The 57,066-nt window shown below is 65.0% G+C and carries 49 protein-coding genes (2 of these 49 only partly in view); 24 read left to right on the forward strand and 25 right to left on the reverse strand.

What is annotated here, in order from left to right:
* On the forward strand, positions 1-648 hold the 3' portion of the coding sequence (yghU, locus tag CVM73_RS00770; RefSeq protein WP_100230116.1) for a glutathione-dependent disulfide-bond oxidoreductase. 228 nt of this gene lie to the left of the window's left edge; only the last 648 of its 876 coding nucleotides appear in the window; its start codon lies beyond the left edge, outside the window; its stop codon occupies positions 646-648.
* A 162-nt stretch (positions 649-810) separates the two neighbouring features.
* Here yghU and CVM73_RS00775 read toward each other — a convergent pair whose 3' ends face one another.
* The 3 genes from CVM73_RS00775 to CVM73_RS00785 all read right to left on the reverse strand — a co-directional run bounded on the left by CVM73_RS00775 (position 811) and on the right by CVM73_RS00785 (position 3,691).
* Complete coding sequence (locus CVM73_RS00775) at positions 811-2,088, reverse strand: acyl-CoA dehydrogenase family protein (RefSeq protein WP_100230117.1); 1,278 nt, start codon at positions 2,086-2,088, stop codon at positions 811-813.
* 310 nt (positions 2,089-2,398) lie between these two features.
* Positions 2,399-2,779, reverse strand: coding sequence for a VOC family protein (locus CVM73_RS00780; RefSeq protein ID WP_100230118.1), 381 nt, complete (start codon positions 2,777-2,779; stop codon positions 2,399-2,401).
* Positions 2,780-2,911: 132 nt separating this feature from the next.
* Positions 2,912-3,691: an SDR family NAD(P)-dependent oxidoreductase gene (locus CVM73_RS00785; protein WP_100230119.1), complete on the reverse strand. Its 780-nt coding sequence runs from the start codon at positions 3,689-3,691 to the stop codon at positions 2,912-2,914.
* 195 nt (positions 3,692-3,886) lie between these two features.
* Here CVM73_RS00785 and CVM73_RS00790 point away from each other — a divergent pair, with 195 nt between their 5' ends.
* From CVM73_RS00790 to CVM73_RS00800, 3 genes are read left to right on the forward strand one after another with little or no spacing between them, the layout of a single operon-like run.
* The gene (locus tag CVM73_RS00790; protein ID WP_100230120.1) at positions 3,887-4,675 is read left to right on the forward strand and encodes an enoyl-CoA hydratase/isomerase; all 789 of its coding nucleotides are present in this window, start codon (positions 3,887-3,889) and stop codon (positions 4,673-4,675) included.
* The gene (locus CVM73_RS00795; protein WP_100230121.1) at positions 4,672-5,658 is read left to right on the forward strand and encodes a phosphotransferase family protein; all 987 of its coding nucleotides are present in this window, start codon (positions 4,672-4,674) and stop codon (positions 5,656-5,658) included. Before CVM73_RS00790 ends, CVM73_RS00795 begins: the two co-directional genes overlap by 4 nt.
* A gap of 3 nt (positions 5,659-5,661) precedes the next feature.
* Entirely contained in the window at positions 5,662-6,039 is a 378-nt protein-coding gene (locus CVM73_RS00800; protein WP_100230122.1) for a DUF6285 domain-containing protein, read from the forward strand.
* Between the two features lie 183 nt (positions 6,040-6,222).
* On the opposite strand, the gene CVM73_RS00805 is transcribed toward CVM73_RS00800, so the two are convergent.
* Positions 6,223-7,002 (reverse strand): enoyl-CoA hydratase-related protein, encoded by a 780-nt coding sequence (locus CVM73_RS00805; protein ID WP_100230123.1) that lies wholly within the window; start codon positions 7,000-7,002, stop codon positions 6,223-6,225.
* A 213-nt stretch (positions 7,003-7,215) separates the two neighbouring features.
* Here CVM73_RS00805 and CVM73_RS00810 point away from each other — a divergent pair, with 213 nt between their 5' ends.
* Positions 7,216-8,490, forward strand: coding sequence for an acyl-CoA dehydrogenase family protein (locus CVM73_RS00810; protein ID WP_100230124.1), 1,275 nt, complete (start codon positions 7,216-7,218; stop codon positions 8,488-8,490).
* A gap of 116 nt (positions 8,491-8,606) precedes the next feature.
* Here CVM73_RS00810 and CVM73_RS00815 read toward each other — a convergent pair whose 3' ends face one another.
* The gene (locus tag CVM73_RS00815) at positions 8,607-10,187 is read right to left on the reverse strand and encodes a fatty acid--CoA ligase (protein WP_100230125.1); all 1,581 of its coding nucleotides are present in this window, start codon (positions 10,185-10,187) and stop codon (positions 8,607-8,609) included.
* A 253-nt stretch (positions 10,188-10,440) separates the two neighbouring features.
* Positions 10,441-11,313, reverse strand: coding sequence for an SDR family oxidoreductase (locus tag CVM73_RS00820; protein ID WP_100230126.1), 873 nt, complete (start codon positions 11,311-11,313; stop codon positions 10,441-10,443).
* Between the two features lie 106 nt (positions 11,314-11,419).
* Here CVM73_RS00820 and CVM73_RS00825 point away from each other — a divergent pair, with 106 nt between their 5' ends.
* From CVM73_RS00825 to CVM73_RS00835, 3 genes are all read left to right on the forward strand, one after another.
* Complete coding sequence (locus CVM73_RS00825; RefSeq protein ID WP_100230127.1) at positions 11,420-12,229, forward strand: crotonase/enoyl-CoA hydratase family protein; 810 nt, start codon at positions 11,420-11,422, stop codon at positions 12,227-12,229.
* Between the two features lie 161 nt (positions 12,230-12,390).
* Entirely contained in the window at positions 12,391-13,935 is a 1,545-nt protein-coding gene (locus CVM73_RS00830) for an acyl-CoA synthetase (RefSeq protein ID WP_100230128.1), read from the forward strand.
* A gap of 173 nt (positions 13,936-14,108) precedes the next feature.
* On the forward strand, positions 14,109-14,513 hold the full coding sequence (locus CVM73_RS00835) for a YccF domain-containing protein (protein ID WP_100230129.1): 405 nt from the start codon (positions 14,109-14,111) through the stop codon (positions 14,511-14,513).
* 170 nt (positions 14,514-14,683) lie between these two features.
* Here the strand turns inward: CVM73_RS00835 and CVM73_RS00840 are convergent, their stop codons facing one another.
* The 3 genes from CVM73_RS00840 to CVM73_RS00850 form a co-directional block, all read right to left on the reverse strand.
* Positions 14,684-16,108 (reverse strand): TRAP transporter large permease, encoded by a 1,425-nt coding sequence (locus CVM73_RS00840; RefSeq protein ID WP_100230130.1) that lies wholly within the window; start codon positions 16,106-16,108, stop codon positions 14,684-14,686.
* Positions 16,105-16,668 carry a TRAP transporter small permease subunit gene (locus CVM73_RS00845; RefSeq protein WP_100230131.1) on the reverse strand — a complete coding sequence of 188 codons (564 nt, stop codon included), beginning with the start codon at positions 16,666-16,668 and terminating at the stop codon, positions 16,105-16,107. Before CVM73_RS00845 ends, CVM73_RS00840 begins: the two co-directional genes overlap by 4 nt.
* Positions 16,669-16,762: 94 nt before the next feature.
* Positions 16,763-17,869: a TRAP transporter substrate-binding protein gene (locus tag CVM73_RS00850; protein WP_158237530.1), complete on the reverse strand. Its 1,107-nt coding sequence runs from the start codon at positions 17,867-17,869 to the stop codon at positions 16,763-16,765.
* A 112-nt stretch (positions 17,870-17,981) separates the two neighbouring features.
* Between CVM73_RS00850 and CVM73_RS41710 the strand changes: the two genes are divergently transcribed.
* Positions 17,982-18,140, forward strand: coding sequence for a nuclear transport factor 2 family protein (locus CVM73_RS41710; RefSeq protein WP_146006554.1), 159 nt, complete (start codon positions 17,982-17,984; stop codon positions 18,138-18,140).
* Between the two features lie 108 nt (positions 18,141-18,248).
* On the opposite strand, the gene CVM73_RS00860 is transcribed toward CVM73_RS41710, so the two are convergent.
* Together CVM73_RS00860 and CVM73_RS00865 are read right to left on the reverse strand one after the other, a co-directional pair.
* On the reverse strand, positions 18,249-18,770 hold the full coding sequence (locus CVM73_RS00860) for a HEAT repeat domain-containing protein (protein ID WP_100230134.1): 522 nt from the start codon (positions 18,768-18,770) through the stop codon (positions 18,249-18,251).
* Positions 18,767-20,605 carry a glycoside hydrolase family 15 protein gene (locus CVM73_RS00865; protein ID WP_100230135.1) on the reverse strand — a complete coding sequence of 613 codons (1,839 nt, stop codon included), beginning with the start codon at positions 20,603-20,605 and terminating at the stop codon, positions 18,767-18,769. The genes CVM73_RS00860 and CVM73_RS00865 overlap by 4 nt, the downstream gene beginning before the upstream one ends.
* A gap of 1,176 nt (positions 20,606-21,781) precedes the next feature.
* On the opposite strand from CVM73_RS00865, the gene ppc reads away from it, so the two are divergent.
* Positions 21,782-24,511 (forward strand): phosphoenolpyruvate carboxylase, encoded by a 2,730-nt coding sequence (ppc, locus tag CVM73_RS00875; RefSeq protein WP_430641283.1) that lies wholly within the window; start codon positions 21,782-21,784, stop codon positions 24,509-24,511.
* Between the two features lie 120 nt (positions 24,512-24,631).
* Here the strand turns inward: ppc and CVM73_RS00880 are convergent, their stop codons facing one another.
* The 4 genes from CVM73_RS00880 to CVM73_RS00895 all read right to left on the reverse strand — a co-directional run bounded on the left by CVM73_RS00880 (position 24,632) and on the right by CVM73_RS00895 (position 28,473).
* Positions 24,632-25,744 (reverse strand): SMP-30/gluconolactonase/LRE family protein, encoded by a 1,113-nt coding sequence (locus tag CVM73_RS00880; protein WP_100230138.1) that lies wholly within the window; start codon positions 25,742-25,744, stop codon positions 24,632-24,634.
* A gap of 116 nt (positions 25,745-25,860) precedes the next feature.
* A complete protein-coding gene (locus tag CVM73_RS00885) occupies positions 25,861-26,775 on the reverse strand; it encodes an SDR family NAD(P)-dependent oxidoreductase (protein ID WP_027571291.1) in 915 nt (304 codons plus the stop codon).
* A gap of 141 nt (positions 26,776-26,916) precedes the next feature.
* On the reverse strand, positions 26,917-28,056 hold the full coding sequence (locus CVM73_RS00890) for a thiolase C-terminal domain-containing protein (protein ID WP_100230139.1): 1,140 nt from the start codon (positions 28,054-28,056) through the stop codon (positions 26,917-26,919).
* 3 nt (positions 28,057-28,059) lie between these two features.
* Positions 28,060-28,473 (reverse strand): Zn-ribbon domain-containing OB-fold protein, encoded by a 414-nt coding sequence (locus CVM73_RS00895; RefSeq protein ID WP_100230140.1) that lies wholly within the window; start codon positions 28,471-28,473, stop codon positions 28,060-28,062.
* A 178-nt stretch (positions 28,474-28,651) separates the two neighbouring features.
* On the opposite strand from CVM73_RS00895, the gene CVM73_RS00900 reads away from it, so the two are divergent.
* The 4 genes from CVM73_RS00900 to alkB all read left to right on the forward strand — a co-directional run bounded on the left by CVM73_RS00900 (position 28,652) and on the right by alkB (position 32,274).
* Positions 28,652-30,001: an amidase gene (locus CVM73_RS00900; protein WP_100230141.1), complete on the forward strand. Its 1,350-nt coding sequence runs from the start codon at positions 28,652-28,654 to the stop codon at positions 29,999-30,001.
* The gene (locus tag CVM73_RS00905) at positions 29,994-30,680 is read left to right on the forward strand and encodes a DUF2848 domain-containing protein (RefSeq protein ID WP_100230142.1); all 687 of its coding nucleotides are present in this window, start codon (positions 29,994-29,996) and stop codon (positions 30,678-30,680) included. Before CVM73_RS00900 ends, CVM73_RS00905 begins: the two co-directional genes overlap by 8 nt.
* 184 nt (positions 30,681-30,864) lie before the next feature.
* The gene (locus CVM73_RS00910; protein WP_100230382.1) at positions 30,865-31,611 is read left to right on the forward strand and encodes a 2OG-Fe(II) oxygenase; all 747 of its coding nucleotides are present in this window, start codon (positions 30,865-30,867) and stop codon (positions 31,609-31,611) included.
* Between the two features lie 9 nt (positions 31,612-31,620).
* Positions 31,621-32,274, forward strand: coding sequence for a DNA oxidative demethylase AlkB (gene alkB, locus CVM73_RS00915; protein WP_100230143.1), 654 nt, complete (start codon positions 31,621-31,623; stop codon positions 32,272-32,274).
* Between the two features lie 117 nt (positions 32,275-32,391).
* On the opposite strand, the gene CVM73_RS00920 is transcribed toward alkB, so the two are convergent.
* The 6 genes from CVM73_RS00920 to hpaH form a co-directional block, all read right to left on the reverse strand.
* The gene (locus CVM73_RS00920) at positions 32,392-34,020 is read right to left on the reverse strand and encodes a thiamine pyrophosphate-dependent enzyme (RefSeq protein ID WP_100230144.1); all 1,629 of its coding nucleotides are present in this window, start codon (positions 34,018-34,020) and stop codon (positions 32,392-32,394) included.
* A 25-nt stretch (positions 34,021-34,045) separates the two neighbouring features.
* Positions 34,046-34,915, reverse strand: a complete 870-nt coding sequence (locus CVM73_RS00925; RefSeq protein WP_100230145.1) for a fumarylacetoacetate hydrolase family protein — start codon at positions 34,913-34,915, stop codon at positions 34,046-34,048.
* Positions 34,915-35,898 (reverse strand): 3,4-dihydroxyphenylacetate 2,3-dioxygenase, encoded by a 984-nt coding sequence (gene hpaD, locus CVM73_RS00930; protein WP_100230146.1) that lies wholly within the window; start codon positions 35,896-35,898, stop codon positions 34,915-34,917. Before hpaD ends, CVM73_RS00925 begins: the two co-directional genes overlap by 1 nt.
* A gap of 125 nt (positions 35,899-36,023) precedes the next feature.
* Positions 36,024-37,562, reverse strand: a complete 1,539-nt coding sequence (gene hpaE / locus CVM73_RS00935; RefSeq protein ID WP_100230147.1) for a 5-carboxymethyl-2-hydroxymuconate semialdehyde dehydrogenase — start codon at positions 37,560-37,562, stop codon at positions 36,024-36,026.
* The gene (locus CVM73_RS00940; RefSeq protein ID WP_100230148.1) at positions 37,555-37,953 is read right to left on the reverse strand and encodes a 5-carboxymethyl-2-hydroxymuconate Delta-isomerase; all 399 of its coding nucleotides are present in this window, start codon (positions 37,951-37,953) and stop codon (positions 37,555-37,557) included. Before CVM73_RS00940 ends, hpaE begins: the two co-directional genes overlap by 8 nt.
* Before the next feature lie 31 nt (positions 37,954-37,984).
* Complete coding sequence (gene hpaH, locus CVM73_RS00945) at positions 37,985-38,791, reverse strand: 2-oxo-hept-4-ene-1,7-dioate hydratase (RefSeq protein ID WP_100230149.1); 807 nt, start codon at positions 38,789-38,791, stop codon at positions 37,985-37,987.
* Positions 38,792-38,901: 110 nt separating this feature from the next.
* Between hpaH and hpaR the strand changes: the two genes are divergently transcribed.
* From hpaR to CVM73_RS00985, 8 genes are all read left to right on the forward strand, one after another.
* The gene (hpaR, locus tag CVM73_RS00950) at positions 38,902-39,420 is read left to right on the forward strand and encodes a homoprotocatechuate degradation operon regulator HpaR (protein ID WP_100230150.1); all 519 of its coding nucleotides are present in this window, start codon (positions 38,902-38,904) and stop codon (positions 39,418-39,420) included.
* Positions 39,421-39,534: 114 nt separating this feature from the next.
* Positions 39,535-40,311: an HpcH/HpaI aldolase family protein gene (locus CVM73_RS00955; RefSeq protein ID WP_100230151.1), complete on the forward strand. Its 777-nt coding sequence runs from the start codon at positions 39,535-39,537 to the stop codon at positions 40,309-40,311.
* Between the two features lie 203 nt (positions 40,312-40,514).
* Complete coding sequence (locus tag CVM73_RS00960) at positions 40,515-42,038, forward strand: UxaA family hydrolase (protein ID WP_100230152.1); 1,524 nt, start codon at positions 40,515-40,517, stop codon at positions 42,036-42,038.
* Between the two features lie 240 nt (positions 42,039-42,278).
* Positions 42,279-42,797, forward strand: a complete 519-nt coding sequence (locus CVM73_RS00965; protein ID WP_100230383.1) for a PAS domain-containing protein — start codon at positions 42,279-42,281, stop codon at positions 42,795-42,797.
* A complete protein-coding gene (locus CVM73_RS00970) occupies positions 42,775-44,079 on the forward strand; it encodes a methyl-accepting chemotaxis protein (protein WP_167406539.1) in 1,305 nt (434 codons plus the stop codon). Before CVM73_RS00965 ends, CVM73_RS00970 begins: the two co-directional genes overlap by 23 nt.
* A 316-nt stretch (positions 44,080-44,395) precedes the next feature.
* Positions 44,396-47,665, forward strand: a complete 3,270-nt coding sequence (locus CVM73_RS00975; protein ID WP_100230154.1) for a transglutaminase family protein — start codon at positions 44,396-44,398, stop codon at positions 47,663-47,665.
* Between the two features lie 27 nt (positions 47,666-47,692).
* A complete protein-coding gene (locus CVM73_RS00980; RefSeq protein ID WP_100230155.1) occupies positions 47,693-50,206 on the forward strand; it encodes a circularly permuted type 2 ATP-grasp protein in 2,514 nt (837 codons plus the stop codon).
* Positions 50,203-51,081 carry a transglutaminase family protein gene (locus tag CVM73_RS00985; protein ID WP_100230156.1) on the forward strand — a complete coding sequence of 293 codons (879 nt, stop codon included), beginning with the start codon at positions 50,203-50,205 and terminating at the stop codon, positions 51,079-51,081. The genes CVM73_RS00980 and CVM73_RS00985 overlap by 4 nt, the downstream gene beginning before the upstream one ends.
* A gap of 392 nt (positions 51,082-51,473) precedes the next feature.
* Here CVM73_RS00985 and CVM73_RS00990 read toward each other — a convergent pair whose 3' ends face one another.
* Genes CVM73_RS00990 through CVM73_RS01005 form a run of 4 tightly spaced genes read right to left on the reverse strand, consistent with a single transcriptional unit; the run spans position 51,474 to position 55,707 of the window.
* A complete protein-coding gene (locus CVM73_RS00990; protein ID WP_100230157.1) occupies positions 51,474-52,754 on the reverse strand; it encodes an ABC transporter substrate-binding protein in 1,281 nt (426 codons plus the stop codon).
* A 28-nt stretch (positions 52,755-52,782) separates the two neighbouring features.
* On the reverse strand, positions 52,783-53,619 hold the full coding sequence (locus tag CVM73_RS00995) for a carbohydrate ABC transporter permease (protein WP_100230158.1): 837 nt from the start codon (positions 53,617-53,619) through the stop codon (positions 52,783-52,785).
* Complete coding sequence (locus CVM73_RS01000; RefSeq protein WP_100230384.1) at positions 53,616-54,563, reverse strand: carbohydrate ABC transporter permease; 948 nt, start codon at positions 54,561-54,563, stop codon at positions 53,616-53,618. The genes CVM73_RS00995 and CVM73_RS01000 overlap by 4 nt, the downstream gene beginning before the upstream one ends.
* Positions 54,556-55,707 carry an ABC transporter ATP-binding protein gene (locus CVM73_RS01005; RefSeq protein ID WP_100230159.1) on the reverse strand — a complete coding sequence of 384 codons (1,152 nt, stop codon included), beginning with the start codon at positions 55,705-55,707 and terminating at the stop codon, positions 54,556-54,558. Before CVM73_RS01005 ends, CVM73_RS01000 begins: the two co-directional genes overlap by 8 nt.
* A 152-nt stretch (positions 55,708-55,859) precedes the next feature.
* Between CVM73_RS01005 and CVM73_RS01010 the strand changes: the two genes are divergently transcribed.
* Both CVM73_RS01010 and CVM73_RS01020 read left to right on the forward strand, forming a co-directional pair.
* Positions 55,860-56,759: a LysR family transcriptional regulator gene (locus CVM73_RS01010; protein WP_100230385.1), complete on the forward strand. Its 900-nt coding sequence runs from the start codon at positions 55,860-55,862 to the stop codon at positions 56,757-56,759.
* A gap of 219 nt (positions 56,760-56,978) precedes the next feature.
* Positions 56,979-57,066, forward strand: the 5' portion of a protein-coding gene (locus CVM73_RS01020) for an HD domain-containing protein (protein WP_100230160.1). It continues 740 nt past the right edge of the window; only the first 88 of its 828 coding nucleotides appear in the window; the start codon lies at positions 56,979-56,981; its stop codon lies beyond the right edge, outside the window.

The following is a 57,066-nucleotide window of genomic DNA, read 5'->3' on the forward strand; positions in this document are numbered from 1 at the left end:
GACGCCTGGCTGATCAGGATAGGCAACGGCGACCAGTTCGGCAGCGGCTTCGTCGACATCAACCCGAATTCCAAGATTCCGGCGCTGATGGACCGCTCCGGACCCGAGCCGATCCGTGTGTTCGAGTCCGGCTCGATCCTGTTCTACCTCGCCGAGAAGTTCGGCGCCTTCCTGCCGAAGGACATCAAGACCCGCACCGAGGCGATGTCCTGGCTGTTCTGGCAAATGGGCAGCGCGCCCTATCTCGGCGGCGGATTCGGCCACTTCTACGCCTATGCGCCGACCAAGATCGAATACGCCATCGACCGCTTCGCGATGGAGACCAAGCGCCAGCTCGACGTGCTCGACCGGCGCCTCGCCGACAACGAATATCTCGCGGGCAAGGAGTACACCATTGCCGACATGGCGGTGTGGCCCTGGTACGGCGCGCTCGCCAAGGGGCTGGTCTATGGCGCCGGCGAATTTCTCTCGGTGCAGGACTACAAGAACGTGCAGCGCTGGACCGACCAGATCGCCAAGCGTCCGGCCGTGAAGCGCGGCCGCATGGTCAATCGCGTCTCCGGCGACCCCGCCAGCCAGCTCCACGAGCGTCACGACGCATCCGATTTCGAGACCAGGACGCAGGACAAGCTCGCGCCCGCGACGTAGGGCGGTACTTTCTTCGCCTCTCCCCGCGTGCGGGGAGAGGCCGACGCGCGCGAGCGCGGCGGGTGAGGGGGACTCTCCGCGAGTCCAATTGTTACCGTCGGTGTGGAGACTCCCCCTCACCCTCTCCCAGCAAGCGGGGAGAGGGAAAGAGAGATGAGTGGCTTAAGCCATGCTCAGCTCGTGGCGTCCGACCACCATCCAGTGCACCTCGTCCGGACCGTCGGCGAAGCGCAGGTGCCGCACGTCCTGATACATCTCGGCGAGCGGGGTCCAGTGCGAGATGCCGGTCGCGCCATGCATCTGGATCGCCTGGTCGATGATCTTGCACGCCCGCTCCGGCACCATGGCCTTGACCATGGAGACCCAGACGCGGGCCTCCTTGTTGCCCAGCACGTCCATGGCCTTCGCCGCCTTCAGCACCATCAGCCGCATCGCCTCGATCTCGCAGCGCGCCTGCGCGATGATCTGCATGTTGCCGCCGAGATGGGCGATCTTCTTGCCGAAGGCTTCGCGGGTGAGGCCACGCTGCACCATCAAATCGAGCGCCTTCTCGGCCTTGCCGATGGTGCGCATGCAGTGATGGATGCGGCCCGGGCCGAGACGGAGCTGCGAGATCTCGAAGCCGCGGCCTTCGCCGAGCAGCATGTTCTCCTTCGGCACGCGGACATTGTTGAAGCGCATGTGCATGTGGCCGCGCGGGGCGTGGTCCTGGCCGAACACGTACATGGGGCCGAGCACCTCGACGCCGGGCGTGTCGCGCGGCACCAGGATCTGCGACTGCTGCTTGCTCGGCGCCGCATCCGGATTGGTCTTCACCATCACGATGAGGATCTTGCAGCGGGGATCGCCGAGGCCCGAGATGTAATACTTCTCGCCGTTGATGACCCATTCGTCGCCGACGAGCTTGGCCGTGGTCGAGATGTTCTTGGCGTCGGACGAGGCGACGTTCGGCTCGGTCATGACATAGGCCGAGCGGATCTCGCCGTTGAGCAGCGGCTTCAGCCACGTCTCCTTCTGCTCCTTGGTGCCGACGCGCTCCAGCACCTCCATGTTGCCGGTGTCGGGCGCCGAGCAGTTCATGCTCTCGGACGCCAGCGGGCTCTTGCCGAGCTCGGCCGCGATATAGGCGTAGTCGAGATTCTTCAGGCCCTGGCCGGTCTCGTCGTCGGGCAGGAAGAAGTTCCAGAGGCCTTCTTGCTTGGCCTTGTTCTTGGCCTTCTCCAGGACTTCGAGCTGCTTCGGCGTAAAGCTCCAGCGATCCTCCTTGCCTTCGCCGGCCTTGGCGAACTCGATCGACATCGGCTCGACGGTGTCGCGGATGAACTTCTTGACGTGGTCGTAGAGCGGCCGGACCTGGTCCGACATGCGGAGGTCATTGAGCTCGTCGCCCGGATTGAGTGTGTAGTTGGTGGTGCGGGGAATGTAGGTGTGTTTTGTCATTGTTCCTCCCGGGGTCACTGAGATCGTGCTGCGGCGAGAATAGTCGTAGCGCTGCCAAAGTGAAGCGCGCATTTTCATGCGCAGGCGTGCCATGTGATGGAATTCGCGAGGGCGTTTGAAATGTTGTTTGAACCAGATGAGGGAGGTGGCATGTACGCGCCTCACTCTCAGCTGTCATCGCCCGCCTTGTGCGCAGTTGCGCACTGGGGCGGGCGATCCAGTACTCCGTGACAGCAGTGATAGAGCCGAAGGGCCGCGGCGTACTGGATGCCCCGCCTTCGCGGGGCATGACAGCAGTAGAGTGGCTACTTCAATTCGCCATCCGATGCATCGCGCAGATCTTGTTGCCGTCGAGGTCGCGCAGGTAAGCGAGATAGAGCTTGCCGCCCGGGCCTTGGCGAATGCCGGGCGGATCCTCGATCGATGTCCCACCGGCGGCGACTCCGGTCTCGTGCCATTTGTCGACCTGCTCCGGGGAGTTGCAGGCAAAGCCGATCGTGCCGCCATTCGCGCACGTTGCCGGCTCGCCGTTGATCGGCTTCGACACCGAGAACACGCCGGTCTTGGTGATGTAGAAGATGCGATGGCCGTCGACCCTGGCCGGGCGCACCTCGAGCGTGCCGAGCAGTTGGTCGTAGAACGCCTTGGCCTTGTCCAGGTCGTTGGTGCCGATCATGACGTGTGAAAACATTTTCCCATTCCCTTCTGCGCGTACAAACTCAGAAACCGTAGGGTGGGCAAAGCGCAGCGTGCCCACCACGGCAAATCGAAAATGGAATTGGTGGGCACGCCGCAAGTGCGGCTTTGCCTACCCTACGAGATATCAGAACGCCGTATAACCGCCGTCGATCACGAACGTATCGGCCGTGTGATACGACGACGCCTTGCTCATCAGATACACCGCGATGCCGCCGAAATCGGATGCCTCGCCGAAGCGCCGCATTGGAATCCGCGGCATGACGTTGGCAACGAACTTGTCGTTGGCCATGAGCCCTGCGGTCATGTCGCTCTTGATCCAGCCTGGCAGGATCGCATTGGCCGTGACGCCGTAACGCGCCAGCTCGACGCCGAGCGCGCGCACCAGCGCGTTGATGGCGGCCTTGGTCGCGGCATAGTGCTCGTTGCGGGCGGTGCCGAAGATCGAGGCGAGACTCGAGGTCGCGACGAGGCGGCCAAAGGGATCGCCGGCATTGGCGCGATCCGTCATGTGCTTGGCCGCGGCCTGGAACGCGTGGAACACGCCGTCGAGGTTGGTCGCAAACATCGTGCGCCATTCCTCCTCGGTGCGCTCGATGAAGGAGCGCCTTCCGCCGCCGCCGATCCCGGCATTGGCGAAGCAGCCGTCGACGCGGCCGAAGGTATCGAGTGTCGCCTTCATCGCGGCGTTGACTGAGGTCGGATCGGTAACGTCGCAGACGCGGGTGTCGACCTTGCCTGATAGCCCCGCCATGCTCGCGGCAGCGGCCTTGTTCTTGTCAGCATTGCGGCCCCAGATCGAGACGTTGCAGCCCTGGGCCGCGAGCGCCTGCGCGATGCCGAGCCCGATGCCGCCATTGCCACCGGTGATCACGGCCACGCGGCCGGAGAGGTCGAAGAGGTTCATGGCGCGTTTCCTGTTCTTGGCAAGACTTCCTTTTTGGCAAGGCTTCCCGGCATCAGGCGCATCAGCCGCTGCGCACAAGATTGCTTGCTATGCTCCGATCACCATGGACAAGGTCGCGACAAAAATCAAATATGTGCCCGGCAAAAGTAATTCCGGTCTGCGAAACTGTCGCGGGCTGCAACTGACGAGGAAACCATGCAGTTCAAACACGTCACGCTCGATTTCGATGGATCGGTCGCGATCCTCAAGCTCGACCATCAGGAGGTGATGAACGCAGTCTCCGTGGATATGCTGGGCGGTCTCGCCGAGGCGCTCGATGCGATCGAGGAGAAGAAGGACGAGGTGCGCTGCGTCGTGCTGACCGGCGCGGGCCGCGCCTTCTGCACCGGTGCCAATCTCCAGGGGCGCAACAACCAGTCGAAGAAGACCAAGGCCGGCCTGACGCTGGAGACCGGCTTTCACCCGTTCCTGCGCCGCATCCGCAATCTGCACTGCCCGATCGTGACCGCGGTCAACGGCCCCGCCGCCGGCGCCGGCATGAGCTTCGCACTGCTCGGCGACATGATCCTGTGCGCGCGCTCGTCCTACTTCCTGCAAGCCTTCCGCCGCATCGGCCTCGTGCCGGATTGCGGCTCGACCTGGCTCTTGCCGCGGCTCGTCGGCCGGGCGCGCTCGATCGAATTGTCGCTGATGGGCGAGCGGCTGCCGGCCGAGAAGGCGCTGGAATGGGGCCTGGTCAACCGCGTCTACGACGACGGCGTGCTGATGGAGGAGGCGATGAAGCTCGCCCGCGAGCTCGCCAGCGGCCCGACCGTGGCGCTGTCGCTGATCCGCAAGCTCTACTGGGACAGCCCGGAAAATTCCTTCGAGGATCAGCTCAATCTCGAATTCCAGTGCCAGCTTCGCGCCGGCGACACCCAGGATTTTCGCGAGGGCGTCGGCGCGTTTCTTGAGAAGCGTCCCGCGCAGTTCAAGGGCAAATGATCCAGGCGCAACTTTCCCGCAGCGTGGTGCGCTGGTGCGAAGGCGCGACCGGAGTCACCAGGGCCGCAAAGCTGTCCGGCGGCGCCAGCCAGGAAACCTGGCGCTTCGACATCATGCATCCTGATGGGCCGATCGGCGCGATCCTGCGCCGCTCGCCGAAAGGCTATGGCGCCGCGCCAACGCGCGCGGCCGGTCTTGCCGCTGAAGCGCAGCTGATGCAGCTCGCTTATGAGGCCGGCGTGCCGTCGCCGCGCGTGATGCATGTGTTGGTGCCGGAAGACGATCTCGGCACCGGCTTCATCATGCAGCGGGTCGAGGGCGAGACCATCGCCCGCAAGATTCTTCGCGATGAGGATTACGCGGCGGCGCGGCCGCATCTCGCACGGCAGCTCGGCGGCATTCTCGCGGGCCTGCATGGGCTGCCGCAGGACAGGCTGCCGGAGCTGCGGTACATGACGGCGACGAAGGAGATCTCCGAGTTCGAACGCGACTATCGCAGCCTGAACTGGCCCAAGCCCGTGTTCGAGCTGGCGCTGCGCTGGCTGCGCGACCACGATCCCGGTCCCGCGGCCGAGACCACGCTGGTGCATGGCGATTTCCGCAACGGCAATCTCATCATCGGCGCCGACGGCGTTCGCGCCGTGCTGGACTGGGAGCTCGCTCATCTCGGCGACCCCATGGAGGATCTCGGCTGGGTCTGCGTCAACTCCTGGCGTTTCGGCGAGATCGACAAGCCGGTCGGCGGTTTTGGCTCACGCGAGGAGCTGTTCGCGGGTTATGAGGCCGCAGGCCGCAGGGTCGAGCCTGCGCGCGTGAAATTCTGGGAGGTGATGGGCACGCTGCGCTGGGGCATCATGTGCGGCGGCATGATGCAGCGGTTTCGCGAGGGGCCCGACCATTCCATGGAGCGCGCCATGATCGGTCGCCGCGCCTCCGAGACCGAGATCGATCTGTTGCGGCTGTTGGCGCCGCGCGGGAGCTGACACATGCAGGACGAGCCGACCCCCATCGAGCTGACCAAGTCGGTCGCCGATTTCCTTCGCAACGACATCACGCCGCTGATCAGCGGCCACCAGGCCTTCAAGCTGCGCGTCGCCATCAACATCCTCGACCTCGTGACGCGGCAACTGACGCAGGAGGAGGGGAGCGATGCGAGGGAGGTGGAGCGGCTGCGCGCTCTGCTCGGCATCGACGGCTCGGTCATGGAGCTCAACCGCGCGCTCGCCGAGCGCATCGCGAAAGGCGAGGTTGATCTGGCAACGCCTGGTCTCGCGGAACATCTGTGGGCGACCACGATGGACAAGCTCGCCGTGGACCAGCCGAGCTATGCGTCGTACAAGCGGGAGTTATCGCGAGGCGGATAGACGCTTCCGCAACCTCGGTGTCATCGCCCGCCTAGTGCGCAATTGCGCACAGGGGCGGGCGATCCAGTATTCCAGAGACAGCAAAGATTGAACCGAGAGGCCGCGGCGTACTGGATGCCCCGGTCAAGCCGGGGCATGACAGCGGTGGTTGGGCGTAGACCTTCTGGGACGGCAGAGAGCGTCCTACCTCCCCACCCATTTCGGCGGCCGCTTCTCCGAAAATGCCTTCGGGCCCTCGATGTAATCCTGTGAGGCGACCATCGCCTTCACAGCCGGATAATCGCGCTGATCCGCGATCGCCTGCTCCAGCGACACGCCAAGCCCCTTCTGGATGGCCTGCTTCGAGGCCCGGATCGACATTGGCGAGTTCTTGGTGATCATCTCCGCCCAGCGCAGCGCGGCCGAAAGCGCCTCGCCCTGCGGCACCACCTCGTTGACGAAGCCGAGCTCAAAACCCTCCTTGGCGCTGACATGGCGCGCGGTGAGGATCATGCCCATGGCGCGCTTCAGCCCGATCTGGCGCGGCAGCCGATGCAGGCCGCCGGCGAGCGCGGCGAGGCCGACGCGCGGCTCGGGCAGGGCGAAGGTCGCATTCTCCGAGGCGATGATGAGGTCGCAGGCGAGCGCGATCTCGAAGCCGCCGCCCATGGCGACGCCGTTCACCGCGGCGATGATCGGCTTGTCGCAGTCGAAGCGCGAGGTGAGGCCGGCAAAGCCGCCCTTGTCCCAGCCGCGCTTGCCGCCGGCGGCCTGCCATTTCAGATCGTTGCCGGCGCAGAACGCCTTGTCGCCGCTGCCGGTGACGACCGCGATCCACTGTTCGGGATCGGCCGAGAAATCATCGAACACCTTCTGAAGCTCGAAATGCGCATCGGTGTGCAGGGCGTTGTAGACCTCGGGCCGCGACAGCGTGACGATCGTGATCGGTCCCTTGCGTTCCACCTTGGAAAATTTCAGCTCCATCGCGCGCTCCCGCATTTTCTCGTGTCGGAATATTGCCGTCATACTACCGCGCGTCGGCGGCGGAGCACCATCGAATTGCGCTGGTGCGCCTTGCATAGCCGACACGTCTCGGCTTGCTTGACTTGCACGCGCTCTTCTCACCTTAATCGTTCCAAGCAAAAATGCGCCTAGCGCCTTAACGCAAAACGATAAAATCAATCCGGGAGAGAACCTGTGGATTTCTCATTGCCTGCCGATCTCGTCGCCTATCTCGGAGAGCTCGACCGTTTCATCGAACGCGAGATCAAGCCGCTGGAGGAGGCCGACGACAACATCCGCTTCTTCGACCACCGCCGCGAATGGGCGCGCACCGATTTCGAGAACGGTGGCCTGCCGCGGCATGAATGGGAAGCGCTGCTGCGCAAGGCCAAGGATCTCGCGGATGCCGCCGGGCATTTGCGCTTTCCGGTGCCGAAGCAATATGGCGGCAAGGATGGCTCGAACCTCTGGATGGCGGTGATCCGCGAGCATTTTGCCGCGAAAGGTCTCGGCCTGCACAACGACCTCCAGAACGAGCATTCCATCGTCGGCAACTTCCCCGTCGTGACCATGCTCGACCGCTACGGAAGCGCCGACCAGAAGGCGATGATCGACGGCTCGATCAGGGGCAAGTATCGCACCACCTTCGGCCTCACCGAGCCGCATCACGGCTCGGACGCCACCCACATGGAAACGCGCGCGGTGCCCGCGACCCGCGACAACGTCAAGGGCTGGATCATCAACGGCGAGAAGATGTGGACCACCGGCATGCATGTCGCCACGCACTGCGCGCTGTTCGCGCGCACGTCAGGCAATGACGGCGATGCCCGCGGCATCACCTGCTTCCTGGTGCCGGCGAAGAGCCCTGGCGTGAAGGTCGAAGAGTATATGTGGACTTTCAACATGCCGACCGACCATCCGCGCGTCAGTTTTACGGATGTGTTCGTGCCTGAGGATGCGCTGTTTGGCGAGGTTGGCCGCGGCCTGTCGCTGGCACAGTGTTTTGTGCATCAGAACCGCATTCGCCAGGCGGCGAGCTCGCTCGGCGCCGCCGTCTACTGCATCAACGAGAGCGTGAAATACGCGCGTGAGCGCAAGCCGTTCGGCAAGGCGCTCGCCGAGAACCAGGCGATCCAGTTCCCGCTGGTCGAGCTCGCCACGCAAGCCGAGATGTTGCGCCTTCTGATCCGCAAGACCGCCTGGGAGATGGACCAGCTCACCGAGGAGCAGATCGAGCGCACGCTCTCCGACCGCGTCTCCATGTGCAACTATTTTGCAAACCGCCTCTGCTGCGAATCCGCCGACCGCGCCATGCAGGTCCATGGCGGCATGGGCTATTCACGCCACAAGCCGTTCGAGCACATCTACCGCCACCACCGCCGCTACCGCATCACCGAGGGCAGCGAGGAGATCCAGATGCGCAAGGTGGCGGGGTTCTTGTTCGGCTATATGGGGCCGGGGAAGCATTAAGGCTCGCACCGCTACTGGGTGGGCAAAGCGAAGCGTGCCCACCACTTTTGTTGCAAACGTGGAAGAATGGTGGGCACGGCGCTTTGCGCCTTTGCCCACCCTACGGGACCGCGGATTCAATTCACCCTCCGATCCTTCCCCGTCCAATACGGCTCGCGCAATTGCCGTCGCAAGATCTTGCCGGACGGATTGCGCGGCAGCGCCGGCAGGAACTCCACGCTCTTCGGCGTCTTGTAGCCGGCGATGCGCTCGCGGGTGAAGTTGATGATGTCGGTCGCGGTCGCCTCTCTGCCGGGCTTCATCACCACGACGGCCTTCACGGCCTCGCCCCATTTGTCGTCGGGCACGCCGATCACGGCAGCTTCCGCAACATCAGGATGATCGCACAGCGCGCTCTCGACCTCGGCAGGGTAGATGTTCTCGCCGCCGGAGATGATCATGTCCTTGATGCGGTCGTGGATGTAGAGATAGCCGTCCTCGTCCATGTAGCCGGCATCGCCCGTGCGCAGCCAGCCGTCACTGCGCAGCGTCGCGGCGGTCGCCTCCGGCAGGTTCCAGTAGCCCGCCATGTTCGAGCCGGATCGGGTCGCGATCTCGCCGACCTGCCGCGGCGGCAGCGGCTTGCCGTCCGCATCCAAAATCGCAATCTCGACGCCCGGCAGCGCCTTGCCGGCCGAGCGCATCCGCTCCAGTCCCTCGACGTGATCTTCGGGAGGGAGTGCGACGATCGTGCCGGTCGTTTCCGTCATCCCATACAGCTGCACGAAGCCGCATTTGAAGACCTCGATGCACTCCTTCAATAGCGCCGCCGGTATCGGCGAGGCGCCGTAGAGCATGTATTTCAGCCGCGAGAAGTCGACCGCCTTGGCGCGCGGCTGCCGCACCACGAACTGCATCGCCGCCGGCACCATGAACAGTTTTGTGATGCCCGACTGCTCGAAGAAATCCAGCACCTTGGTCGGATCGAACTCGCGCGCGATCACGCCGCGGGCGCCGTGATAGAGCCCCATCACGCCCCAGCCGGAGCCGCCGATGTGGAAGACCGGCATCGCCACCAGCGAGACGTCGTCGGTCGACCACCGGTTCCATTCCGGCTTGTCCTCGGCATTGCCTGATTGCACCAGGTTGAGGAAGTTTGCGTGGCTCAGCATCGCGCCCTTCGGCTTGCCTGTGGTGCCCGAGGTGTAGAGCTGGATCGCGATGTCCTTGGTGTCGATCGGCACCTTCGGATCGTCGCCGCTCTGCGCATCGCGCCAGGCCGTAAAGTCCTGCCATTCCGGCGCGCCGCCCTCGGTGGTGATGACGGTGCGCAGGCCGGGAAGCCGATCTCTGATCTGGCGAACCTGAGTAATGAACTCCGGCCCGACGAACAGCACCGGGGCCTTGCAGTCGTCAACGATGAAGGCGACCTCTGGCCCTGCGAGCCGCCAGTTCACCGGCGCCATGACCACGCCGGCTTTCATCGCGCCCATCAGCAGCTCGAAGTAGATGTCACTGTTCTTGCCGAGATAGGCGATGCGGTCGCCGCGTCTGACGCCCATTGCAATCAGCGCGTTGGCGACCTTGCTGGTCTTGACGTCGAACTCGGCAAAGCTGGTGAGACGGGCTTCAAATTCATAGGCGATCGCGTTGCCGCGGCTTTTCGCGCGCTCGCGCACCATGTCGGCGAGATTCGCCAGTTTCGGTGATGCGGACATGTCTCTCCCGGGGTATTTTGCTTTTTATGCCGCGGAGTGTGGCGTCAACCGTGGGTGAAGACAAGGTGGGAGGGGGCACTCTGGTCTCGTGTCCCGGACGCGCTGCAGCGCTTTTGCGCTGCTGCGCAGAGCCGGGACCCATGCTGCTTCCGCGTTTGAAGTGCGCTGGACCCCGGCTCAGCAGCGCATCACGCCGAACTGGACGATGCTTCGCATCGCCAGGGGCGTGCTGCGCTGCGTCCGGGGCACGAGATCACCCTCTCTTCGCCCGGTCCTTCTCGTTCTGCGCCATGATGCTCTCGCGCGCAGTTTTCCAATCGTCGTCGCTCCAGTCGCGGAGCTGGTAGAAATTGCCGCCCATCGCGAGCGCCTGCGCGCCGTCCATGGCGATGGTCTCGCCGTTGATCCAGTCGCAGCCGCCGGAGATCAGGAACACCGCGAGGTTCTGCAATTCCTCCATGGTGCCGACCCGGCCCATCGGGTTCATCGCCTTGGTGCGCGCGCCGGCTTCATCGCCCGGCTTGATGCGCTTGCTCATGCCCTCGGTCGGGATTTCGCCGGGCGCAATGGTGTTGAGGCGGATGCCGTAGCGGCCCCATTCGGTCGCAAGCGACATCGTCATGGCATGGATCGCCGACTTGCTCATCGCCGACGGCACCACGTAGGGCGAACCGTTGCGCACCCAGGTCACGGTGATGGAGACGACATTGCCGGGCTGCTTCAACGCGATCCAGCGCTTGCCGATCGCGTGCGTCACATAGAACGTGCCGTGCATGACGATGTTGGCGACCGCGTCGAAGCCGCGCGGTGACAGCTCCTCGGTGCGGGAGATGAAATTGCCGGCGGCGTTGTTGATGAGGTCGGTCAGCGGAGCCTCGCGGAAGATGTTCTCCACCATCTCCTCGACCGCGAGCGCGTTGCGGATGTCGACGCCGTGGCTGGTGACGCGGCCGCCGTGGAGATCCATCAGCTCGGTCGCGGTCTCGTCGCACACGATCTTGCGCCGGCCGCAGATGTGCACCTCGGCGCCGAGCTGGAGGAAGCGCGCCGCCATGGACTTGCCGAGCCCGGTGCCGCCGCCGGTCACGAGGATGCGGCGTCCAGCCAGAAGATTTTCCTTGAACATCGCTGTTTCTCCCGTACGGATTGTCAGTTAATTGGTCGATTGACTAAATCCGGCCGCCAGCGTCCTGTAAAGCGGCAACCGGTCAAGAACAGGGGAGAATTCGTCCATGGAAGATCGCGTCCAGATCTCGATCTCGGAAGGCGTCGCCGACGTGCGCCTGGTGCGCGCCGACAAGATGAATGCGCTGGATCAGGCGATGTTCGAGGCCCTCGTCGCCGCAACCGAGCGGCTTTCGAAGGACAAAGGCGTGCGCGTCGTCGTGCTGTCGGGCGAGGGCCGCGCCTTCTGCGCCGGGCTCGACATGGGGCGTTTTGCCGCCATGAAGGAGAAGGGCGGCAACGGAATTCCGGGGGGCGAAAATCGCGATCTCACGGTGCGCACGCATGGCCAGGCGAACTTTCCGCAACAGGCGGTGTGGGGCTGGCGCCAGCTCCCGGTTCCCGTGATCGCGGCGGTGCACGGCGTCGCGTTCGGCGGTGGCTTCCAGCTCTCGCTCGGCGCGGATATGCGATTCCTCTCGCCCGATGCGCGGATGTCGGTCATGGAGATCAAATGGGGCCTCGTGCCTGACATGGCGGGCACGCCGATCCTGGCCTCGCTCGTGCGCGACGATATTTTGCGCGATCTCACCTACATCGGGCGCATCTTCTCCGCGCAGGAGGCGATGACCTACGGCCTCGCCACGCGCATCTGCGACGATCCGCGCGCCGCCGCCCTCGAAGTCGCGCGCGAGATCGCCGGCAAGAGCCCCGATGCGATCCGTGCGGCCAAGCGGATGCTGAACAATCTCTCGGTCGATCCGGGCCCGGCGCTGCTGGCGGAATCGGTCGAGCAGCAGAAGCTGATCGGCAGTGCGAACCAGACCGAGGCGGTGCGCGCCAATCTGGAGAAGCGCGAGCCGAAATTTGCGGATTAGCTTTCTGTCATTCCGGGATGCGCCGTAGGCGCAGGCCCGGAATCCATCGAGCCGCATGTTCTGCCGTTAAATGGATTCCGGGTTCGATGCTTCGCATCGCCCCGGAATGACGAGCTGAATGGTATCCACGCTTCAACCCGGCGAAAGATCGGAAAACAAAAATGAGCGAAACGTCCCACTTTCTCGGCATCGTCTCCGGCGACCGCCGCCGTTCCCACGCCGAGGTCGCCAATCGTGCCGACCGCATCGCCTCCGGCCTCGCCAAGCTCGGCGTCAGGCCGGGCGATTGCGTCTGCATGCTGATGCGCAACGACGTCGCCTTCCTGGAGGCTGCCTACGCCGCGATGCGGCTCGGCGCCTATGGCGTGCCGATCAACTGGCACTTCAAGCCGGAGGAGATCAGCTACATCCTGAATGATACCGGCACGTCCGTGCTGATCGGACACGCCGACATGCTGCACGCCCTGCGCGATGCGATTCCTGCTGATGTCACCGTGCTCAGCGTGCCGACACCGCCGGAGATCCTGTCGAACTACAAGATTGATCCCGATCATCTGGCGAGCCCTAGCTTCGCGATCGATTTCGAATCCTGGCTCGCGCAGCACCAGCCATATGAAGGCCCGGTCGTGCCGCAGCCCATGAACATGATCTATACATCGGGCACCACAGGCCATCCCAAGGGCGTCCGCCGCAACGCGCCGACGCCGGAGCAGCAGGCCGCCGGCGAGCGCATGCGCGCGATGATCTATGGGCTGAAGCCGGGTGCCCGCGCGCTGCTGCCGGGCCCGCTCTATCATTCCGCGCCGAACTCGTTCGGCATCCGCGCCGGTAAGCTCGGCGGGGTGCTGGTGCTGATGCCGCGCTTCGAGGCGGAGGAGTTTCTGGACGCGATCGAGCGCTTTGAGATCGACACCATCTTCATGGTGCCGACCATGTTCATCCGCCTGATGAAGCTGCCGGAAGAGGTGCGCAGGAAGTACGACATCTCCTCGCTGCGCCATGTCATCCACGCCGCGGCACCGTGCCCGGCGGATATCAAGCGCGCCATGATCGAGTGGTGGGGACCGGTGATCTACGAATTCTATGGCTCGACCGAATCCAGCGCTGTCACCTTCGCGACGTCAGAGGACGCGCTGAAAAAGCCCGGCACCGTCGGCAAGATTTCGCCCGGCGCCGAGCTGCGTTTCCTGGGCGAGGACGGTCGCGTGCTGGGCGTCGGCGAAATCGGCGAGATCTATTCCCGCATGGCGGAGCTGGCCGATTTCACCTACCACAACAAGCCGGAGAAGCGCGCCGAGATCGACCGCGACGGCTTCATCACCTCCGGCGACGTCGGCTATATCGATGAAGACGGCTACGTCTTCATCTGCGACCGCAAGCGCGACATGGTGATCTCGGGCGGCGTCAACATCTACCCGGCCGAGATCGAATCCGTGCTGCACGCCGTATCAGGCGTGCACGATTGCGCGGTGTTCGGCATCCCCGATGCCGAGTTCGGCGAGGCGCTGATGGCGGTGGTGGAGCCGCAGGCGGGTGTCACGCTCGATGCCGCCGACGTCCGCGCCGCGCTGAAGGCGCATCTCGCCGACTACAAGGTGCCCAAGCACATCGAGATCCGCACCGGGCTGCCGCGCGAAGACTCCGGCAAGATCTTCAAGCGCCGCCTGCGCGATCCCTTTTGGGAGCAGGCGGGGCGGAAGATCTGACGGTGCCGTAGCCCGGGTGAGCGATGCGATACCCGGGACAACAAACAGCAAAGTCCCGGATGTCGCTTCGCTCATCCGGGCTGCAACAAATCGCGATGACTTGAGCCGCGTCATGGATCACGACCTTGCTGGCCGTGTTATACACACGGCATCATTGTCTTGCGGAAAACCCCATGACCCCCGTCTCCATCCTGCTCAACATCCTCTGGATCCTCATCGGCGGCGCCTGGATGGCGTTCGGCTGGCTGATCGCCGCGATCATCATGGCCATCACGATCATCGGCCTGCCCTGGGCGCGGGCGGCGTTCAACATCGCCGTCTACACGCTGCTGCCGTTCGGCTCGAGGGCGGTCAGCCGCTACGAGGTCACCGGTGTCGAGGATATCGGCACCGGCCCGCTGGGCGTCGTCGGCAACATCATCTGGTTCGTGCTCGCCGGCTGGTGGCTGGCGCTCGGCCACCTCGTGACCGCGCTGGTGCTCGCGATCACCATCATCGGCATCCCCTTCGCCTGGGCCCATCTGAAGCTCGCGGGCATCGCGCTCTGGCCGATCGGCAAGGTGATCGTGCCGGCGTAGGGTGTGCTGCCCCTCAACGTAGCCGCCGGCGGCAGTAGCTCGTAGGATGGGTAGAGCGAAAGCGAAACCCATCGAACCGTCCGCCGATGACGAAGCATGATGGGTCGCAAAGGCTCAACCCACCGGTCCGAAGCGGAAACTGAGCAGTGCAGCGCACGCGATCGCGCGGGCTACTTCTTTTTTGGTGTCAACCAGTCCTCGTCTTCCAGGGACGGTGCATGTTTCTGCTGTTCCAGGATTTTTCTGTACTCCTCCGGGATCACCTCGCTGCGAGATGCTTCTTGCAGCGTGTGTGGGAACCAGGTCGCAATGCCGGGGAAAGCAATCATCAGGCCAACGCAGATCACCTGCAGTACCATGAACTGGAACATGCCAGCGTAGATCGTTGCGAGACTCCAGCCCTTGACCACCTGCTTGAGATAGTACGCTGACATGGCGACGGGCGGCGACAGGAAGGCGGTCTGCAGCACCACCGCAACCAACGCTCCGAACCATATGAGGTCGATGCCCATGCCTTTCACGACGGGATAGAAGATCGGCAGAAACACCAGGATGATGGCCGGCCACTCGAACGGCCACCCCAGCAGGAAAACGAGAAAGAGCACGACAATCAGCATGAGGCTCGGCGGCAGCTGCAGGCCGAGCATCGTCTCGGTGATCCAGTTCGCCGAGCCGAGGCGGGCGAACACCGCACCGAAAATGTTCGACGTGACCGCCAGCAGCAGGACCATGCTCGACGTCGCCATCGTCGAGGTCATGGCGCGCTGCAGTCCGCTGAACGAGAACCTGCCATATGCGATGGCGAGGATCAGCGCACCGACGCTGCCGATGCCCGCGGCCTCCGTCGGCGTCGCAAGCCCGCCGATGATCGAGCCGAGCGTCGCCGTGATGAGCCCGAGCAGCGGCAGCGTGCCGACGACCACCTCGCGCGCAATGTATACAGCGGAGTGGATCCGCTCATCCTTTGGCACTGGCGGCCCGAGCTTGGGATTGATGAACGAGCGGCCCATCAGATAGGCGATGTAGATGCCGGCCAGCAGAAAACCCGGTCCGAAGGCTGCAGCATAGAGATCGGCGACCGAAACGCCGAGCACCGGCCCCATCACGATCAGCATGACAGACGGGGGAATGAGAATACCGAGCGTGCCGCCCGCCGTGATGGTGCCCGCTGAAAGCTTGGCATCATAGCCCGCCTTCGTCATGATCGGCGAGGCCATGATGCCAAGAACGGTGACCGCTGCGCCGACGATGCCTGTCGCCATCGCGAACACGGTCGAGGTCAGGATGACGACGAGGAAGAGCGCGCCGCGCACCGGCGCAAGCAGCATGCGGAACGCCGTAAAAAGGCGCTCCATGAGACCCGCCTGCTCGGTGATGAAGCCCATGAAGATGAACAGCGGCACGGCGGCGAGGAGTTCTTCCTTCATCATGCCGATGGTCTGGAAGTATCCGAGCTCGAAGACCGTCCCGCCCATGCCCCAGTAGCCGAACGAGAAGGCGAGAAACAGCAACGTGAACGAGATCGGCACACCGATGAAGATCGCGCCAAGCAGCACCAGCAGCATGATGAGGCCGATGAGCGCTTCTGCGGTCATATCTCGACCTTCTCCTTGTGCTCCAGTTCGACGCCGGTGCGCGCCATGTAGATGCTCTTGATCAACTCGGACACGCCCTGGACCAGCAGCAGGAGGCAGGCGAGCGGCACGACGAATTTGAACGGCCACAGCACGGGCCGCCAGGGTGTCTGGTCCGAAGTCTCGTTGATCAGCCAGGCGTAGTAGAATTCGTTCCAGCTGATCAGGAACAGCATGATCAGGCTCGGGAAGAAGAAGACGACATAGGAGATCGTATCGATCCAGCCCTTCCTGCGGATCGAGAACTTCTCCCAGAAGAAGTCGGTACGGATATGAGCACCCTTGTGCAGTGCGTAAGCGGCGCCAAGCATGAACAGCGTGCCGTACAGCATGTAGGTTGCGTCGTAGGCCCATATGGTCGGCGCGTTGAACAGGTAACGCGCTCCAACCTCGTAGGCGACGGCGAGAACCAGCGGCACCGAGAGCCACGAGATGATCGTTCCGGTCCTGTCCGTGAAGCCGTCGATCATCCTGATGATGGCCAGTAGCGCCGGCGGCTGCCGGCCCGTTATCTCAGCCATGCCTCGCCCCTTTCGCCGATCGTTCGTGCGGCGCAAAGCAGGCCGCCTGCGTGCGAATCGAGGGCGGCCAAATCGGCCGCCCTCGGAGGAAGTGCTATTTCTCGGTCGGGAAGTAGTAGTTCGCCATGAAGGAGTATGGCGGGAAATAGGACCTCTTGTACGGCACCACAGCGCTGGCATAGGCCTTCTGCGAGTCGTGCACCTTCTTGAAGAACGGGTTCCTGGCGCCCTCGGCCGCCGCGATCTCGTCCCACTTCTTGATGAAGGCCAGCAGGATCTCCGTCGGCGTGCGCAGGATCTGTACGCCGTGCTTCTGCTGCATCTCGATCAGCGCATCGGCGTTCTGGCGCTGCCACTTGGTCCACCAGACGAGGAACGTCTCGTTGGCCGCCGACTTGATGATCTCCTGATGTTGCGGGCTGAGCTCCTTCCACACATCGCCGTTGATGACGATCTCGCCGATCGTCACGTTCTCATGCAAGCCGGGCGAATAGTGATACTTCCAGACGTTGTGGAAGCCGAGCTGCAGATCCTCGATGCCGCCGACCCATTCTGCGCAATCGATCACGCCGCGTTGCGCGGAGGGAATGATTTCTCCGCCCGGCATGTTGACCACCGTGAAGCCGAGCGCCTGCCACACTTCGCCGGCCATTCCGGTCTGGCGGCATTTCATGCCCTTCATGTCCTCGACCGTCTGAATCGGCTTCTTGAACCAGCCGAACGCCTGCGGTCCCGCAGGCAGGATCGGAAACACGACGAGGTTGAGCTTGAGCTCCTTCTGATAAAACTCGTTGTAAAGCTCGAGGCCGCCGCCGTGATAGAGCCAACCCATCACGTCCATGAAGTCCATGCCGAAGGTGCCGCCGGGACCGCCGGTGAACAGGATTGCGGCCTTGTTCTTGCCGGTCCAGTAGCCCGCCCACGCATGCGCTCCGTCGAGCACCCTCTTGTGGGTTGCGTCCAGCACCTCGAACGCCGGCACGACCTGGCCGGCGGGCATCGCCTCGATCTTCAGCGCGCCGGCTGACAGCTTGTTCACCCGGTCGGCGAAATAGGTGAAGTTGTCATAGAGCGTGAGCGACGCCGGCCATGTGGCCTGCATCTTCAACACCTTCGTCTGCGCCATGACTGTTGTGGTGGATACGACAAACGCCGAAGCGATCAGGGCAACGGCGACCAACCCCAGAAACAAGCGTTTCATGAGCCATCTCCTCCCTTGGACAACGTGACCGCGGCGAACTATTCTCTTCGTTGTTCTTGGTCGCCAAGTCTTCGAGCCACGTCTGCCACCATTCTGCCACCATCGCCGCAAGTTGTCATCTTGCTTTCTGGCCGCAGCAAGCGCTGGCATTGGACATGGTCGAGACGTCAGTCCTTGGCCGGCACGCTTGACAATGGTTCTTGTAAAAGAAGGCAACGATTGGGTCATAGCCCATCATCACTCGTCATTGCGTCCACCGCCCAAGCAGTGAAGTTCGGCTCTTAGCCGAACCACGCTGATGCTATTGTGGCGTCGCTATGGGCGAAGGATTCGGACGCTGGTCCATACATCAAATAGAATCCAAGCATGTCTGCCCGCATCAAAGAATTGCTGGAGAAGCGTGAACAAATCCGCGCGAGGCGACGCCGCCGGAGGCTCGAGAGGACAAGGACTTCAGCTCCGGCGGCGGGGCGCCCTTCTCCTCGAGCATCCCCAGCGCTAGCGCCGCCTCCACCCGTACACTCGGATCCTTATCACCCGCTAGCTGTCGGAGCGGGAGGAGGGCTTGTTCGATACCCGGGAATGCCGGACCGAGGCGACCGAGGTGCCAGGCCGCCAAGCTGCGGACGAAGGCAAGCTCGTTGCCCAACTCCGCGATCAGGACGGGGACCGACTCTCCACCTGACGGCGCGACCCGGGCGAGGCCCGCCGCCGCCCAGACGCGCACGAACCCGACCGGGTCCTGGAGGGCCGCGGCGAGGGCGGATCCAGCCTCGATTGCCGCGGGGCCAATCTCGCCCAGGGCATATGCGCCGAGGCGGCGCTGGAGCGGATCGCTGCTCGAAAGCTCCGCCATCCAGTCTGCGATGGAAGTTCCTAGGTAAGCGACCTGCGCGCTCATGGTCCGACCCTACTCGAGGCCCCACGGCCGAGGCGACGGTCCAGGTTGAACGCGGCGCTGATCAGCCCGATGTGAGTGAATGCCTGCGGGAAGTTGCCCAGCGCTTCGCCACGCGGACCCGTCTCCTCGGCGTACAGGCCGAGGTGGTTGGCGTAAGTCAGCATCTTCTCGAAGATGAAGCGGGCCTCCTCGGCGCGGCCCGCCCGGGCCAGCGCTTCCACCAGCCAGAACGTACACATGTTGAACGTCCCCTCGCTCCCGGTCAGGCCGTCGCCGGCTCCTCTGCCGATCTCGTAGCGGTGCACGAGGCTGTCGGAGACCAGCTCCGCCATGGTCCGATCCAGCGTTCCGCGCATGCGGGGGTCGGTCGGCGACACAAAGAAGACGAGCGGCATGATCAGGTTGGACGCATCCACCGCGTCGGTGGCGAAGTGCTGCACGAAAGTCTGCCGATCCGTGTTCCAGCCGCGCGTCATGATGGCCTCATAGATGCGGTCTCGCTCTGCGGCCAGGCGGGCGCGATCCAGCGGCAGGCTCCGCTTCTGCGCAAGGCGGATCGCTCGGTCCAGCGCCACCCAGCACTGCACCTTGGAGTAGACGAACTGCTGCTGTCCACCGCGTACCTCCCAGATGCCATCGTCGGCTCGCTCCCAGTTGTTCGCCACCCAGTCGAGCATCTTGCGCAGGTGGCACCAGAAGTCATAGGCGGTCGGCGTCCCGTACTTGTCGTACAGGTAGACGGCGTCCATCAGCTCGCCATAGATGTCCAGCTGCAGCTGCTCGGCAGCGGCGTTGCCGACTCGCACCGGACGCGAGCCGCGGTAGCCATCGAGGTGGCCGAGAACCTCCTCGGGCAGCTCGTGCCCGCCGTCGATGCGATACATAGTTTGCAACGGGTCGCCCCGGGCGCCCTCGACGGCCCGCTGCTCCAACCAAGCCATGAACTGCTCTGCCTCCGACGTCAGCCCCAGGCGCAGGAAGGCGTAATTGGTGAAAGCGGCGTCGCGCACCCAGGTATAGCGATAGTCCCAGTTGCGCACCCCGCCGATCTCTTCCGGCAGCCCGCAGGTCGGCGCCGCCACGATCGCGCCCGTCGGCGCGAACGTTAGCAGTTTCAACACCAGCGCCGAGCGGTGGACCATCTCGCGCCAGCGACCTGAATAATTGCACTTCCTCAGCCACTGCCGCCAAAACGCTAGGGTCTGCGTCAGCGCCTCCGTGCCGACCAGCCGCGCCTCGAGCAGCGCGCCGTCATGAAGGCTGTCATGGCCGTTCTCCTCCACCTGGCGGAGGATGAACGTGGTCGTCTCGCCGGGGTTGAGGACGAACTCGGCAGCGACGCCGTCGCCCTGCCGACCAAGCGGGAAGCGGCTGACCAGCGAGACCTTCATGCCTTGCGCCTCGAAGATCGCTCCCCGACCCTCCAGGACGACCCGGTGAGGCCGGCGGGTGAAGTCGAATGCCGGCCGGCAGTCGAGGCGGAAGCGGACCGACCCGCGCACCGCCCGCACCACCCGGACGATCTGGTGGATCTTTCTGATCTCGCGCGGGCCTTGGACGGGCATGAAGTCCACGACCTCACCGACGCCCTGGTCGCTAAGAAAGCGCGTCACCAGGACGTTGCTGTCAGGCATGTACATCTGTTTGTGCTGCGCCTCGTGGAGACTGGCGATGCGGAATGAGCCCCCTTTCTGGTCATCGAGGATCGCCGCGAAGACGCTTGGCGAGTCAAAGTGCGGCAGGCAGCACCAGTCGATGGACCCGTCGATGCCGACCAGGGCAACGGTGTGCAGGTCGCCGATGACGCCGTAGGACTCGATCGGCTTGTAGCCCATGATCTCGTCTCCTCCGCTCGCCCGACGCTGATCGAGCCCCAGGATGGGCGTATCGTCAATGCCTGAGGCGGCGAAAACAGACGCCGGATATTCAACTTTCTTACCCGCAACCTCGCTCCCGCGGTCCCTCGCCAGGGGCCAGAGTGGGAGGGACGCGGCCAGGCGATGCTGCGCACACCTTGCCTCGCGTTGCCCGACGGGCAAAACACGCCAAATGCAGGTCAAGGGGCGGGAGTGTAAAATATTCTGATTGACCGAATTTTCTATTTCGGGTAAACCGCAATCCATCCCGGCCCGTCAAAGGGACGTTTCGCGATCGTCACGATACGTAGGCCGGGATGCGATGGACGCGGCAGCGCCGGCGCGTGACGGGATGGCAGGGCGGGCTGAGGTCCGTGAGCCGTCACGATCCGCGGAACGACACGGCGCGGTCACAGCGTTCCTTTTCGGCATTGGGGCGAGCACGCGCGAGCTTCCGACTGTCCGGGGAGGGACGTCCGCGGACGGCAAAAGCGTGTGGTCCTGACGCCCGGGGTCTGTGCGTCAAGGCTTGCGGTGGTGAAGCGACCCAACCGGGTGCGCGCATCAGTCATCCGCAAGGCGACGGGGGCAATAGTGCATCGCTCCCCGGGGAGAGCGCGCCATAAGCCGTAACACCATTGCGCAGGGAAGGCCGGGATGTTCTGGCATCACCTGTGGTCACCCCGCGTGCGTTTCTCGCGTGCGGACCCTGGGTGCCAGCCGGCGCCCGGCCTTCTCTGCGCCCTTGCTTCCTGATGAGGGCGAAACGGACGGCAAAACTTCGGGCGCCTGCGCCGCGAGACCGCGAAGACATGTCTCTCGACAAGACTGGCTATATTCTCGTGCCCCGGACGCAGCGCAGCGCGCCGCGTCTTCGCGGCGTGGTGTGCTGCAGAGCCGGGGCCCAGCGAGCGGCTCCTGGATCCCGGCTCTCTGCGCAGCAACGCATAAGGGCGTTGCAGCGCGTCCGGGACACGAACGCCGCCGGCGGTGTGCACCGCTCCAACTTCGTCTTGCACTGCGGCAGAAAAATATCGCACACTCCTTCGGACCAGGCCGCCAAGGACGCGAGCAGGGGAGCGAGCCATGTCCCTCCAGACCGTACCACCCGACGCCACTGAGCATCGCCCCAACCGCCCTGAGGATGTCCAGGCGATGGAGGCCGACGCGCGGCTGCGGGATGACATCCGCCTGCTTGGGCGCATTCTGGGCGACACGGTGCGCGACCAGGAAGGCGCCGAATTGTTCGACTTGGTCGAGCGCATCCGCCAGACCTCGATCCGATTCCACCGCGACGAGGACCGGCTCGCCCGTCGCGAGCTCGAGCAGATCCTCGACAGCATGTCGATCTCGGAGACGGTGCGGATTGTCCGTGCCTTCAGTTATTTCTCCCACCTCGCCAACATCGCCGAGGACCAGAACAACATCCGTCAGATGCGCGCCCGCGGCGCCGCCAAAGGCGGCGGCTCCGGCGTGCTGGCGGAGACGCTCGCCCACGCCAAGGCGGCCGGCATCGGCCCCGACCAGCTCCGCAACTTCTTCAAGACCGCACTGGTCAGCCCGGTGCTGACCGCGCACCCGACCGAGGTCCGCCGCAAGAGCACCATGGACCGCGAGATGGAGATTTCAGCCCTGCTCGACCGCCGCGAGCGCGTCGCGCTGACCGCGGAGGAGGCGGATGCCAGCGACGAGCAGCTCCGCCGCGAGGTGCTGACGCTGTGGCAGACCAATCTGCTGCGCCGGACCAAGCTCACCGTGCTCGACGAGGTCGCCAACGGCCTGGCGTTCTACGACTACACCTTCCTGCGCGAGGTGCCGCGGCTCATCAACGCGCTGGAGGACCGGCTGGAGGAGGGCGGCGAGCAGGCCGCCAGCGAGCTCGCCTCGTTCCTGCGCATGGGCAGCTGGATCGGCGGCGACCGCGACGGCAATCCCTTCGTCACTGCCGACGTGATGCGCGGCACGCTGCGGCTGCAGTCAAGCCGGGTGATGCAGTTCTATCTCAACGAGCTGCACGTGCTCGGCTCGGAGCTGTCGATCGCGGCCCACCTCGCCGACGTCTCCGAGGAGCTGCGCACTTTGGCGGAGCGTTCCCCGGATACCTCGCCGCACCGGAGCGGCGAGCCTTATCGTCTGGCCGTATCAGGCATCTATGCGCGTCTGACCGCGACGGCCGAAAAGCTCGAGGTCGAGATCACGCGCCGGCCGGTCGGCAAGGCGGCGCCCTATGAAAGCGTCAAGGAGCTGCTGGCCGATCTCGACGTGCTGCACCGCTCGCTGATCTCCAACAACGCCCGCGTCATCGCCCGCGGCCGGCTGCGGCTGCTGCGCCGCGCGGTGGACTGCTTCGGCTTCCACCTGGCCCGGCTCGACATCCGCCAGAACTCGGCGGTGCACGAACGCACCATTGCCGAATTGATGGATGCCGCCAATCCCGGCATGTCCTATCTCGCCCTCGGCGAGGACGCGCGCATCTCGCTGCTGACCAACGAATTGCGCTCGACGCGCGCGCTGGTGTCGCCCTTCGTCAAATACAGCGACGAGACCATGGGCGAGCTCAACGTGTTCCATGCCGCCGCGGAAGCGCATGCGAGGTTCGGCTCGGACGCCATTCCCCAATGCATCATCTCGATGTGCAAGGGCATGTCCGACATGCTCGAGGTCGCCGTGCTCTTGAAGGAGGTCGGCCTCGTCCATCCCTCCGGCCGCAGCGCCATCAACATCGTGCCGCTGTTCGAGACCATCGAGGATTTGCAGGCCTCATCCGGCATCATGGATCGCATGCTGTCGCTGCACGATTATCGTCGCCTCGTCGACAGCCGCGGCAGCGTGCAGGAGGCCATGCTCGGTTACTCCGACAGCAACAAGGACGGCGGCTTCGTCACCTCGGGCTGGGAGCTCTACAAGGCCGAGATCGGCCTCGTCGAGGTGTTCGAGCGGCACCACGTGCGGCTGCGCCTGTTCCACGGCCGCGGCGGCTCGGTCGGCCGCGGCGGCGGGCCGAGCTATGACGCCATCATCGCGCAGCCCGGCGGCGCCGTGAACGGCCAGATCCGCATCACCGAGCAGGGCGAGATCATCTCGTCGAAATATTCCAATGCCGAGGTCGGCCGCAACAATCTAGAGATCCTCGCCGCGGCAACGCTGGAAGCGAGTCTCCTGCATCCGCGCCAGAGCGCGCCGCGCCGCGAATATCTGGTCGCGATGGATGAATTGTCGAACCTCGCGTTCAAGGCCTATCGCGGCCTCGTCTACGAGACCGAGGGGTTCGTCGATTATTTCTGGGCCTCGACCGTCATCAACGAGATTGCCACGCTGAACATCGGCAGCCGTCCGGCCTCGCGCAAGAAGACCCGCGCGATCGAGGATCTCCGCGCCATTCCCTGGGTGTTCTCCTGGGCGCAATGCCGCCTGATGCTGCCGGGCTGGTACGGTTTTGGCAGCGCGGTCGAGCAGTGGATCGCGGAGCATCCGCAACAGGGCATGCCGTTCCTGAAAGAGCTCTACAAGGAATGGCCGTTCTTCCGCATGCTGCTGTCGAACATGGACATGGTGCTCGCGAAAAGCTCGATCGCGATCGCTTCGCGCTATGCCGAGCTGGTGCCGGACGAAGCCTTGCGCGAAAAGATCTTTGGCCGCATCCGCCGCGAATGGCATTCCTGCATCGAGACGCTGCTCGACATCATGGGCCAGGACCGGCTGCTGCAGGGCAACCCGCTGCTGGAGCGCTCCGTGCGGCACCGCTTCCCCTATCTCGATCCGCTCAATCACGTGCAGGTCGAGCTCTTGAGGGAGCACCGCGCGCAGAACCCGGACGAGCAGGTGCTGCGCGGCATTCAGCTGACGATCAACGGGATTTCGGCGGGGTTGAGGAATACGGGGTAATCTCCGACCAGTCATTCCGGGGCGCGCGAAGCGCGAACTCAGGTGCGCAATTGCGCACCTGAGAATCTCGAGATTCCGGGTCTGGTCCTTCTGGACCAGCCCGGAATGACGGTGCCTGTTTCAACAGAAATGCGCCCCTTGCGTCTCCACATAGACCGCATAGAGCGACTGGCTCGCGGTCATGAACAAGCGGTTGCGCTTCTTGCCGCCGAAGCAGACATTGGCGCAGGTCTCCGGCAGCAGGATCTGGCCGATGCGCGCGCCGTCGTTCGGTGCGAACACCTGCACGCCGTCGTAGCCCGGTCCGACCCAGCCGGCGCCGACCCAGATGTTGCCTTCGGTGTCGACGCGCAGACCGTCGGGGAAGCCCGACTTGCCCTCGAGCTTCATGTCGATCAGCTTCTTCGGGTTGGACAGCTTTGCTCCGTCGATATCGTAGGACCACACCACGTTCTCGGCCTGCGGATAATGCGTGATGCCGGTGTCGCAGACATAGAGCTTCTTGTAGTCGTGGCTGAAGGCGAGGCCGTTCGGCTTGAACGGCTCGTCGGCGACCTTTGCGACTTGCCCGGTCTGCGTGTCCAAACGATAGACGGCTTCCTTCTGATGGGGCTGCAGCGAGCCGGTATTGGCCAGCTTGCCCTCGTAGATGCTGATCGCGCCGTAGCCGGGATCGGTGAACCAGATCGCCTTGTCGTTGGGGTGCACCACCATGTCGTTCGGGCCGTTGAGCGGCTTGCCACCCGCCTGCTCGGCCAGCGTCGTCACCGCACCGTCATGCTCGTAGCGGACGAGGCGCGTGCGCTCGGCGCTGATCTGGCGTCCCTCGGTGTCGAATGAATTGCCGTTGGCTTCGTTGGACGGCTTGTGGAACTGCTCGGAGATGTGGCCGTCATCGTCGAGATAGCGCAGCTGCCGGTTGGCCGGGATGTCGCTCCAGACGAGATATTGTCCCTGCGCATTCCACGCCGGCCCTTCGGCCCAGAGGCAGCCGGTATAGAGCCGCTTGATCGCGGTGTTGCCGACCTTGGCCTTGAAGCGCTTGGGATCGATGACGACGATGTCGGGGTCGGGATAGCGCTGCGGCTCGGCATTGGCGCCGAAGTCGCGGGCGTCGGCTTGTGAGGCGAGGACGGTGGACGCGGCGAGCACCGCTGCGCCTTTGAGGACATCGCGGCGGCCGAGCCCGCTGCTTGCAGTCGTGTCGTCGGGGTTGGTCAGTATTCTTGTCATGGTTTCCTCCCAAAGTATCGTTGGGAGGACACCATTCGCCCGCATTCAGGCGTAAACCGGGGCGATCTCCGATGGAGACAATCGAAGATCGCAGGGCAGGGATGCCGGAAATGCGGCTAGACGGGATCCCAGGTGAAGATGTCGGCGGAGCGGTCGAGCTTGTAGAACGAGCCCTTCAGCGCCGGCATGCCGTGTTCCGCGATCGACTGCGGCGTCCAGCCTTCGCTCCGCTGCACCGAGCGGATCGGGCGGTTCTGGCTGAACAGGAAGATCTCGTTCATGCGCACGCCAAAGATCTGGCCGGTGACGTCCTTGGCGGAATCGCCGAGCAGATAGCCGCAGAGCGGGGCGATCTTCTCCGGTCCCATCTGCTTGATCTTCTCGACGCGCGCCTTCTCGGCCTCGGTCTCGGTCGGGATGGTGCCGATCATGCGCGTCCAGGCGAACGGCGAGACACAGTTCGAGCGGACGTTGAAGCGGCCCATGTCGAGCGCAATCGACTTCGACAGCCCGACGATCCCGAGCTTGGCCGCGGCGTAGTTGGCTTGTCCAAAATTGCCGATCAGGCCCGAGGTCGAGGTGAAGTGCACGAACGAGCCCGACTCCTGCTCGCGGAAGATCCGCGCCGCGGCGTGGCTGACGTAGAACGAGCCCATCAGGTGCACCTTGATGACGGCTTCGAACGCTTCCACGCTCATCTTGTGGAAGATCATGTCGCGCAAAATGCCGGCATTGTTGACGACGCCGTCGAGCCGGCCGAAATGATCGGTCGCGGTCTTCACGATCTTGCTGGCGGGGATCGCTTCGGCGACCGACTCGAAATTGGCCACGGCCGTGCCGCCGCGCTTCTTGATCTCCTCGACCACTTCCTCGGCAGGCGCCGCATTCGAGCCGGCGCCGTCGGCAGCCCCGCCGGGATCGTTGACGACGACCTTGGCGCCTTCGGCCGCGCACAGCAGCGCAATCTCGCGCCCGATGCCACGGCCTGCGCCGGTGACGATGATGACCTTGTCTTGCAGTGATTTGCTCATGTGGGTTCTCCGCTATGCGTTCCAAATTCCGCTGTCATTCCGGGGCGGAGCGAAGCGACGAGCCCGGAATCCATCGCGCTACCGTGGTTGCGGTCCAATGGATTCCGGGTTCGCGCTGCGCGCGCCCCGGAATGACAGCCGTTACCTCTCGTTCGTAAACACGATCGTGCCACTCGCCGCGAACATGCCGCCGACGCCGTGGCACACCGAAATCTTCGCGTTCGGCACCTGCGCCGGCGCGATCCCGCGCATCTGGCGCACGCTCTCCTGGAGCGCGTACATGCCGTACATGCCCGAATGCATGTAGCTCAATCCGCCGCCATTGGTGTTGAGCGGCAGCTTGCCGCCGGGGCGGGTGTTGCCATCCGCGATGAACTTGCCGGTCTCCTCATACGGCATGAAGCCGAGATCGCCGAGGCCGAACAGCGGCAGATGCGCAAAGGCATCATAGATCATCAGGTGATCGACATCCTTGTGTGCGATGCCGGCTTCCTTGAAAGCCAGCGGCCCCGCGGTCTTGAACGCGCGCGAGGAGTTGAACGTCTCCATCTGGCTGACCATCGGCGTCTCGACGCTCTCGCCGGTGCCCATGATGTAGACCGGCTTGCGTGGAAAGTCCTTGGCGCGGTCCGCCGAGGTCAGGATCAGCGCGCCGCCGCCGTCGGTGACGAGGCAGCACTGCAGCAGCCGGAACGGATAGGCGATCATGCGCGAGTTGAGGACGTCGGCGACCGTGATCGGGTCCTTCATCATCGCGCGCGGATTCTTCGCCGCCCATTCGCGCTGCACCACCGCCACTGAAGCAAGCTGCTCATGCGTGATGCCATAGGTCTTCATGAAACGCAGCACGGGGATCGGGAACATGCTGGGCGGGCCGTAGACGCCATAGGGCGCCTCGAACTGGCCGTTGAGGCTGTCGGCGGGGATCGAGCGCGGCAATTTGCCGATCATCGACTTGCCGCTCTCGGCATGGGTGATCAGCACGGTCTTGCACAGGCCGGCTTCGATCGCCGCCGCCGCGTGGCGGACGTGCAGCATGAAGGAGCAGCCGCCGACCGAGGTGCCGTCCACCCAGGTCGGCTTGATGCCGAGATAGTGGCAGACCTGCTGCGGCGTTTCGACCGCGGTGGCAAAGCCGTCGATGTCGGACAGTTTTAGCCCGGCATCGGCAATGGCGTTGAGCGCCGCATCCGCGTGCAGCTGGAGCTGCGAGGCGTTGGGGATGATTCCGAGCTCGGTGGTCTCGGCCGCGCCGACGACGGCAACCTGGTTCTTGCGCATGACTTACCCCTTCGCCGGACGGAACACGGGGAGGGTGATCTTGTCGTCGAGTTTCTCAAAGGCGACCTCGAGCTTCATGTCGAGCTCGAGCGCCTCCGGCGTCTGCGGGCAGTCGATGATGTTGCTCATCATCCGCGGTCCCTCGTCGAGCTCGACCACCGCGATGGCGTAAGGCGGCGTGAAGCCCGGCGCGGCGGGCCGGTGGTTGATCACGTAGCTGTAGAGAAAGCCCTTGCCGCTCGCCTTGAAGATGCTGACCTTGCGCGAGGCGCAGGACGGGCAGAACGGGCGCGGCGGGAAGTAGACATGCGCGCAAGCGTCGCAGCGCTGCAGGCGCAATTCGCCCGCTTTGGTGCCGTCCCAGAAGTGCTGGGTCTCCGGCGTCGGTTTCGGTCGCGCGCGCTGCGGTTCGGCCATATTGGCGGCTCCTCCCAAGAGACAGGCTTCACGCCCGCCTGTTTCGATTGTGATGCGACAATCGACCATCGTGCGTCAACGGTCCAGCAATGCGCATGCATGCCATCATGCGCACAATGCTTGTGTCGAGGTGAGGCAGCGCTATAGATTGCGCGCGCCAATATTCCGTGAGACAGACATGCCCGATTTCCCGACACTGGCGAAGCTCGCCGACGACCTCGACAGCGGCCGCACCACCTCCCGCAAGCTGGTCGAGGCCTGCATCGCCAGGATCGCCGATCCCGCCGGCGAGGGCCAACGCACCTTCATCCACGTCGACAAGGATGCGGCGCTGACGACCGCCGACGCCATGGATGCCCTGCGCAAGGTCAAGGCGGCGCCGTCGCGCTATGCCGGCATTCCGATCTCGATCAAGGACCTCTTCGACATCAAGGGGCAGACGACGCGCGCCGGCTCCCGGGCGCTCGACGATTCCGATCCGGCCGAGCACGATGCGGCGGCGGTCGCGCGGCTGCGCCAGGCCGGCTTTGTGCTGATCGGGCGCACCAACATGACCGAGTTCGCCTATTCCGGTATCGGCATCAATCCGCATTACGGCACGCCGAAGGGCGCCTGGAACCGGGCCGTGGGCCACGTGCCCGGCGGCTCGTCCTCGGGTGCCGCAGTGTCCGTGCTCGACGGCATGGCGCATGGCGCGCTCGGCACCGACACCGGCGGCTCCTGCCGGATTCCTGCGGCCTATAACGGCATCGTCGGCTACAAGCCGACGCAGCGCCGCGTACCGCTGGACGGCTCGGTGCCGCTGTCCTTCTCGCTCGACAGCATCGGGCCTCTGGCGCGATCGGTCAGTTGCTGTGCCATACTCGATGCGGTGCTCGCTGACGAGCCCATCGTCGCGCTGAAGCCGCGCCCGGTGAAAGGCATGCGGCTCGCGGTGCCCACCACGATCGCGCTCGACGACCTCGACACAGAGGTCTCCGAGACCTTCGAGCGCGCGCTGAAGACGCTGGCCGACCACGGTGCCATCATCGAGCGGATCGAGATGGCCGAATTCCACGACATCGGCCCGATGAACGCGAAGGGCGGCTTCGCCGCCTCCGAAAGCTACGCCTGGCACCGCTATCTCATCACGGCCAAGGGCGATGTCTACGATCCCAGGGTCGCCGTGCGCATCATGCGCGGCGAGGCGCAGAGCGCGGCCGACTACATCGACCTTCTCAACGAGCGCCGCTCGCTGATCGCCCGCGTTAACGCACGCATCGCGCCCTATGACGCCCTGGTGCTGCCGACCGCCGCCAACACGCCGCCGAAGATCGCCGATCTCGCCGACGACAAGGCCTTTACCACTCAGAACCTGCGCGCGTTGCGCAATTGCACCCTGATCAACATGATCGACGGCTGCGCCATCTCACTGCCCTGCCATCGCGAGGGCGACGTCCCGGTCGGCCTGATGCTGGCGGGCGCGGGCGGCTCGGACCACCGTATCCTTGAACTTGCTGCCGGCATGGAGGCCGTCATTCGTGTTTGACCTCACTTTCACCGTCGATGCCCAGGACACCACCACGCCGCTGACGCTGGCGATCGACCAGATGGTCATCGCCGGCTGGACCGGCCGCGACACGGTCGCGCGCGACAAGCACATCGCCGAGCTGGAGGAGATGGGCATCGCCCGGCCGGCCTCGACACCGATCTACTACCGGGCCTCGGCGCGACGGCTGACCCAGGAAGACCGCATCGAGTGCACCGGCGGCGACTCCAGCGGCGAGGTCGAGTTCGTGCTGATCGGGTGGCAGGGCCGCATCTTCGTCGGCTGCGGCTCCGACCACACCGACCGCAAGGTCGAGGCCTACGGCGTCACGGTCTCCAAGCAGATGTGCGACAAGCCGATCGCCTCGACGCTGTGGGAGCTCGAGGACGTCATCGGCCATTGGGACAGGATGATCCTGCGTTCCTATGCCACGATCAAGGGCGAGCGCGTGCTCTATCAGGAAGGCACGCTGGATGCGATGCTGCCGGTCGCCGATCTCATCGCGCGCGGTTTTCCGGGTGGAAAGCTGCCCGACGGCTGCGCCATGTTCGGCGGTACCTTCGCCGCGAAGGGCGGCATCCGCCCCGCCGATCGATTCGAGTTCGAGCTGGAAGACCCCGTGCTGAAGCGGACGATCAGGCACGGCTACGACGTGGTGACGCTGCCGGTGAGGGGCTAGTTCCAGCACGGAAATCGGGTGGTTGTAGCAGCTGCGATCTGCGACACCCACCTCCGTCATTCCGGGGCGCGACGAAGTCGCGAGCCCGGAATCCATTCCTCCGCCGACTATGCGGCGCGATGGATTCCGGGCTCGCGCCCAAGAGGCGCGCCCCGGAATGACGGATGTGGATAGGATGATCGCCATGGTCGTTGCCAAACGTGTTGCCGAACCTGACTCTGGAACCGACCTGACCGACCATGTCGATGCCCTCGACTGGACGGACATCACCGCCGAGCTCGACGCCCAGGGTTGCGCCGTCCTCAAGGGCCTGCTCACGCCCGATCAATGCCGCGCCATCGCCGCGCTCTACCCGGACGATGCGCACTTCCGCAGCCGCATCGTCATGGGCCGTCACGGCTTTGGCCGCGGTGAATACAAGTACTTCTCTTACCCGCTCCCCGACTTGATCGCGCAATTGCGCCCGGCGCTCTATGCGCACCTTCAGGGCGTTGCCAACCGCTGGAACGAGGCGATGGGGATCGATATCCGCTATCCCGCAGCGCATGCCGCGTTCCTGAAGCGCTGCCACGAGGCGGGGCAGGCGCGGCCGACGCCGCTGCTGCTGCAATACGAAGCCGGCGACTTCAACTGCCTGCACCAGGACCTCTATGGCGAGCACGTGTTCCCGCTCCAGGTCGCGATCCTCTTGTCCGAGCCCAGCCGCGATTTCACCGGCGGCGAGTTCGTGCTGACCGAGCAGCGCCCGCGCATGCAGTCCCGCGCCGAGGTGGTGCCGCTGGCGCAGGGCGATGCGGTCGCCTTTGCCGTGCACCACCGTCCGGTGCAGGGGACACGCGGGACCTACCGCGTTAACATGCGCCATGGCGTCAGCCGGATCAGGTCCGGGCAGCGCCACACGCTGGGTGTGATCTTCCATGATGCCAAATGAGCGCTGCGATTGACGGGTGATTTGTTCGACACCGTTGCCGAGGCACAGCCATCGCGCGAAAAAATCGCCGACGGTGCCGTGCTGCTGCGCGGCTTCGTCAAGCCGATCGAGGGCGAGCTGATCGAAGCGGTGCGCGCCATCGTGGCGCAATCGCCGTTCCGCCGCATGACCACGCCCGGCGGCTACCAGATGTCGGTGGCGATGACCAATTGCGGCGAGCGCGGCTGGATCACCGACCACACCGGCTATCGCTATGATCCCATTGATCCGCGCACCGGTGCGCCATGGCCGGCGATGCCGCTGGTGTTCCAGGATCTCGCCCGCCGCGCAGCGGAGCAGGGCGGTTTTGCCGGCTTTTCGCCCGACGCCTGCCTCGTCAATCGTTATGAGCCAGGCACGCGGCTGTCGCTGCATCAGGACAAGGACGAGCTGGATTATTCCGCGCCGATCGTCTCGGTCTCGCTCGGCCTGCCCGCGACCTTCCTGTTCGGCGGCCTGGCACGCAGCGACAAGCCGCGCCGCTTCCGGCTCATCCATGGCGACGTCGTGGTCTGGGGCGGGCCGAGCAGGCTCGCCTATCACGGCGTGGCACCGCTCGCCGATGGCGAGCATGCGCTGCTGGGAAGGAAGCGGATCAATTTGACGTTTCGCAGGACGCGGTGATCTCACTCCTCATCCTGAGGAGCTTGCGAAGCAAGCGTCTCGAAGGATGAAGGCCGAGCTGCAGCAGCGGGGCCTCTATGGTTCGAGACGGTGCTTCGCGCCTCCTCACCATGAGGGTCAGGGTTTGGGGGGATGAATGAACGCCCACGGGCTGACCTCGGAGTCGCGCGTCACTTCCACCGAGATCAGATACGGCCCGCCATGCGCGAGTGCCCTCTCCATCGCCGCCTTGAACTGATCCGGCGCAGTGACGCGTGCGGCGGCAACGCCAAAGGAATCCGCGAGCTTGACGAAATCCGGATTGACCAGGTCTGACGCCACCACGCGGCCGTCGAAACGTTCACGCTGGTCGCGGCGGACATTGCCATAGGCGTTGTTGTTGAACACCAGCGTCACCACGCCGATGTTGAACTGAACGGCGGTGGACAGCTCCTGCACGCCGAACATGAAGCCGCCGTCGCCGGTGATGGCGACCACCGGCTTGTCGGGATTGGCGACCTTGGCACCAAGCGCAGTCGGAAAGCCCGAGCCGAGCGTGCCCTGATAACCTGACGTGATGAAGGTGCGCGGCTGGTAGACCGGAAAGCCGTACCAGGAGGCGAAGCCGACCTGCGACAGTTCATCGGTGACGATCGCGTTGTGCGGCAGCACTTCGCGCAGGATGTTCAGATACGCCATCTGCGGCTGGATGCGCTGGATCTCGGCTTGCGCTGACGCCGTGGCCTCGCGGATGTCTCCGCGTCGGCTGCGGCTCTTGGCATAACCGGCCTTCTTCACGGCTGCGAGGAGATCGGCCGAGCCGGCCTTGGCATCGGCGACGATAGCGGTGTCGGAGGCGAGCCGGCGCATCTCGGCCGGATCGATGTCGATCCGGATGGATTTCAATCCGCTTGGTTGATATGGCCAGCGGAATCCCGACGCCGGCAGTTCTGCGCGTGTGCCGATCGCGATCATCAGATCAGTCTTCGGCCACAGTCTGTAGGCCGCAGCCATGGTGAGGCCGAGCTCATGCGCGTTGGAGACGATGCCGCGGCCGCTGCGGAAGGCGACCACCGGCGCATCGATCATCTCGGCGAGCTCGAGGATGTCCTCGCGCGCGTCGATCGCGCCGCTGCCGACAAAGATCATTGGCGCCTTGCTGGCCTTGATGAGCGCGGCCGCCTGCTTGATCATATCAGGATCCGGCTGCGGCGCGGGCAGCGGCTCCAGCACCTGGGCAGCTGCCGTATCCGCGCGCTGCGTGAAGACGTCCCACGGCATCTCGACCGAGGCGGGGCCGCGCCGTCCCGACATCATCTCCTGGAACGCGCGCGCCACGACCGTCGGCGCGTTGCCGGGATATTCGATCCGCTCGGCCCATTTCACATAGGTGCGCAGGGTCGCAAGCTGATCCGGCATCTCGTGCAGATGACCGCGGCCCTTGCCCAAAAATGGCGTCGGCACCTGGCCGGTGACGCACAGCACCGGCTCGTTGCAGCCATAGGCGGTGAGCAGCGCCGCGCTGGCGTTGAGCACGCCGGGGCCGGGCACCACGCTGAACACGCCGGGCCGGCCGCTGGCGCGCGCATAGCCGAACGCCATGTAGCCGCAGGCCTGCTCGTGCCGCGCGCCGATCACCTTGAGCTGCGCCTGATGAAACGCGTCGAACAGGCCGTAGACTTGCGCGCCGGGCAGTCCGAACACGGTGTCGACACCGTGGGCGACAAGCCCGCTTACGATCGCTTCGCCGCCGGTGAGGGTGGTCATTTGGCTATTCCACTTCGCTTGTTGTTCAGGCTTCGTCGACCACGCCGTTGCGCAAGCGTCCGATCCCCTCGGCCTCGACCTCGACGACGTCGCCGGGCTTCAGGTATCGCGGCGGATCGAACCGCGCACCCGCGCCGGTCGGCGTGCCCGTGACGATGATATCGCCGGGGACGAGGGTTGCGAAGGTCGAGATATAGTTCACGAGATAGCGGAACGAAAACATCAGCCGGCTGGTGCGATCGTCCTGCCTGAGCTCGCCGTTGACATGCGTGGTGAGACGGATGTCCGCAATCTGCGATTCCGATGTGTAGGGCACGAGCCACGGGCCAAGGCTGCCGCTGGAGTCGAAGTTCTTGCCCTGGGTGACGTTGAACTTGGCATGACGCAGCCAGTCGCGCACCGAGCCTTCGTTGCACAGCGTCAGCGCGGCGACGTGATCGAGCGCGGCGCTCTCGGGGATGTGTCGGCCCTGCTTGCCGATCACCAGCACGATCTCGCCCTCATAGTCGAGCTGCGCGGACGCGCGCGGGCGCACCAGCGGCGTGTCGTGCCCGACGAAGGAGCGCGGCGAGCGCATGAACATGCTCGGATATTTCGGCGCGTCCTGGCCGTCCTTGTACTCGGCGTTGCGGTCGGGATAGTTCACGCCGATGCAGATGATCTTTTCCGGCGCGGGCACCGGCGGCAGCCAGGTGATCTCAGTGAGCGCGTGATCCGGCGCGCGGCCGGCGGCTTCCTCGGCAAGGCTGATGAGCTTTCCAGCCGCGATCACCTCGCGCAGCGTCGGATAGTCCTTGGCGTAACGCGCTGAGAGATCGACGAGGCCGCCGTCGACGACGGCGCCGTACTTGGTCGCATCCTTGACGGAATAAGTGGCGAGGCGAGGGAGGGGCATCAATCCGCAACCAGCACGTCGGCGACGAATTTCGGCTCACGCACGGCTTGGCCCGTGAACGGCGAGCCCTGCTCGAACCAGGAGCGTGGCGCAGGCGCGCCCCACAGCGTCTGGCGGCGGGGATCGCGCAGCGACCAGCGCAGTGGCTCGTGATCGTGATCCCCCGTGAAATAATCGCTGGTGTAGAGCTCGAGGCGGTGTCCGTCGGGATCCCTGACATAGAGGAAGAACGCGTTCGAGATGCCGTGGCGTCCGGGGCCGCGCTCGATGTTCTTCACAAAACCTTGCGAGGCCATGACGTCGCAGAGATGGATGATGTTCATCGCTGTCGGCGTCCAGTAGGCGAAATGGTGCAGGCGCGGGCCCTTGCCGTTGGTGATGGCGAAATCGTGCACATTGCCCTTGCGGTGCATCCAGGCAGCCGCAATGCGGCCGTTCGGTCCGTCCTCTTCGGCGTACTCAGTGAGGCGGAAGCCGAGCCGCGCATAGAAATCGACCGTGTCCTGCACCTCGGCGGCGAAGACGTTGAAATGGTCGAGCCGCTGCGGATGGCAGCCGCGATAGAGATCGTAGCGGCGCAAGAGATGCAGCCGGCGGTCCATCGTCGCATAGAGCTCGATCTGGAAGCCGAAGGGGTCGGTGAATTGCAGCGTGCGGCCCTGGAACGGCTGGTCGACGAAGGCGTAAGCGAGACCGTTTTCGGAGAGGAACGCCGCGGCCTTGTCGAGATCTCTGTCGTTGCCGACCTTGAAGCCCAGCCGCGCGCAGGCCGGCGCGGCTGCCTTGCGCAGCACCAGCGAGTGGTGCTGGCGTTCTTCCGCCGCGCGAAGGTAAACGACCTTGTCGTCGGCGTCCTCGACATGCAGGCCGACGGTAGTCTCGTAGAACTCGCGGCTGAGCTTGAGGTCGGTGACGTCGAGCACGACATGGCTCGAACGAATGATGTTGAACGGCGGCTCGAAGACGTGTTGCGGTACGGGCATTAGCGTTTCCCCTCGATTTTGTCATTCCGGGGCGGCTCGTAGAGCCGGGCCCGGAATCCATCGCGCAGCAGTGTTGGTGGATGAATGGATTCCGGGCTCGCGACTTCGTCGCGCCCCGGAATGACTCAAACTCCCAGTCTCTGAATCCTATGCGTGCCCCGCGCCAGCGAGACGTGCTTGGTTTCCATGTAGAAGTCGAACGAGTAATCGCCGCCATCGCGGCCGATGCCGCTTGCTTTCATGCCGCCGAACGGTGTCGGCAGATGGCGGACGTTCTCCGAGTTCAGCCAGATCATGCCGGCCTCCAGCGCGTCGGCGACGCGGAGCGCGCGGCCCACATCGTTGGTCCAGACATAGCCGGTGAGGCCATAGCGGATGTCATTGGCGATCTCGATCGCATCGGCCTCGTCGCGGAACGGTAGCACCGTGAGGAACGGGCCGAACACCTCCTCCTGTGCCACCCGCATCTTGCCATGCGCGCCGGTCACCAGCGTCGGCTCGACATAATGCCCGCCGCCCGGGCCGTCATGGGCCTTGCCGCCGACCGCGATGGTCGCGCCATCCTGCCGTGCCACGTCGAAATAGGAGCAGACCTTTGCCAGGTGGCGTTCGTGGATCAGCGGCCCGATCTCGGTGGCGGGATCGAGGGGATGGCCGACCTTCAGCGCCTTCACGCGCGCCGTCAGCTTCTCGATGAACTTGTCCGCGATGCTCTGCTGGATCAGCAGGCGGCTGGACGAGGTGCAGCGCTCGCCGTTGAGCGAGTAGATCATGAACACGACCGCATCGAGCGCGCGGTCGAGATCGGCGTCGTCGAACACGATCACGGGGTTCTTGCCGCCGAGCTCGAAATGCACGCGCTTCAAGGTCGGCGCGCCCTGAACCATGATCGCCGACCCCGTCGCGCTTTCACCGACGAAGCCGATCGCCTTGATCGCGGGATGCTCGGTCAGCGCCTTGCCGGCCTCTTCGCCAAAACCGTGGACGGTGTTGAGCACGCCGTCGGGCACGCCGGCTTCCTTCACGAGCCTTCCCAGAATGCTCGCTGTCACCGGCGACCACTCGGCCGGCTTGTGCACGACGGTGCAGCCGGCGGCAAGCGCCGGGGCGATCTTCCAGGTCGAGAGCATGAACGGCGTGTTCCATGGCGTGATCACGCCGACCGGGCCGATCGGCACCCGCGTCGAGACGTTCCAGTGCTCGTCGCTCGGCGTGTTGAGGCCGTCGCGCGCCTCGGCGCATTTGTCGGCGAAGAAGCGGAAATTCTCGGCGGCGCGGATCGCGGCCTTGGCCATGAAGCGATAGGCCTGTCCAGTGTCGATGCATTCGAGCACCGCGATGTCCTCGGCATTGTCCTCGATCGCATCGGCCACCCGATGCAGCAGCTTGCGCCGCATCGCCGGCCCCATCTGGCGCCAGGACTTGAAGGCGAGCGCAGCCGCCGTGGCTGCGCGGTCGATGTCCTCGGCATTGCCGCGGGCGACGCTCGCGAGCACAGCGCCGTCCACCGGCGATTTTGTCTCGAAGGTCGCACCGGAGATCGAGGCGACGGTCTTGCCGTCGATGAAATGGCCGATGCCGTCGGCCTGCAGCTTCTTCAGCAGCGGCGCGACGCGGTCGCGGTTGGCCTGGAACACATCGGCTTTCGGGGTGGGCTTATCCATGGGCGGCCTCCGCTTTCAGGGCGTCGTGGATGTTGTTGCGCTTCCAGCTCACGTCCTTGTCGTTGATCTGCATGTCGAACGACAGGGCGAACTTGCTGGCGGCGAAGACGGGGTCGAGATACTTCGAGAGTACCTGGAAGACGTGCTCGCCGGCCTTCTGGCGCGTCTTGAGATCGCGGCCCTCGCCGATGCGCAGCACCATGTCCAGAAACCCGTAGTCCTGCCGCGCGTCCGCGATGGCATAGTGCTCGCACTTGACAGCGCGAACGCGGATGCCGCCGAGCGGGAAGATGCCGGTTTCGACCGCCGCCTTGCGTACGACCTCGCAGACCGCGGCGATGTCTAAGCGGCCGTCGAGATTGGCCGAATACTCGATCGTGAAATGCGGCATCGCGGTTTCACTCCCTGTCTTTCTTGTTCGCCTAAGCGAAGTAGCAGCTCACCGAGCCGTAGGCGCCATAGTCGGCTTGAATTGTGTCGCCCTTGCGAGTCTCGATCGGACGGATGAAGGAGCCGGCGAGCACGACCTGGCCGGGCTCGAGCGCTAGCCCGAGCGGGGCGATCTTGTTGGCGAGCCAGGCCACGGCTGTGGCGGGATGGTTGAGCACGCCGGCGGCAAGACCTGTCTCTTCCAACTGGCCGTTCTTGAAACACAGCGCGCCGATCCAGCGCAGGTCAGCATCGAGGGGACGGATCGGGCGGCCGCCGAGCACGATGCCGGCATTCGCCGCATTGTCGGCGATGGTATCGAAGATCTTTCGCGTCGCTTTCGTTCTGGGATCGACGCGCTCGATTCGCGTATCCAAAATCTCCAGCGCCGGCACCACGAAGTCGGTGGCGTTGAGCACGTCGAATAACGTGCAGTCGGGGCCTGCGAGGCGCTTACTCATGACGAAGGCGAGCTCGGCTTCGACCCGCGTCGCGATGAAGCGCTCGGTCGGAATGATTCCGCCGTCGGCGAAGAACATGTCGTCGAGCAGCACGCCGGAATCCGGCTCGTCGATGTTGAGCGCGCTCTGCATCGCCTTCGAAGTCAGGCCGATCTTGTGGCCACGAACGATGCGCCCCTCGGCGATTTTGGCGTCGACCCAGGCCTTCTGAATCGCGTAGGCATCGGCGATGCTGATCTCGGGGAAATCCTGCGAGAGCTGCCGGATCTGCGTGCGGGTCTTCTCCGCCTGGTGCAGACGCCTCGCGCAAGCCTGGATATCGTCGTTGGAAAGCGCCATTCGTCATCTTACAAATCGTGGTGCTCGGAGATACTTAACATGTTAAGTGAATGCGTCAAACACAATGTTGGTTTGTTGCACTGCAAACATTTTGCGGCTTGAAAGGCGTCATGACGAAGAAACCTGCCGATCCCGCCAACGGAAGCGCGCCTGCCGCGCGCCAGGTGCCGATGCGCGACTTCTCGCGCTCGCTGCCGATGTCGCTGCTGCGGGCCCGCGAAGCCGTGATGCGGCAGTTCCGTCCCTCGCTGCGCGAGCACGGCCTCACCGAGCAGCAATGGCGTATCCTGCGGGCACTGGCAGCCATCGAGGCGGTCGAGGTCACGGAACTCGCGCGCACCGCGTTCCTGCTCGGGCCGAGCCTGTCGCGCATCCTGCGCGATCTCGAGGCCCGCAACCTGATCGAGCGCAAGACCGCGAAAGCGGATCAGCGCCGCAGCATGGTCTCGATCTCGAAAGAGGGCGTGAAGCTGATGGCCTCGGTGGCGCCGACGTCGGAGGCGATCTACGCCCAGATCACCAGCCGCTTCGGCGCACGCAAGCTCGCCGAATTGCAGGAGATGCTGGGTGAGCTCGAACAGAGCCTTGCCGGGCTCGGAAGCGCGGATGATACACGCGCGGAGGGGTGAACCCAGATATGCGTGCGTGCGCGGCGAGAGCCATGGACATTCACGCTTTTTTTCGCTCAAAGTGCGGCCAACCCGATCCGCGGCGAGTGAGAGCAACAGGGAAGGAAAGGCAACGTGGCGAATAAAGTCAAAGAGATCTGGAAGTCGGGCAAGGCCGTCGTCAACGCGTGGCTGGCAATTCCCTCCGGCTTCTCGGCCGAGATGATCGCGCAATGCGGCTTCGACAGCGTCACGGTCGACATGCAGCACGGCGTGCAGGACTATCTGTCGATGGTGCAGTGCTTCCAGGCTATGGACAAGCACCCGGTGACCCCGATGGTCCGCGTGCCCTGGAACGAGCCCGGCATCATCGGCAAGGTGCTCGACGGCGGCGCCTATGGCGTGATCTGCCCGATGGTCAACACGCCGCAGGAAGCCCGGAACCTGGTCTCCTATTCGAAATATCCGCCCAAGGGCGTGCGCTCCAACGGCCCGATCCGCGCCGGCATGTACGGCACCGCGGGCTCTTATCAGAAGACGGCCAATGACGAGATCGTGCTGCTGCCGATGATGGAGACCAGGACCGCGGTCGAGAACATGGAAGCGATCCTCGACGTCGAAGGCATCGACGGCGTCTATATCGGCCCGTCCGATCTCGGCTTCTCCTACGGCCTCGAGCCCAAGCTCGACCGCAGCGAGCCCGAGATTCTCGCGATCTACGAGAAGATCATCAAGGAATGCGGCAAGCGCGGCCTCAACCCCGGCATCCATTGCAGCGGCGCCGAAGGCGCAGCGCGCGCCATCAACATGGGCTTCAAGCTGGTGACGCTGTCGAACGAGGTCGGCCTGATGACGACCTACGCCAAGATGCAGGTAAACGCGACCCGCAAGGAATCGGGCGGCAAGGCGTAAGCGAACCTCGCGTGTCCCGGACGCGGCGCAGCACGAAGTGATGCGCCGCAGAGCCGGGACCCAGACGTTAGCGAAGCGCATGACGTGACAACTAGGCCCCGGATCTGCAGCGCCATAGCGCGTCGAAGACGCGCGTAAACGCGCTAATGGCGCGCTGCGCTGTGTCCAGGGCACGCTACTTTGAAGACCCAAGGAGACCTCTCATGACCATCAGCCCCGTCATCCGCCTGCATCCCGATGATGGCGTGGTGATCGCGCGCGCGAGCCTGCCGCCGGGAACGGTGGTTGCAGACGGCGTGACCACGGTCGACCGCATTCCCTCTGGCCACAAGATTGCGATCAAGCCAATCGCCGAGGGCGAGCCGGTCAAGCGCTACGGTCAGATCATCGGCTTTGCCACCCAGGCCATCGCACCGGGCCAGCACGTGCACGTGCAGAACTGCGGCATGGGCGATTTCTCGAAGGACTACGCCTATTGCGCCGACGTCAAGCCGACGCCGAACTTCGACCTGCCGGCAACCTTCGAAGGCATCCGCCGCCCGGACGGCCGCGTCGCCACGCGCAACTATATCGGCATCCTCACCTCGGTGAATTGCAGCGCGCATGTCGCGAGCCTCGTCGCCGACGTCTTCAAGAAGAATCCGTTCACCGGCGACAATCCACTGGCCGATTTCCCCAATGTCGACGGCGTGGTCGCGCTGACCCACAAGACCGGCTGCGGCATGACGCAGAACGAGCCGCTGGCGCTGCTCCGCCGCACGCTTGGCGGCTATGCGCGGCACGTCAACTTCTCCCACGTCATCGTGCTCGGCCTCGGCTGCGAGGTGAATCAGATCGGCGGCCTGATGGAAGAGCAGAAGCTCGCGGGACGCCTGCGCGCGATGGACATCCAGGAGGTCGGCGGCACCCGCAAGACGGTCGAAGCCGGCATCGCGTTCGTGCGCGAGGCGCTGGCTGATGCCAACAAGGTCAAGCGCGAGACGGTGCCGGCGAGCGAGCTCACCGTGGCCCTGCAATGCGGCGGCTCGGACGGCTATTCCGGCGTCTCGGCCAATCCGGCGCTCGGCGCGGCCAGCGATCTCATCGTCCGTCATGGCGGCACCGTGATCCTGTCGGAGACGCCGGAGACCTACGGCGCCGAGCATCTGCTGACGCGCCGCGCCGTCAGCCGCGAGGTCGGCGAGAAGCTGGTCGACCTGATGCGCTGGTGGGACGAATACACGGCGCGCGAAGGCGCCGAGATGAACGCCAATCCGAGCCCCGGCAACAAGGCCGGCGGCCTCACCACCATTCTGGAGAAGTCGCTCGGCGCGATGGCGAAGGCCGGCACCACCAATCTCGTCGAGGTGCTGCGCTACGCCGAGCCCGTCACCAAGAAGGGTTTTGTCTTCATGGACACGCCTGGCTACGACCCGGTCGCGGCGACCGGCCAAGTGGCGGGTGGCGCTAATCTCGTCTGCTTCACCACGGGCCGCGGCAGCGTGTTCGGCTGCAAGCCGGCGCCCTCGATCAAGCTCGCCACCAACACGCCGATGTACAAGCGCATGGAAGAGGACATGGACGTCAATTGCGGCACCATCCTCGAAGGCGAGGAGAGCGTCGAGCAATGCGGCCAGCGCATCTTCGAACTCATCCTGAAGACGGCGTCGGGACAGCCGACCAAGAGCGAGAGCTTCGATTTCGGCGGCGCCGAGTTCGCGCCATGGGTGCTTGGCGCGACGATGTAGTCGCGCGCGTGCGTCGATCGCACGACGCCGTCAAAGGCAACCGGCAGCTGTCGCTCGCGACCAACAGCGGCAGCCGCGTGTGGTTCGCACGAGATGCAACAATGGTTCGCTACGTAGTGATACGGAGGCGGGCATCTCTCGCAAAGATTCCGCGGCTTACACCTGATTAACAATGTTGCCGTAGACAGAGCCCGATATGGCCCCGCACCGTCGCGTGGCCGGCTTTGAAGGGTCGAACCGATGCAAGCGATACGTCCCACTGGGGTGGAAAATCTCCTCGGCGACGAGGAGCTGATCGTATCGAAGACCGATCTCAAAGGCCGCATCACCTACGCCAATGACGTCTTCATCCGGATGGCGAAGTACTCGTGGAAGGAGCTGATGGGCGCTCCCCACAGCCTGATCCGCCATCCCGACATGCCGCGCGCCGTGTTCAAGCTGCTTTGGGACACGCTGCAGTCCAAGCAGGAGATCTTCGCCTACGTCATCAACCTGGCGAAGGACGGCAGTCATTACTGGGTATTCGCTCACGTCACGCCGACGTTCGACGAGCGCGGCAATATCGTCGGCTATCACTCCAACCGTCGCAAGCCGGATCCCGCGCAGATCGAGCGCATCAAGCCGATCTACAAGACGCTGTGCGCGGAAGAGGCGCGGCATGCCAATGCCAAGGAGGGCATGCATGCGAGCTTCGAGGCGATGGTCGGGCTGCTCAAGCAACAGGGTGTCGGTTACGATGAATTTGTGCTCTCTCTCTAAGGCGCAGGGAGCGACCGCGCTCGCATGTGTTCTTGCCGTCGTTGCCTTCGCTCTCTCTCTTCTCGGCGTGACCGGGATCACCGGTGCAGCTCTGCTTGGTGCGACGGTCGCGCTGCTCGGCTATGCCGTCTGGTGCCAGCACCGCACGGCGATGGCCGTCGATGAGGTGGCCAACGTATGCCGCAAGGCGGCGCGCGGTGATATCGAGGCGCGGATCCTGAGTGAACGGCAGGCCGGGCGGATCGGCGCGATCCAGAAGTCGGTCAACGACATGCTCGACATCACCGACGCCTTCGTCCGCGAAGCCTCGGCGTCGATGGACTATGCCAGCCGCGGCAAGTATTTCCGCAAGATCCTCGCGCGGGGCTTGCCCGGCTCGTTCCGCCGCTCGGCGGTCGTCATCAATGCCGGCACCGACAGCCTCGGCCGCCGCGTTGAGGAGATCGCCGGCATGGCGCGGCAGTTCGGCATGCATCTCGACGCGGTTGCAGGCGGCCTCATGGGCGCTGCGACCGATCTCGAATCCGATGCCGGCCAGATGGCGGCCGCGGCGGCGAAGACCAGCCGGCAGACCTCCGGCGTGCTCAGTGCATCCGACCAGGCCTCCCGCAACGTCGCCACCGTTGCCAGCGCCGCCGAGCAGCTTGCGTCGTCGATCGCCGAGATCAGCCGCCAGGTGGCCGGCTCGACCGCGAGCACGGGGCGGGCGGTGAACGAAGCCAATCGCGCCGGCAGCGAGATCCGCAGCCTTGCGGATGCCGCGATGCAGATCGGCGACGTCGTCAAGCTGATCAGCGAGATCGCCTCGCAGACCAACCTGCTGGCGCTCAACGCCACCATCGAGGCGGCGCGGGCAGGAGAGGCCGGCCGTGGCTTTGCGGTGGTAGCCTCCGAGGTCAAGAGCCTCGCCAACCAGACCGCGAAGGCGACCGAGGAGATCAGCGCCAAGGTCGGCGAGATGCAGCAATCGACCACCAATTCGGTCGCGGCCGTCGAGGCGATTGCGCAGACCATCGCCGAGATCAACGGCATCACCGCCTCGATTGCGGTCTCGATCGAGCAGCAGGGGGCGGCGACGCGCGAGATCGCTCGCAACGTTCACGAGGCCTCGACCGGCACTTCGCAGGTCTCCTCCAACGTGACAGGCATCAGCGAAGCCGCCGACGATACCGGCCGCGTCGCTGCCCGCGTCAACAGCGCCTCCGAGCGCGTCCACGGCGAAGTCGAGACGCTCCGCCGCGAGGTGACGCAGTTCTTGCAGCGGCTGACGTCGGCGGCGTAGCAGCCTAGCTGGTTGCTGACGGGAGCACGCTGCCCTTCCTTCTCCCCTTGTGGGAGAAGGTGGCGCGAAGCGCCGGATGAGGGGTTGCATCCGCGGGATCAAAAGAGAGTTGGACTCGCGGAGAGAACCCCTCACCCGTCTCGCCGCTATCGCGGCGAGCCACCCTCTCCCACAAGGGGAGAGGGAAGAAGCGCGTGCCCTCCGCTAGGAAGCACTCGGCCCGCACCTTGCATAGGCACCCTGTGCCCGTTGTTAGTGCTTGATCGCGCTGACCTCAGGTGTTCTGCTCAAAAAAGCTGCTGGAGCACCGCACCCCGTGTCGATCTACGTCGCGCTACACCACGTCACGCACTACAAATACGACCGTCCGATCGACCTGGGACCGCAGACCATCCGTCTGCGGCCGGCGCCGCACACGCGCACGCCGATCCTGAGCTATTCGCTCAAGGTCACGCCCTCCAATCATTTCGTGAACTGGCAGCAGGACCCGCAAGGCAACTGGCTGGCGCGCTACGTCTTCCCGGAGAAGACCACCGAGCTGAAATTCGAGGTCGACTTCACCACGCAGATGACCGTGGTCAACCCGTTCGACTTCTTCGTCGAGCCCTATGCCGACAGCTTTCCATTCGACTATCCGAAGGACCTGAAAACGGAGCTCGCGCCCTATCTCGAGACCATCAAGCCCGATCGCCTGTTCGCCAAATTTCTCGACTCGATCCCGCATGAAGCCCCGAACACCGTCAACTTCCTGGTCGAGCTCAATCGCGAGCTCCAGAAGAAGGTCCGCTACATCATCCGCATGGAGCCGGGCGTGCAGACGCCGGAGGAGACGCTGGCCTCCGGCGCCGGCTCGTGCCGCGACTCCGCCTGGCTCTTGATCCAGACGCTGCGCCATCTCGGTCTCGCCGCCCGCTTCGTCTCTGGCTATCTCATCCAGATCCGTCCCGACATCGATCCGATCGAGGGACCGCCGGAAGTCGAGAACGACTTCACCGAGCTGCACGCCTGGGCCGAGGTCTATCTGCCGGGCGCGGGCTGGATCGGTTTCGATGCGACCTCGGGCATGCTCGCGGGCGAGGGGCACATCCCGGTCGCTGCCACGCCGCATTATCGCTCGGCGGCGCCGATCTCCGGTGGGGCGGGCTTTGCCGAGGTCGAGTTCGCGTTCGACATGAGCGTGAGGCGCATCCGCGAGGCGCCGCGCATCACCAAACCTTTCTCCGACGAATCCTGGGCGCGGCTCAACGATCTCGGCGAGCAGGTCGACGGCGATCTCGCGAGCCAGGACGTGCGGCTCACCATGGGTGGCGAGCCGACCTTCGTCTCTGTCGATGATCTCGAGGCAGGGGAGTGGAATACGGAAGCCGTCGGTCCGACCAAGCGCGCGCTCGGCGACGATCTGATCCGCCGCCTGCGCACGCGCTTCGCGCCCGGCGGACTTCTGCATTACGGCCAGGGCAAATGGTATCCGGGCGAGAGCCTGCCGCGATGGGCCTTCGGTCTCTACTGGCGCAAGGACGGCGTGCCGATTTGGAAGAATGCCGACCTCATCGCCAAGATCGAAAATCCGCGGCGGCCAGAGGTCAAGGATGCTGAAGCTTTCATGGAAGGCACGGCGGCGCGCCTCGGCCTCGACCTCGGCTACATCATGCCGGCCTATGAGGACCCCGCCTATTGGCTGCAGAAGGAAGCCGAGCTTCCGGTCAATGTCGATCCCACCGATTCCAAACTGTCCGATCCGGAGGCGCGCGCACGCATGGCGCGCGTGTTCGACCAAGGTCTGACCACGCCGCGCGGCTTCGTGCTGCCGATCCAGCGCTGGAATGCACCGCCGCGCTGGCGCAGCGAACGCTGGCCGCTGCGGCGCAATCATCTGTTCCTGACGCCGGGCGATTCTCCGCTCGGCCTGCGCCTGCCGATCGGCTCGCTCGGTCACATCCCGCCCAATCAGTATCCTTACATTGTCGAGCAGGATCCGATGGAGCCGCGCGGCAAGCTGCCGGTGTTCACCCGCGCCGCGCGCCCGCCATCGCCGCCGCGCACCGCCCCCGAGCATCTCAACACGGCGATTCCCGTGCGCACGGCGATGGCGGTGGAGATCCGCGACGGCGTGATCTGCGCCTTCATGCCGCCGGTCGAGCGCATCGAGGATTATCTCGAGCTGATCTCGGCGCTCGAAGACGCCGCCGAGGAGATGCAGCTTCCGGTTCACGTCGAGGGCTATCCGCCGCCGTTCGATCCGCGCATCGAGGTCATCAAGGTGACGCCGGATCCCGGCGTCATCGAGATCAACATCCAGCCGGCGCAGAGCTGGCGCGATGCGGTCGAGATCACCTCCGGCCTCTACGAGGATGCAGCCAAGGTGCGACTCGGCGCCAACCGCTTCCTGGTCGACGGCCGCCACACCGGCACCGGCGGCGGCAATCACGTCGTGGTCGGCGGCTCGAGCCCGCAGGACTCGCCTTTCCTGCGCCGGCCGGATCTCTTGAAGAGCCTCGTGCTGTACTGGCAGCGGCATCCGTCGCTGTCTTATTTCTTCTCCGGCCTCTTCATCGGCCCGACCAGCCAGGCGCCGCGCATCGACGAGGCGCGTCACGACAGCATCTACGAGCTCGAGATCGCGCTCTCGCATGTGCCGCCGTCCGGTTACCAGACGCCGCTGTGGCTGGTCGACCGGCTGTTCCGGCACCTGCTGGTCGACATCACCGGCAACACCCACCGCGCCGAGATCTGCATCGACAAGCTCTATTCGCCGGAAGGCTCGACCGGCCGGCTCGGCCTCGTCGAATTCCGCGCGCTCGAAATGCCGCCGGATCCGCGCATGTCGCTGGCGCAGCAACTGCTGATCCGCGCGCTGATCGCAAAGTTCTGGCGCGAGCCGCTGAGCGGCAAGTTCGTGCGCTGGGGCACCGCGCTGCACGACCGCTTCATGCTGCCGCATTTCATCTGGGAAGATTTTCAGGACGTGCTCTCCGAGCTGAAGCAATCAGGCTATCCGTTCGAGCCGGAATGGTATCTGGCCCAGCTCGAATTCCGCTTCCCCGCCTTCGGCCGGGTCCATCATGGCGGCGTGACGCTGGAGCTGCGCCAGGCGCTGGAGCCGTGGCATGTGCTGGGCGAGGAGGGCTCGGCCGGCGGCACCGTGCGCTATGTCGACTCGTCGGTCGAGCGGCTCCAGGTCAAGGCCGAAGGCTTCGTCGAGGGCCGCCACGTCATCACCTGCAACGGCCGCCGCCTGCCGATGACCCCGACCGGACGCTCGGGAGAAGCGGTGGCCGGTGTCCGCTTCAAGGCCTGGCAGCCGGCCTCCGGCCTGCACCCGACCATCCCCGTTCACGCGCCCCTGACCTTTGATCTGATTGATGCCTGGAACGGCCGCTCGCTCGGCGGCTGCGTCTACCACGTCGCCCATCCTGGCGGGCGCAGCTACGACACCAAGCCGGTCAACACCTACGAGGCCGAGGCGCGGCGGCTGGCGCGCTTCCAGGACCACGGCCACACCCCGGGTCCGATGCAGCCGCCGCCCGAGGAACGCACAAATGAGTTTCCGCTGACCCTCGACTTGCGGACCCCGCTCCTGCAATGAGTATGATGCGGGGGCAGGGAGAGGCGCATGGCCGAGGGCGCAGCCGAAGACAACGACCAGGCGGGCAGGGCAAAAGCTCAGCAGCGGATCGCGCAATGGGTCCGCGATTATAGCCGCCTGCCCGGCATCCCCGACGAGTTCTTAGGCCCGGACGGCACCCCCCGCGCGGTCTGGAGCCGCTTCTTCGATGCCTTCGGCGCGCTGGCGCCCGACGAGATCGAGCGGCGCTTCGGCATGGCCGATCGCCATCTCCGCGAGGCCGGCGTCACCTACCGCGCGCCCGGCGACAGCGCCGACCGGCCCTGGTCGATCAGCCATCTGCCGCTCTTGATCGACGAGGCCGACTGGCGGCAGCTTTGCGCCGGCATCACCCAGCGCGCCGAGCTGCTGGAGCGCGTGCTGCGCGACATCTATGGTGAGGGCCGGCTCGTCACCGAAGGCGCGCTGCCGGCAGCCGCGATCGCCGGCAGTCCGGAATATCTTCGTCCCGTCTGCGGCGTGCCGCCGCCGGGCGGACGCTATCTCTCGCTCTATGCAGCCGACGTCGGCCGCGGCCCCGATGGCCGCTGGTGGGTGCTCGGCGACCGCACCCAGGCGCCCTCGGGCGCGGGCTACGCGCTGGAGAATCGCCTCGTGCTCTCGCGCGCCTTCTCCGACCTCTACAAGTCGATGAACGTGCCGCGCGTCGCCCCGTTCTTCGAAGCTTTCCGCGACAGTCTTCGCGCGCGCGCCGATCGCGACGAGCCGCGGATCGGCGTGCTGACGCCCGGCAGCTTCAGCGAGACCTATTTCGAGCACGCGACGCTGGCGCGCTATCTCGGCTTCCTCCTGGTCGAGGGCGACGATCTCGCGGTCAGCGACAACCGCGTCCACATCCGCACCGTCGCCGGCCTGAAGCGGCTCGACGTGCTCTTGCGCCGGGTCGATTCCAACTCGCTCGATCCGCTCGAGCTCGATGCCTCCTCGCGGCTCGGTGTGCCCGGCCTGATCGATGTGCTGCGCAAGGATGGCGTCGTCGTCGCCAACATGCCGGGCTCGGGCGTGCTGGAGGCGCGGGCGCTGCTCGGCTTCCTGCCGGCGCTGAGCCGCCGCCTGCTCGGCGAGGAATTGAAGATGCCGCACATCGCGACCTGGTGGTGCGGCCAGCGCGCGGCGCGCGACGAGGTGCTGGCGCGGCTCGACGAGGTCGCGATCGAAGGTGCTTACCGGCGCGGCGTTCCCGGTTTCGACTCGAGCGGTCCGGTGCTCGCGAGCGAGCTCGATGCGAGTGGCCGGCAGCGCCTGATCGATGCCATCACCACGCGCGGCATGGACTATGTCGGCCAGGAGGTGGTGCGGCTCTCGACCATGCCGGTGTGGGAGCACGGGCAGCTCACGCCGCGTCCCTTCGTGCTGCGCGTGTTTGCCGCCGCCACAACCGACGGCTGGGCCATCATGCCCGGCGGCTTCTGCCGGATCGCCGAGCAGCCGGACGCGCGCGCCGTGTCGCTGGGCGACGGCGCGCGTGCCGCCGCCGTCTGGGTCGTCTCCGAAAAGCAGGTCTCGACCGCGACCTTGCTGCCGGCGACCGACAAGGTCCGCATCCGCCGCATCGCCGGCGTGCTGCCGAGCCGCGCCGCCGACAACCTGTTCTGGCTCGGCCGCTATCTCGAGCGTGCCGAGGCGACGCTGCGCCTGGTGCGCGCTTTGGGCTCGCCGAGCGGGCCCAACAAGGGCACGGCGGCCTCGGTGCAATCGGCCGAACGCATCCAGCGCATGCTGGTGGCCTGGGGCGCGGTCTCGCAAACGTCGCGCACGGCGCCCGGACGCATCGTGGCCGAAGCGCTGCAGAGCGAGGCGCGTTTCGGCTCGGCGCTGTCGCTGGTGCGCGCGGCCCAGCGCACCGCGACCTCCTTGCGCGAGCGGCTGTCGCCCGATGCCTGGCAGGTCATAACAGAAATGGCCGAGCGGCTGGCTTACGAAGTGGAGGACGACGACAGTGTCTTGAGCGCAGCCGAGCTGACCTTGCAGGAGCTGGCGAGCTTCGCAGGCCTCGCACAGGAGAACATGAACCGCGCCGCCGGCTGGCGTTTCCTCGACATCGGACGCCGCACTGAACGCGCCATCAACACCACGCGCTTCACGCGGCAGTTCGCTTATGACGAGGCCGGCGACGAGGATCTCGACATTCTGCTGACGCTGGTGGACTGCCAGATCACCTACCGCTCGCGTTATCTGCTGGCGCCGATCCTCGCGCCGGTGCGCGACCTCGCCGTGCTCGATCCCTACAATCCGCGATCGGTGGCATTCCAGGTGACGACGCTGAACGAGCACATCGCCGCGCTGCCGAGCCTGAAGGAGCACGGCCTGATCGAGAAGCCGCAGCGGCTCGCGGTGGCGATGCAGGCGATGCTCGCGACCGCGGAGGCCGAGAAGCTCGAGGTCAAGACGCTGTTCTCGCTGGAGCAGGATCTGCTCAGCCTCGCCGACGCGATCGGGCAGCATTACTTCCCGCACGGTCCCAATGCCAGCCGGCCGGAAAAGCTGACGGGGCTGGCGTGATCTACGACATCCGTCACGTCACCACCTACGAGTACGAGAATCCCGTCAGCTTCGCCCGCTGCACGCTGCGGCTGGAGCCCAGAAGCGGCGCCGGCCAGGAGCTGATCTCGCACGATCTCGAGATCCATCCACGCCCGGCCGAGCGCAATGTCAGGCGCGATTTCTTCGGCACGCTGACCGAGAGCGTGGTGATCGAAGCCGCGCATCGCAATCTGCGCATCGACTCGCGTTCGCGCGTCTCGGTGTCGCGCCAGCCGCCGGCGCGCGATGCATCCAGTCCGCCCTGGGAGAGCATTCGCGACATCGCGTTCGAAGCAACCAGCCTCGGGCCGGCTTCGCCGGTCGGCTATGTCTTTGCGAGCCCCCTGGTGCCGGTGCTGCGCCCTGTCAGCGCCTATGCGGGGATCAGCTTTCCGCCCGGCGCGGGCATCCTCAAAGGCGCGGTCGATCTGATGCATCGCATCCGCAACCAGTTCCGCTACGACGCCAAGGCGACGGTGATCTCGACGCCGCTCGACGAGGTCTTCGACAAGCGTCACGGCGTCTGCCAGGACTTTGCCCATGTGATGATTGCAGGGCTGCGCGGGCTCGGCCTGCCCGCGGCCTATGTCAGCGGATATCTGCGCACCATTCCGCCGCCGGGCCAGCCGCGTTTGCAGGGCGCCGACGCCACCCACGCCTGGGTGTCGCTGTGGTGCGGGGTGGAGCTCGGCTGGGTCGATCTCGACCCGACCAACGATCTCCTCATCGGCAACGATCACATCGTGCTTGCAATGGGGCGCGATTTTTCCGACGTCTCGCCGGTCGACGGCATCATCGTCGGCTCGCACAAGCAGAAGCTCGGCGTCGCCGTCGACGTGCTGCAGGTGGAGTAGCCCTGGACGAAGATGAAGCAGTTTTCGCCGTCTCCAGTCAGTGGGCAGGGCGATCGCATATGCCGCGTGGCGGCAGCCTGCGCGCACGCCTCGTCCTTCGAGACGGCGCTTACGCGCCTCCTCTCCATGAACCACCTGTCAGACGACGTCTGGCAGGTGGTTCATGGTTCCATGTGCAGCGCCCGCTTTCGGCGCTGGGGGCTCAGGATGAGGCTAATCGGCCTCAGTACCCGTTGACACTGCTGCCGCACACTCCGCCCTCATCCTGAGGAGCCCGCCTAAAGCGGGCGTCTCGAAGGATGGCCGCAAGGAAAAGCTCTCAAATGCGATAGCCCTGCGTCATTGGGGCACGGGGCGCCGATGGCGCCCCGTGCCGGCGGATGCGAGGATGCTCAGCGTGCCGCGCCGGTGGTCTTCGGCAGCAGCTTCTGCACGTCCGCGGTCATGTCGGCGAGGACGGCCTCGGGCTCCCTGGCGCGGGCGCCCGAGATGATCGAGTTGAGATGATCCTTGATCACGTCGGTGATCTTCAGTCCATTGTCGCCGGGGAAGGCGTACCATTTGGTGAGCAGCGCGAGCTGGCTGACCGCGGTGTAGTTATTGGGGTTCTTGACGTAGAAGTGCTTCAGATAGACGTCGTTGGCGACCTTGTTCGGCGGCATGTAACCGGTGGTCTCGGCCATGATCGCGGCGCCGTTGGGGCCGGTCCAGAACTTCACCGCTTCCCAGGCGGCGTCGCGCTTGGCCTTGTCCTTGGCGAGGATCAGCACGACATTGCCGCCGGCCGGCAGCCTGCCGTTCGGGGAGGCGACGTCCGGGAACGCAATCGTCTTCAGCGCGAACTTGCCGCCCGTCATCTGCGTGACCTTGTTGAGGTCCGAGGTCGAGGTGATGTGGAAGCCGGTCTTGCCGGCCGCGAACGCCGCGCGCATCGAGGGCTGGTCGAGATTGGGCATGCCGCCCTCGTTGACGAGCCGCGCGATCATGTTGATGGCGAACTTGCCTTCCGCTCCGTCGAACGCGACCTTGGTCTCGTCGGCATTGAGCATGGTGCCGCCGCGCGCGAAGACCGGCGCTTGCCACAGCCAGTTGCCGGTGATGTCCCAGGCATAGGTGACGCCGTTGGTGTCGTTGCCGAGCGCCTTGATCTTCTTGGCGAGCGCGATCAGCTCGTCCCAGCTCTTCGGCAGGTTGTTCACGTCGCCGCCGGCCTGCTTCACCAGATCGAGGTTGACGTAGACGATGGGCAGGGAGATCGCGAAGGGAAGGGCGTAGACCTTGCCGCTGGCGGTGCCGATGTCGAACATCGCCTGGTGAAAGCCCTGCTTGTCGAAATCCTTTTCGGCCGCGATGTAGCCGTCGAGCGCGGCCGGGATATTCTTGTCGACCAGGACGCGGATGCGGTTCAGGCCCTGGAAGGACACGTCGGGCATCTGATTGGTCACGGCCTCGCGCAGCACCTTCTGGGTGCCGTCCTCGTAGGATTCGTAAGGCGCCCGCATGGTGACCTTGATCTCCGGGTGCACCTTGGCGAATTCCTCGGCGATGCGCTTGTGGGTCTCGGTGAACAGCTCCGGATAGGGATATTGCATCACGATCTCGGTCTGGCTCTGCGCGAGCGCAGATCCGGCCGCAAGCGACAGAGCCGCCGCGGCGATGATGGACTTCAGCATGGATAGACTCCTGTTTGAGGTGACGCGGTTACTTGATCCCAGTGAGGGTGATGCCCTCGATGAAACGGCGCTGGGCAAAGAGGAAAGCGATCACGAGCGGCGCGATGATCACCATCGCCGCGGCCATCAGCGGGCCGTAGCTGGTGCCGGCCTCGTTGTTGCGGAAATGCGCGACCGCGAGCGGCGGCGTCCGCAATTGCTCGCTGTTGAGCACGATCAGCGGCCAGAAATAGTCGTTCCAATGCGCGACCACGGAGAAGATGCCGAAGGCGGTGACGGCCGGGATCGCGGCCGGCAGCATCACCCGCCAGACGATGCCGAATTCGGAGATGCCGTCCATGCGCGCGGCATCGACGAGATCGTCAGGCACGGTCTTGAAGAACTGGCGCATCAGGAAGATTCCGAAGACCGAGATCGTGAAGGGCAGGACGAGCGCGGCATAGCTGTCGAGCAGGCCGGCCTTGTGCAGCAGCAGGAAGACGGGGATCGCGGTCGCCTGCGGCGGGATCAGGATCCCGAACAGCACGAGCGCAAACAGCGTCTCGCGGCCGAGGAAGCGAAGTTTTGCGAGCGCGTAGGCCGCCGGCAGCGCCACCATGACCTGCAGCACGAAGATCGAGACCGTGACGATGACGCCGTTGAGCAGGAAGCGCAGGAGATTGGCCTTGGCGAATGCCTCGCGCAGGTTCTCCGCCAGCGCGAACTGGTGCGGGATCAGGTGCAATTCGCTGGAAAAGATCTCGGTCTGCGGCTTGGACGCGGTCGAGATCATCCAGATGAAGGGCGCCAGCATGAGCGCGGCGCCCGCGATGAGGAGCACGTGGCGGAGGATCGCCCGGAATGGGATGGAATGCGCGTTGCTCATGTGTAGTGCACCCCGCGATCGGCGAGCCTCGATTTGATCAGCGTGAGCGCGAGAACGAAGACCAGGAAGACGACCGTGATTGCCGCGGCGTAGCCTGAGCGGAAGAACTCAAACCCTTCCGTGTACATGGTGTGGATCAGGACCTCGGTGGATTTCGACGGGCCGCCCTTGGCCAATACGTGCACGGTGTCGAACACCTGGAACGAGCGGATGCCGGAGATCACGACGACGAAGGTCGTGACCGGCCCCAGCATCGGCCAGGTCACGAGGCGGAAGCGCGCCCAGCCGCTCGACGCACCGTCGATTTCGGCCGCCTCGTAGAGCTGCTTGGGGATGGAGACGAGGCCGGCGAGAAACAGCACCATGTTGAAGCCGACCGCCTGCCAGATGCCGATCGCGCACAGCGCATAGAGGGCGGTGCTGCGGTCCTGCAGCCAGGCAAAGGCCGGCAGGCCCGCGCCGCGCAACATCCCGTTCACCAGGCCGAATTGCGGGTGCAGCATGAACTCCCACACCACGGCCATGGCGATCAGGGTCGCCATGACAGGCAGAAAATAGATCGTCCGGTAGAGGCTGCGCAGGCTGGTGCCGCTCTGGATCAGAAGCGCGATCGCAAGGCCTGCGATCACGGCGCCGGGCACCACGATCACGACATAAGCCAGCGTGTTGCGCAGCGCGGTCCAGAACACCTTGTCGGCGAACAGGTCCCGGTAATTGGCCAGCCCGATCCAGGAGAAATGCGGTGCGCCAAGCTGATAGTCGGTGAAGGAGAGGGCGATCACGCCGGCGAGTGGCCCTAGCAGCATGATCAACATGAGCGCGGCGGCCGGCGTCACCAGGGCGTAGGCGGAGTACGCACGTCGGCTGCCATGAGCCGGCACCGCGCGCCTTGTTGCGCCTGCGGGAACGATCGCCGCGCCAATGGTTATGGAGCCGTCAGACATGGGCGGGCTCACGGATGCGCTCGGCCTGCTCCACCCTGAGCTCGATCCGCTTCCCGGCCGGATCGAAAACCCGTACCGCGTCGGGCGCGAAACCGAAGGCGACGGAACTCGCCATCGCGGGCAAATGCCTGACGTCCGCGAGCCGCGCGATCAGGCGCAACCCGGCGCCTTCGATCGCAAGGTGCACGAATGCCTCGGCACCGAGATTCTCCAGATGGACGACGGTTCCGGAGAACGGCCCCGCGCCGAGGTCGATCCGCTCCGGGCGGACGCCGACACGGCAGTCGCCGGCCGCCGCACTGCATGACAGCTTCAGCGCAGTCCCCAGCACATCGACGCCGCCGTCCTTCCGGATCCGGCCGGGGAGGATGTTGATCTTGGGGCTGCCGATGAATTCGGCGACACGGATGTCGCCGGGATCGTTGTAGATCTCCGCAGGCGTCCCGGCCTGAATCAATTCACCGCCCATCATGACGGCGATCCGGCTCGACATGGTCATCGCCTCGGCCTGGTCGTGCGTGACGTAGACGAACGTCGCCTTGAGGCGGCGATGCAGTTCGGCAAGCTCCGCGCGCATGTGGACGCGCAGCTTTGCGTCGAGATTGGAGAGCGGTTCATCGAACAGGAAGGCCAGCGGCTCGCGCACCATGGCGCGTCCGACCGCGACGCGTTGCCGCTGTCCACCGGACAACTGCCCGGGCTTGCGCCGGAGCAGTGGGGTGATGTCGAGCTGCTCGGCAATCCCTGCGACGTCGGCGCGAATGTGCCGTTCCTTGGCACGTCGGCTCGGCAGCAGCGCACCTAACAGCGGCAGCCGTTCGACCGCGGAGAGGCGCCGCATCCGCAGCGGTACCGCAATGTTGTCGAAGGTGCTCAAATGCGGATAAAGCGCGTAGGATTGGAATACCATCGCGAGGTTGCGCGCGCTCGGGCGAATGCCGTCCACATGGCGGCCGTCGATGTGGACTTGGCCGGAATTCTGCGGCTCGAGCCCGGCAATGATGCGGAGCAGGGTCGACTTGCCGCAGCCGGAAGGACCGACCAGCGAGATGAACTCGCCGTCCTCGACCCGGAAATCGATGCCCTTCAGGACGTCGGTGCCGTCAAAGGATTTGCGGATTGCGGAAAGTTCGATTTGCGCCATGCGCGCTGATCCCCTGCTGGCCCGTTGCGGCGCACGAGGAGTAGGAAGCGCATCTGACATTCACATAACGGTCAATGGCCTTCCTTATGGTCATCCCAGGCTTTGCTTTCGCCGGGTCCGGAAGCGGGAATGTCGATCTTGGGGGTCTTGTCGTGGCGTTGACGTCGTCGCGCGTCCGGGCGGTCAACGCGGTGTTCGAGACCGGCAGCTTTGCGGCCGCAGCCAGGCGGCTCGGGGTGTCGCAGCCGGCAGTCGCGCAGCTCGTGCGCGACCTGGAGGCCGAGTTCGCGGTCGCGCTGTTCGACCGGCATGGCCAGAGCCTGATCGCGACGCCGTTGTGCCGGCGGCTCTACGCTGCAACGAGCCGCATGCAGGCGATCGAGGCGGATGCGCTGGCCATCCTGCAGCAGCGCGACGAGCTCACGGGGGGCGAGCTTCGCATCGGGCTCGGCAACGCCATGCCGGGCATGGCGCTGATCGCGGCGTTCCGCAATCTGTATCCGAAGATCCAGATCAACATCGAGATCGGCAGCTGGTCGGCGATCATGGCCGCGGTGGTCGACCAGCGCGTCGACGTCGCCGTATTGCCGGAGGTGCCGCAGGACAACCGCTTCCGGCGCGAGCCCTGCGTCCAGCAGCGCGTCGTTGCGATCTGCCATCCCGTTCACGACCTCAGCCGTGAATCGCGCGTGTCCATTGCCGGCCTCATGCAGTATCCGCTGGTGTTTCGGACCCGGGATTCCGCGACCCAGCGCGCCGTGGACAGGGCGTTTCGCGCCGTCAACCTGCGCGCCAGTCCGGCGATCATCGTCAATACGCGCGAGGGGATGCTGGAGGCGGTCGCCAACCGGCTTGGCGTCGGCTTTGTCTGGGAGCACGGCTCGAGCCGCATCGATCGGATCGCGAAGGTGGCGATCGCGGAAATCGAGGCGGAGTCGCCCGAATACATCTTCTCGCTGGCCGGCAAACGCGGCAAGCTGGTCGAGCTGTTCTACCTGGCCAGAAGTCTTTCGCGTCCGGCCGACGGCACGGACATCCTGGCCGCGCCCTGAAGCGGCAGTCGGGGTCCGGGGCTTTCCGGCTGCCTTGGGTTGTGGTGAGCTGTAACGGCAACCGTAATGCTGCGCAGCGGGATGGCAAGATATTTACGTATCTTTGCTCCGGAATTTGGTGACCCGACCCAAGATGGGCTATGCTCCCTGCTGCGTCGAGGACAAGAATGAGACGTCGGGAGATGGCATGGGATACCAGCGGCGGACGGGGCTGCATCCATGATGACCTTACCGAGACTGGCGGCTGAAACCCTGGAGAAGTTGCTGGGCTCGTTCATGCGCCGCAGGTACGACGAGTCCTATGCCA

The sequence above is a fragment of the Bradyrhizobium forestalis genome, assembly GCF_002795245.1.
Lineage (GTDB): Bacteria > Pseudomonadota > Alphaproteobacteria > Rhizobiales > Xanthobacteraceae > Bradyrhizobium > Bradyrhizobium forestalis.

What these genes read in the sequence shown, in the direction of transcription:
- hpaE (WP_100230147.1), bottom strand. Translation starts at nt 37,562, where the DNA reads ATGGATAAGCCCACCCCGAAAGCCGATGTGTTCCAGGCCAACCGCGAC.
- ppc (WP_430641283.1), top strand. Translation starts at nt 21,782, where the DNA reads ATGGAGGCCGACGCGCGGCTGCGGGATGACATCCGCCTGCTTGGGCGC.
- CVM73_RS00800 (WP_100230122.1), top strand. Translation starts at nt 5,662, where the DNA reads ATGCAGGACGAGCCGACCCCCATCGAGCTGACCAAGTCGGTCGCCGAT.
- CVM73_RS01005 (WP_100230159.1), bottom strand. Translation starts at nt 55,707, where the DNA reads ATGGCGCAAATCGAACTTTCCGCAATCCGCAAATCCTTTGACGGCACC.
- CVM73_RS00835 (WP_100230129.1), top strand. Translation starts at nt 14,109, where the DNA reads ATGACCCCCGTCTCCATCCTGCTCAACATCCTCTGGATCCTCATCGGC.
- CVM73_RS00845 (WP_100230131.1), bottom strand. Translation starts at nt 16,668, where the DNA reads ATGGCTGAGATAACGGGCCGGCAGCCGCCGGCGCTACTGGCCATCATC.
- CVM73_RS00820 (WP_100230126.1), bottom strand. Translation starts at nt 11,313, where the DNA reads ATGTTCAAGGAAAATCTTCTGGCTGGACGCCGCATCCTCGTGACCGGC.
- CVM73_RS00860 (WP_100230134.1), bottom strand. Translation starts at nt 18,770, where the DNA reads ATGAGCGCGCAGGTCGCTTACCTAGGAACTTCCATCGCAGACTGGATG.
- CVM73_RS00995 (WP_100230158.1), bottom strand. Translation starts at nt 53,619, where the DNA reads ATGAGCAACGCGCATTCCATCCCATTCCGGGCGATCCTCCGCCACGTG.
- CVM73_RS00880 (WP_100230138.1), bottom strand. Translation starts at nt 25,744, where the DNA reads ATGACAAGAATACTGACCAACCCCGACGACACGACTGCAAGCAGCGGG.
- CVM73_RS00970 (WP_167406539.1), top strand. Translation starts at nt 42,775, where the DNA reads ATGAATTTGTGCTCTCTCTCTAAGGCGCAGGGAGCGACCGCGCTCGCA.
- CVM73_RS00815 (WP_100230125.1), bottom strand. Translation starts at nt 10,187, where the DNA reads ATGTCCGCATCACCGAAACTGGCGAATCTCGCCGACATGGTGCGCGAG.
- CVM73_RS00790 (WP_100230120.1), top strand. Translation starts at nt 3,887, where the DNA reads ATGCAGTTCAAACACGTCACGCTCGATTTCGATGGATCGGTCGCGATC.
- CVM73_RS00940 (WP_100230148.1), bottom strand. Translation starts at nt 37,953, where the DNA reads ATGCCGCATTTCACGATCGAGTATTCGGCCAATCTCGACGGCCGCTTA.
- CVM73_RS00825 (WP_100230127.1), top strand. Translation starts at nt 11,420, where the DNA reads ATGGAAGATCGCGTCCAGATCTCGATCTCGGAAGGCGTCGCCGACGTG.
- CVM73_RS01000 (WP_100230384.1), bottom strand. Translation starts at nt 54,563, where the DNA reads ATGTCTGACGGCTCCATAACCATTGGCGCGGCGATCGTTCCCGCAGGC.
- CVM73_RS00900 (WP_100230141.1), top strand. Translation starts at nt 28,652, where the DNA reads ATGCCCGATTTCCCGACACTGGCGAAGCTCGCCGACGACCTCGACAGC.
- CVM73_RS00990 (WP_100230157.1), bottom strand. Translation starts at nt 52,754, where the DNA reads ATGCTGAAGTCCATCATCGCCGCGGCGGCTCTGTCGCTTGCGGCCGGA.
- hpaR (WP_100230150.1), top strand. Translation starts at nt 38,902, where the DNA reads ATGACGAAGAAACCTGCCGATCCCGCCAACGGAAGCGCGCCTGCCGCG.
- CVM73_RS00805 (WP_100230123.1), bottom strand. Translation starts at nt 7,002, where the DNA reads ATGGAGCTGAAATTTTCCAAGGTGGAACGCAAGGGACCGATCACGATC.
- CVM73_RS00780 (WP_100230118.1), bottom strand. Translation starts at nt 2,779, where the DNA reads ATGTTTTCACACGTCATGATCGGCACCAACGACCTGGACAAGGCCAAG.
- CVM73_RS00920 (WP_100230144.1), bottom strand. Translation starts at nt 34,020, where the DNA reads ATGACCACCCTCACCGGCGGCGAAGCGATCGTAAGCGGGCTTGTCGCC.
- CVM73_RS00965 (WP_100230383.1), top strand. Translation starts at nt 42,279, where the DNA reads ATGCAAGCGATACGTCCCACTGGGGTGGAAAATCTCCTCGGCGACGAG.
- CVM73_RS00865 (WP_100230135.1), bottom strand. Translation starts at nt 20,605, where the DNA reads ATGGGCTACAAGCCGATCGAGTCCTACGGCGTCATCGGCGACCTGCAC.
- CVM73_RS00785 (WP_100230119.1), bottom strand. Translation starts at nt 3,691, where the DNA reads ATGAACCTCTTCGACCTCTCCGGCCGCGTGGCCGTGATCACCGGTGGC.
- CVM73_RS00925 (WP_100230145.1), bottom strand. Translation starts at nt 34,915, where the DNA reads ATGCCCCTCCCTCGCCTCGCCACTTATTCCGTCAAGGATGCGACCAAG.
- CVM73_RS00850 (WP_158237530.1), bottom strand. Translation starts at nt 17,869, where the DNA reads ATGAAACGCTTGTTTCTGGGGTTGGTCGCCGTTGCCCTGATCGCTTCG.
- hpaD (WP_100230146.1), bottom strand. Translation starts at nt 35,898, where the DNA reads ATGCCCGTACCGCAACACGTCTTCGAGCCGCCGTTCAACATCATTCGT.
- CVM73_RS00890 (WP_100230139.1), bottom strand. Translation starts at nt 28,056, where the DNA reads ATGCGCAAGAACCAGGTTGCCGTCGTCGGCGCGGCCGAGACCACCGAG.
- CVM73_RS00885 (WP_027571291.1), bottom strand. Translation starts at nt 26,775, where the DNA reads ATGAGCAAATCACTGCAAGACAAGGTCATCATCGTCACCGGCGCAGGC.
- CVM73_RS00795 (WP_100230121.1), top strand. Translation starts at nt 4,672, where the DNA reads ATGATCCAGGCGCAACTTTCCCGCAGCGTGGTGCGCTGGTGCGAAGGC.
- hpaH (WP_100230149.1), bottom strand. Translation starts at nt 38,791, where the DNA reads ATGGCGCTTTCCAACGACGATATCCAGGCTTGCGCGAGGCGTCTGCAC.
- CVM73_RS00910 (WP_100230382.1), top strand. Translation starts at nt 30,865, where the DNA reads ATGGTCGTTGCCAAACGTGTTGCCGAACCTGACTCTGGAACCGACCTG.
- CVM73_RS00895 (WP_100230140.1), bottom strand. Translation starts at nt 28,473, where the DNA reads ATGGCCGAACCGCAGCGCGCGCGACCGAAACCGACGCCGGAGACCCAG.
- CVM73_RS00960 (WP_100230152.1), top strand. Translation starts at nt 40,515, where the DNA reads ATGACCATCAGCCCCGTCATCCGCCTGCATCCCGATGATGGCGTGGTG.
- CVM73_RS00980 (WP_100230155.1), top strand. Translation starts at nt 47,693, where the DNA reads ATGGCCGAGGGCGCAGCCGAAGACAACGACCAGGCGGGCAGGGCAAAA.
- CVM73_RS00830 (WP_100230128.1), top strand. Translation starts at nt 12,391, where the DNA reads ATGAGCGAAACGTCCCACTTTCTCGGCATCGTCTCCGGCGACCGCCGC.
- CVM73_RS00840 (WP_100230130.1), bottom strand. Translation starts at nt 16,108, where the DNA reads ATGACCGCAGAAGCGCTCATCGGCCTCATCATGCTGCTGGTGCTGCTT.
- CVM73_RS00775 (WP_100230117.1), bottom strand. Translation starts at nt 2,088, where the DNA reads ATGACAAAACACACCTACATTCCCCGCACCACCAACTACACACTCAAT.